Origin of the sequence: Aureimonas sp. Leaf454, from assembly GCF_001424685.1 — a bacterium.
Lineage (GTDB): Bacteria > Pseudomonadota > Alphaproteobacteria > Rhizobiales > Rhizobiaceae > Plantimonas.
This window is the reverse complement of sequence record NZ_LMQT01000023.1, coordinates 1-55490: the sequence shown is the minus strand read 5'-3', so window position 1 is coordinate 55490 and position 55490 is coordinate 1. Positions and strand designations below refer to the sequence as shown.

General features: G+C 67.9%; 54 protein-coding genes. 35 read left to right on the top strand and 19 right to left on the bottom strand.

All coding sequences use genetic code 11. The features are described from left to right. Positions 1-160 precede the first annotated feature (160 nt). Positions 161-1345 carry a homoserine O-acetyltransferase gene (locus ASG43_RS17955; RefSeq protein WP_056508019.1) on the top strand — a complete coding sequence of 395 codons (1185 nt, stop codon included), beginning with the start codon at positions 161-163 and terminating at the stop codon, positions 1343-1345. 4 nt (positions 1346-1349) lie between these two features. Then, positions 1350-2006 carry a methionine biosynthesis protein MetW gene (gene metW / locus ASG43_RS17950; protein ID WP_056508017.1) on the top strand — a complete coding sequence of 219 codons (657 nt, stop codon included), beginning with the start codon at positions 1350-1352 and terminating at the stop codon, positions 2004-2006. Between the two features lie 71 nt (positions 2007-2077). Here metW and ASG43_RS17945 read toward each other — a convergent pair whose 3' ends face one another. Beyond that, on the bottom strand, positions 2078-3061 hold the full coding sequence (locus ASG43_RS17945; protein WP_056508015.1) for an aldo/keto reductase: 984 nt from the start codon (positions 3059-3061) through the stop codon (positions 2078-2080). A gap of 21 nt (positions 3062-3082) precedes the next feature. Continuing rightward, the gene (locus ASG43_RS17940) at positions 3083-3907 is read right to left on the bottom strand and encodes a methyltransferase domain-containing protein (protein ID WP_056508013.1); all 825 of its coding nucleotides are present in this window, start codon (positions 3905-3907) and stop codon (positions 3083-3085) included. Between the two features lie 291 nt (positions 3908-4198). Here ASG43_RS17940 and gloB point away from each other — a divergent pair, with 291 nt between their 5' ends. Together gloB and ASG43_RS17930 are read left to right on the top strand one after the other, a co-directional pair. After that, complete coding sequence (gloB, locus tag ASG43_RS17935) at positions 4199-4969, top strand: hydroxyacylglutathione hydrolase (RefSeq protein WP_056508011.1); 771 nt, start codon at positions 4199-4201, stop codon at positions 4967-4969. Then, a complete protein-coding gene (locus tag ASG43_RS17930; RefSeq protein ID WP_056508009.1) occupies positions 4969-5421 on the top strand; it encodes a cupin domain-containing protein in 453 nt (150 codons plus the stop codon). Before gloB ends, ASG43_RS17930 begins: the two co-directional genes overlap by 1 nt. Positions 5422-5554: 133 nt before the next feature. On the opposite strand, the gene ASG43_RS17925 is transcribed toward ASG43_RS17930, so the two are convergent. Both ASG43_RS17925 and ASG43_RS17920 read right to left on the bottom strand, forming a co-directional pair. Then, positions 5555-6442, bottom strand: a complete 888-nt coding sequence (locus ASG43_RS17925; RefSeq protein WP_082491033.1) for an EamA family transporter — start codon at positions 6440-6442, stop codon at positions 5555-5557. A 79-nt stretch (positions 6443-6521) separates the two neighbouring features. Next, a complete protein-coding gene (locus ASG43_RS17920) occupies positions 6522-7316 on the bottom strand; it encodes a DUF3108 domain-containing protein (protein ID WP_056508007.1) in 795 nt (264 codons plus the stop codon). A 245-nt stretch (positions 7317-7561) separates the two neighbouring features. Between ASG43_RS17920 and rpmB the strand changes: the two genes are divergently transcribed. Continuing rightward, the gene (rpmB, locus tag ASG43_RS17915; protein ID WP_056508005.1) at positions 7562-7864 is read left to right on the top strand and encodes a 50S ribosomal protein L28; all 303 of its coding nucleotides are present in this window, start codon (positions 7562-7564) and stop codon (positions 7862-7864) included. Positions 7865-7945: 81 nt separating this feature from the next. Further along, positions 7946-8632, top strand: coding sequence for a queuosine precursor transporter (locus ASG43_RS17910; protein ID WP_056508003.1), 687 nt, complete (start codon positions 7946-7948; stop codon positions 8630-8632). A gap of 43 nt (positions 8633-8675) precedes the next feature. Here the strand turns inward: ASG43_RS17910 and ASG43_RS17905 are convergent, their stop codons facing one another. The 5 genes from ASG43_RS17905 to ASG43_RS17885 form a co-directional block, all read right to left on the bottom strand. Next, the gene (locus tag ASG43_RS17905; RefSeq protein WP_244488154.1) at positions 8676-9728 is read right to left on the bottom strand and encodes an esterase-like activity of phytase family protein; all 1053 of its coding nucleotides are present in this window, start codon (positions 9726-9728) and stop codon (positions 8676-8678) included. Then, complete coding sequence (gene cobT, locus ASG43_RS17900; RefSeq protein WP_056507999.1) at positions 9725-11638, bottom strand: cobaltochelatase subunit CobT; 1914 nt, start codon at positions 11636-11638, stop codon at positions 9725-9727. The genes ASG43_RS17905 and cobT overlap by 4 nt, the downstream gene beginning before the upstream one ends. 5 nt (positions 11639-11643) lie before the next feature. Further along, the gene (locus ASG43_RS17895) at positions 11644-12117 is read right to left on the bottom strand and encodes a hypothetical protein (RefSeq protein ID WP_056507997.1); all 474 of its coding nucleotides are present in this window, start codon (positions 12115-12117) and stop codon (positions 11644-11646) included. Beyond that, a complete protein-coding gene (cobS, locus tag ASG43_RS17890; protein WP_056507995.1) occupies positions 12117-13103 on the bottom strand; it encodes a cobaltochelatase subunit CobS in 987 nt (328 codons plus the stop codon). The genes ASG43_RS17895 and cobS overlap by 1 nt, the downstream gene beginning before the upstream one ends. Before the next feature lie 115 nt (positions 13104-13218). Beyond that, the gene (locus ASG43_RS17885) at positions 13219-13833 is read right to left on the bottom strand and encodes a DnaJ domain-containing protein (protein ID WP_056507994.1); all 615 of its coding nucleotides are present in this window, start codon (positions 13831-13833) and stop codon (positions 13219-13221) included. 131 nt (positions 13834-13964) lie between these two features. On the opposite strand from ASG43_RS17885, the gene ASG43_RS17880 reads away from it, so the two are divergent. Then, positions 13965-14267, top strand: coding sequence for a BolA family protein (locus tag ASG43_RS17880; protein ID WP_156386787.1), 303 nt, complete (start codon positions 13965-13967; stop codon positions 14265-14267). Next, complete coding sequence (locus tag ASG43_RS17875; protein ID WP_210168279.1) at positions 14264-15022, top strand: YoaK family protein; 759 nt, start codon at positions 14264-14266, stop codon at positions 15020-15022. The genes ASG43_RS17880 and ASG43_RS17875 overlap by 4 nt, the downstream gene beginning before the upstream one ends. Here the strand turns inward: ASG43_RS17875 and aroB are convergent. Then, on the bottom strand, positions 15012-16130 hold the full coding sequence (gene aroB, locus ASG43_RS17870) for a 3-dehydroquinate synthase (protein WP_056507990.1): 1119 nt from the start codon (positions 16128-16130) through the stop codon (positions 15012-15014). The genes ASG43_RS17875 and aroB overlap by 11 nt on opposite strands. A 10-nt stretch (positions 16131-16140) precedes the next feature. Next, positions 16141-16719: a shikimate kinase gene (locus ASG43_RS17865; protein WP_056507988.1), complete on the bottom strand. Its 579-nt coding sequence runs from the start codon at positions 16717-16719 to the stop codon at positions 16141-16143. Between the two features lie 243 nt (positions 16720-16962). Between ASG43_RS17865 and ASG43_RS23645 the strand changes: the two genes are divergently transcribed. The 4 genes from ASG43_RS23645 (at position 16963) to ASG43_RS17845 (ending at position 20721) form a co-directional block, all read left to right on the top strand. After that, positions 16963-17214 carry a hypothetical protein gene (locus ASG43_RS23645; protein WP_244488153.1) on the top strand — a complete coding sequence of 84 codons (252 nt, stop codon included), beginning with the start codon at positions 16963-16965 and terminating at the stop codon, positions 17212-17214. After that, the gene (gene xerD, locus ASG43_RS17855; RefSeq protein ID WP_056507983.1) at positions 17211-18173 is read left to right on the top strand and encodes a site-specific tyrosine recombinase XerD; all 963 of its coding nucleotides are present in this window, start codon (positions 17211-17213) and stop codon (positions 18171-18173) included. Before ASG43_RS23645 ends, xerD begins: the two co-directional genes overlap by 4 nt. 250 nt (positions 18174-18423) lie before the next feature. Then, positions 18424-19377, top strand: a complete 954-nt coding sequence (locus ASG43_RS17850; RefSeq protein ID WP_056507982.1) for an acetyl-CoA carboxylase carboxyltransferase subunit alpha — start codon at positions 18424-18426, stop codon at positions 19375-19377. Positions 19378-19716: 339 nt separating this feature from the next. After that, positions 19717-20721, top strand: coding sequence for a murein L,D-transpeptidase family protein (locus tag ASG43_RS17845; RefSeq protein WP_082491058.1), 1005 nt, complete (start codon positions 19717-19719; stop codon positions 20719-20721). An 88-nt stretch (positions 20722-20809) separates the two neighbouring features. Here the strand turns inward: ASG43_RS17845 and ASG43_RS17840 are convergent, their stop codons facing one another. Beyond that, entirely contained in the window at positions 20810-21553 is a 744-nt protein-coding gene (locus ASG43_RS17840) for a copper chaperone PCu(A)C (protein ID WP_056507977.1), read from the bottom strand. A gap of 103 nt (positions 21554-21656) precedes the next feature. Next, positions 21657-24353: a preprotein translocase subunit SecA gene (gene secA / locus ASG43_RS17835; RefSeq protein WP_056507975.1), complete on the bottom strand. Its 2697-nt coding sequence runs from the start codon at positions 24351-24353 to the stop codon at positions 21657-21659. 408 nt (positions 24354-24761) lie between these two features. Here secA and ASG43_RS17830 point away from each other — a divergent pair, with 408 nt between their 5' ends. The 6 genes from ASG43_RS17830 (at position 24762) to ASG43_RS17805 (ending at position 28966) form a co-directional block, all read left to right on the top strand. Next, positions 24762-25676, top strand: coding sequence for a peptidylprolyl isomerase (locus ASG43_RS17830; protein WP_244488152.1), 915 nt, complete (start codon positions 24762-24764; stop codon positions 25674-25676). A 210-nt stretch (positions 25677-25886) separates the two neighbouring features. After that, on the top strand, positions 25887-27128 hold the full coding sequence (gene argJ / locus ASG43_RS17825; protein ID WP_056507973.1) for a bifunctional glutamate N-acetyltransferase/amino-acid acetyltransferase ArgJ: 1242 nt from the start codon (positions 25887-25889) through the stop codon (positions 27126-27128). Further along, positions 27109-27909, top strand: a complete 801-nt coding sequence (locus ASG43_RS17820) for a GNAT family N-acetyltransferase (RefSeq protein WP_056507971.1) — start codon at positions 27109-27111, stop codon at positions 27907-27909. The genes argJ and ASG43_RS17820 overlap by 20 nt, the downstream gene beginning before the upstream one ends. A gap of 14 nt (positions 27910-27923) precedes the next feature. Further along, positions 27924-28334 carry a (deoxy)nucleoside triphosphate pyrophosphohydrolase gene (locus ASG43_RS17815; RefSeq protein ID WP_056507969.1) on the top strand — a complete coding sequence of 137 codons (411 nt, stop codon included), beginning with the start codon at positions 27924-27926 and terminating at the stop codon, positions 28332-28334. Between the two features lie 138 nt (positions 28335-28472). After that, entirely contained in the window at positions 28473-28775 is a 303-nt protein-coding gene (locus ASG43_RS17810) for a hypothetical protein (RefSeq protein WP_056507968.1), read from the top strand. After that, a complete protein-coding gene (locus tag ASG43_RS17805; RefSeq protein ID WP_156386766.1) occupies positions 28769-28966 on the top strand; it encodes a hypothetical protein in 198 nt (65 codons plus the stop codon). The genes ASG43_RS17810 and ASG43_RS17805 overlap by 7 nt, the downstream gene beginning before the upstream one ends. Here ASG43_RS17805 and ASG43_RS17800 read toward each other — a convergent pair. Continuing rightward, positions 28959-29849: a methyltransferase domain-containing protein gene (locus ASG43_RS17800; RefSeq protein ID WP_056507965.1), complete on the bottom strand. Its 891-nt coding sequence runs from the start codon at positions 29847-29849 to the stop codon at positions 28959-28961. The two genes, ASG43_RS17805 and ASG43_RS17800, sit on opposite strands and share 8 nt — an antisense overlap. Before the next feature lie 310 nt (positions 29850-30159). Between ASG43_RS17800 and ASG43_RS17795 the strand changes: the two genes are divergently transcribed. Genes ASG43_RS17795 through ASG43_RS17770 form a run of 6 tightly spaced genes read left to right on the top strand, consistent with a single transcriptional unit; the run spans position 30160 to position 33262 of the window. After that, positions 30160-30906 carry a ComF family protein gene (locus ASG43_RS17795; protein WP_056507964.1) on the top strand — a complete coding sequence of 249 codons (747 nt, stop codon included), beginning with the start codon at positions 30160-30162 and terminating at the stop codon, positions 30904-30906. Between the two features lie 46 nt (positions 30907-30952). Then, the gene (grxC, locus tag ASG43_RS17790) at positions 30953-31210 is read left to right on the top strand and encodes a glutaredoxin 3 (protein ID WP_056507962.1); all 258 of its coding nucleotides are present in this window, start codon (positions 30953-30955) and stop codon (positions 31208-31210) included. 45 nt (positions 31211-31255) lie between these two features. Then, positions 31256-32152: a carbon-nitrogen hydrolase family protein gene (locus tag ASG43_RS17785; RefSeq protein ID WP_056507960.1), complete on the top strand. Its 897-nt coding sequence runs from the start codon at positions 31256-31258 to the stop codon at positions 32150-32152. Beyond that, entirely contained in the window at positions 32149-32562 is a 414-nt protein-coding gene (locus ASG43_RS17780; protein WP_056507958.1) for a DUF1178 family protein, read from the top strand. Before ASG43_RS17785 ends, ASG43_RS17780 begins: the two co-directional genes overlap by 4 nt. A 53-nt stretch (positions 32563-32615) precedes the next feature. Continuing rightward, positions 32616-32903, top strand: a complete 288-nt coding sequence (locus ASG43_RS17775) for a DUF1289 domain-containing protein (RefSeq protein ID WP_056507955.1) — start codon at positions 32616-32618, stop codon at positions 32901-32903. Positions 32904-32917: 14 nt separating this feature from the next. After that, complete coding sequence (locus ASG43_RS17770; protein WP_056507953.1) at positions 32918-33262, top strand: DUF1289 domain-containing protein; 345 nt, start codon at positions 32918-32920, stop codon at positions 33260-33262. Positions 33263-33298: 36 nt separating this feature from the next. On the opposite strand, the gene ASG43_RS17765 is transcribed toward ASG43_RS17770, so the two are convergent. The 3 genes from ASG43_RS17765 to ubiG all read right to left on the bottom strand — a co-directional run bounded on the left by ASG43_RS17765 (position 33299) and on the right by ubiG (position 35308). Then, the gene (locus tag ASG43_RS17765) at positions 33299-33781 is read right to left on the bottom strand and encodes a DNA starvation/stationary phase protection protein (protein WP_056507951.1); all 483 of its coding nucleotides are present in this window, start codon (positions 33779-33781) and stop codon (positions 33299-33301) included. A gap of 122 nt (positions 33782-33903) precedes the next feature. Further along, on the bottom strand, positions 33904-34410 hold the full coding sequence (locus ASG43_RS17760) for a hypothetical protein (RefSeq protein WP_056507949.1): 507 nt from the start codon (positions 34408-34410) through the stop codon (positions 33904-33906). Between the two features lie 154 nt (positions 34411-34564). Then, positions 34565-35308 (bottom strand): bifunctional 2-polyprenyl-6-hydroxyphenol methylase/3-demethylubiquinol 3-O-methyltransferase UbiG, encoded by a 744-nt coding sequence (ubiG, locus tag ASG43_RS17755; protein WP_056508385.1) that lies wholly within the window; start codon positions 35306-35308, stop codon positions 34565-34567. Between the two features lie 410 nt (positions 35309-35718). On the opposite strand from ubiG, the gene ASG43_RS17750 reads away from it, so the two are divergent. The 6 genes from ASG43_RS17750 to clpB all read left to right on the top strand — a co-directional run bounded on the left by ASG43_RS17750 (position 35719) and on the right by clpB (position 45999). Then, a complete protein-coding gene (locus ASG43_RS17750) occupies positions 35719-36972 on the top strand; it encodes an aspartate kinase (RefSeq protein ID WP_056507947.1) in 1254 nt (417 codons plus the stop codon). Between the two features lie 116 nt (positions 36973-37088). Beyond that, complete coding sequence (ptsP, locus tag ASG43_RS17745) at positions 37089-39356, top strand: phosphoenolpyruvate--protein phosphotransferase (protein ID WP_056508383.1); 2268 nt, start codon at positions 37089-37091, stop codon at positions 39354-39356. A 127-nt stretch (positions 39357-39483) separates the two neighbouring features. Beyond that, complete coding sequence (gene prfA, locus ASG43_RS17740; protein WP_056507945.1) at positions 39484-40563, top strand: peptide chain release factor 1; 1080 nt, start codon at positions 39484-39486, stop codon at positions 40561-40563. Further along, positions 40556-41422 (top strand): peptide chain release factor N(5)-glutamine methyltransferase, encoded by an 867-nt coding sequence (gene prmC, locus ASG43_RS17735; protein ID WP_056507944.1) that lies wholly within the window; start codon positions 40556-40558, stop codon positions 41420-41422. Before prfA ends, prmC begins: the two co-directional genes overlap by 8 nt. Before the next feature lie 356 nt (positions 41423-41778). Beyond that, a complete protein-coding gene (locus ASG43_RS17730) occupies positions 41779-43116 on the top strand; it encodes a DUF4167 domain-containing protein (protein WP_082491030.1) in 1338 nt (445 codons plus the stop codon). Between the two features lie 261 nt (positions 43117-43377). Beyond that, a complete protein-coding gene (clpB, locus tag ASG43_RS17725) occupies positions 43378-45999 on the top strand; it encodes an ATP-dependent chaperone ClpB (protein WP_056507940.1) in 2622 nt (873 codons plus the stop codon). A gap of 75 nt (positions 46000-46074) precedes the next feature. Here clpB and ASG43_RS17720 read toward each other — a convergent pair whose 3' ends face one another. Continuing rightward, complete coding sequence (locus ASG43_RS17720; RefSeq protein WP_244488151.1) at positions 46075-46464, bottom strand: PRC-barrel domain-containing protein; 390 nt, start codon at positions 46462-46464, stop codon at positions 46075-46077. Positions 46465-46590: 126 nt separating this feature from the next. Here ASG43_RS17720 and ASG43_RS17715 point away from each other — a divergent pair, with 126 nt between their 5' ends. From ASG43_RS17715 to ASG43_RS17695, 5 genes are all read left to right on the top strand, one after another. Continuing rightward, a complete protein-coding gene (locus ASG43_RS17715; RefSeq protein ID WP_056507936.1) occupies positions 46591-47427 on the top strand; it encodes an aldo/keto reductase in 837 nt (278 codons plus the stop codon). 90 nt (positions 47428-47517) lie between these two features. Continuing rightward, positions 47518-48714 (top strand): NAD(P)/FAD-dependent oxidoreductase, encoded by a 1197-nt coding sequence (locus ASG43_RS17710; RefSeq protein ID WP_056508381.1) that lies wholly within the window; start codon positions 47518-47520, stop codon positions 48712-48714. Positions 48715-48915: 201 nt separating this feature from the next. Beyond that, positions 48916-50352 carry a L,D-transpeptidase gene (locus ASG43_RS17705; RefSeq protein ID WP_082491029.1) on the top strand — a complete coding sequence of 479 codons (1437 nt, stop codon included), beginning with the start codon at positions 48916-48918 and terminating at the stop codon, positions 50350-50352. An 80-nt stretch (positions 50353-50432) separates the two neighbouring features. After that, positions 50433-51602: a L,D-transpeptidase gene (locus tag ASG43_RS17700; RefSeq protein WP_244488150.1), complete on the top strand. Its 1170-nt coding sequence runs from the start codon at positions 50433-50435 to the stop codon at positions 51600-51602. Next, on the top strand, positions 51599-52774 hold the full coding sequence (locus ASG43_RS17695; protein WP_056507934.1) for an extensin family protein: 1176 nt from the start codon (positions 51599-51601) through the stop codon (positions 52772-52774). The genes ASG43_RS17700 and ASG43_RS17695 overlap by 4 nt, the downstream gene beginning before the upstream one ends. 76 nt (positions 52775-52850) lie before the next feature. Here the strand turns inward: ASG43_RS17695 and ASG43_RS17690 are convergent, their stop codons facing one another. Then, positions 52851-54785 carry a M23 family metallopeptidase gene (locus ASG43_RS17690; RefSeq protein WP_056507932.1) on the bottom strand — a complete coding sequence of 645 codons (1935 nt, stop codon included), beginning with the start codon at positions 54783-54785 and terminating at the stop codon, positions 52851-52853. Between the last annotated feature and the right edge of the window lie 705 nt (positions 54786-55490).

The following is a 55490-nucleotide window of genomic DNA, read 5'->3' as shown; positions in this document are numbered from 1 at the left end:
AAGCCGATGGAGCCGGGCGCAAACCTTGCATCGTTTCGAGGCGTGTGGTGATTGCGTCTGGAAAATCGCATAGAAAAGCCGACATCGGCGGACGGACGGCCGCGTTGCCGCCACCCGGCATGCCATCCCTCATCCGCCGCCTTCTCATCCAAAGACGATCATGACCATCAGCGCCGCCATCACGAGAGACGAGATCGAGGATGCCGCGACGCGCGAGGCGCGCCAGCCGTCGAGCCTCGTCGCGCGCTTCGGCCCGGACGAGCCGCTGCGCCTCGACGCCGGCCGCGAGCTCTCGCCCTTCCAGATCGCCTACACCACGGCCGGCACGCTGAACGCCGACCGGTCCAACGCCATCTACGTCTGCCACGCCCTGACCGGCGACCAGTATTGCGCGAGCACCAACCCGGTGACGGGCAAGCCCGGTTGGTGGTCCTCGCTGATCGGGCCGGGCAAGCCGATCGACACCAACCGCTTCTTCGTCGTCTGCTCCAACGTCATCGGCGGCTGCATGGGCTCGACCGGGCCGGCCTCGATCGATCCCGCGACCGGCGAGCCCTACGGCCTCGACCTGCCGGTTCTCACCATCGGCGACATGGTGCGGGCTCAGGCCATGCTCATCGACCGCCTCGGCATCGACACGCTTTTCGCCGTCATCGGCGGTTCGATGGGCGGCATGCAGGTCCTGCAATGGGCGGTGAGCTATCCGGACCGCGTCTTCGCGGCCCTTCCGATCGCGACCGGCGCACGCCATTCCTCCCAGAACATCGCTTTCCACGAGGTCGGGCGACAGGCCGTCATGGCCGATCCGGACTGGCGGGGCGGGCGCTACATCGTGGAGGGCACGCGGCCGCACAAGGGCCTCGCCGTGGCCCGCATGGCCGCGCACGTCACCTATCTCTCGGAAGCCGCGCTCCAGCGTAAGTTCGGCCGCAACCTCCAGGATCGCCAGTCGCTCGGCTTCGGCTTCGACGCCGACTTCCAGATCGAGAGCTATCTGCGCCACCAGGGCATGACCTTCGTCGACCGGTTCGACGCCAATTCCTATCTCTACATGACCCGCGCGATGGACTATTTCGACATTGCGGACGGCTATGGCGGCCGATTGGCGGAGGCGTTCCGAAACACCCAGACGCGCTTCTGCCTCGTGTCCTTCTCCTCCGACTGGCTCTTCCCGACCGAGGAGAACCGGGCGGTCGTCCATGCTCTCAATGCGGCGGCGGCCTCCGTGTCCTTCGTCGAGATCGAGACCGACCGGGGCCACGACGCCTTCCTCCTGGAAGAGCCGGAATTCTTCGGCGCCATGAACGGCTTCATCGCTTCGGCGGCGCGCTTGCGGAGGCTCTGAGGCGATGGCGATTCAAACCGAGCCCGTGCCGACGACCGCGAGCGTTGCCTCGGCCGACGCCGCGCAGCGCATCGATCTCCAGGTCATCGCCGATCTCGTCGAGCCCGGCAGCCGGGTGCTCGATGTCGGCTGCGGCGACGGATCTCTGCTTCAACTCCTGGAACAGCGCCGCCGCGTCGACGGGCGCGGCATCGAACTCTCGCAGGTCGGCGTCAACGAATGCGTCGCGCGGGGCCTGTCGGTGATCCAGGGCGACGCGGATCGTGACCTCGTCCACTATCCGGACGGCGCCTTCGACTACGTGATCCTGTCGCAGACGATCCAGGCGACGCGCAACCCGAAGATCGTGTTGGGCGAACTCCTGCGCATCGGCCGGCGCGCCATCGTCTCCTTCCCCAATTTCGGCCACTGGTCGATCCGCCTCGCCCTCGGCTTCAAGGGCCGCATGCCGGTGACGCGCAACATCTCCTATGCCTGGTACGAGACGCCGAACATCCACTTCTGCACGATGCGCGACTTCGTCGAGCTCTCGCACGAGATCGGCGCCACCATCGAGACCGCGGCCGCGATCAACGCCACGGGGCAGAAGATGGGCATGCAGATGCCCTGGGCCTTCTGGAATCTCTTCGGCCAGCAGGGCGTGTTCGTCCTGAAGCGCTGACCCGCGTCAACGCGGCTCGGTGAGGACGACGGCGACGAGCGCCGGGCGCTCGGCCTCCGCTCCGCCGATCCCTAGAGCCCCACAGCCTTCATGCCCGCTTCCGGGTAGCGCTGGCCGGCGACGGCATCGCGCGTGAAGGCCGCCTCCAGTTCCTCGATGTCGGCGGCCGACAGGACGACGTCCGCGCCGGCGGCGTTCTGTTCGAGATAGGCGATCCGCTTGGTGCCGGGGATCGGGACGATGTCCTCGCCCTTCGCCAGAACCCAGGCGAGCGCGACCTGCGAGGCCGAGACGCCGTTCTTGGCCGCGATCGATTCCACCAGCGCGACGAGCTTCAGGTTGCGGTCGAAATTCTCCTTGGAGAAGCGCGGCGATCCCTTCCGGAAGTCGCCTTCGTCGAGATCCTCGGGCCGCTTGAAGCGCCCGGTGAGGAAACCGCGGCCGAGCGGCGAATAGGGCACGAAGCCGATGCCGAGCTCGCGGATCGTCGGCAGGATCTCATCCTCCGGATCGCGGCTCCAAAGCGAATACTCGGTCTGCAGCGCGGCGATCTTGTGCTCCTTGTGCGCGCGCCGGATCGTCTCCGGCCCCGCCTCGGACAGCCCGAGATGATGGACCTTTCCGGCGCGGACGAGATCGCCCATGGCGCCGACCGTTTCCTCGATCGGAACGGTCGGGTCGACGCGGTGCTGGTAGTAGAGGTCGATCGCCTCGACGCCGAGCCGCTTCAGGCTGGCGTCGCAGGCGCTCTTCACATAGTCGGGCCGGCCGTTGATGCCGAGCCGCTCGCCTTTCGGCCCCCGCACGTTGCCGAACTTCGTGGCGAGCACCACCTCGTCTCGCCGGCCCTTGATGGCGCGGCCGACGAGCTCCTCGTTGCGCCCGACGCCGTACATGTCGGCCGTGTCGAGGAAGGAGATGCCGAGGTCGAGGGCGCGATGGATCACTGCCGCGGATTCCGCATCGTCGCCCGTGCCGTAGAACTCGGACATGCCCATGCAGCCGAGGCCGATCCGGGATACGGCGAGCGTGCCGCCGAGAGTGCGCGTCTTCATGGATCGAACCTTCCGGGATGGTTATGGCAGGCGAGAAGATAGGCCGTCCCGGCGCGGCGTCACCCTTGCAGCGGGCGAGAGGGACGCGGGTCCGCCGCCGGGACCTGCCCGATGGGCGCCGGCGCCCTGCGGCACGAGCACCGGCCGAACGAGACGGCGTCGTTCGCGCGAGGTGCTGGCGACCGGCACGCCGCGATAGACGTGCTTGGTGGCGACGATGACCACGACGCCGGCGAAGACGGGCCAGGCGCGCCGCCCGATCCGCTCCAGCGGCCCGGCCAACGAGAAGAGCGAGCGGCGGCGGAAGGGCGGGAACAGCAGCGCTTCCGACCAGGCGGAGGGCGTGAACATCGCCTCCCGCATCAGGCGCGAGAGCTGGCCGCGAGACCAGGGTCGCCCCGAGCCGAAGGGCGTGTGCTCGAACCGTGTCCAGAGCCCCCGCCGGTTGGGAACCACGACGACGACCGAGCCGCCGGGCGCGAGCACGCGCCACGCCTCGGTCAGCATGTCGAGCGGACTTTCCGCGAATTCCAGCGCGTGGACCATCAGGAGCCGGTCGATGGAGGCGTCGCCGAGCGGCAGGTCCTCGGCCCCGACCAGCGCGGTCCGGGACGGTGCACCGATCGGCCAGCCGACGGCGCCCTGCGTCGCCGGCATGAAGGCGAGCGTTCTCTCGCAATCCGCGCCGAAACGGTCGAGATAGGGAAGCGTATAGCCGAGGCCGAGAAGCCGCTCCTCCGAGATCGGCTGCCAGAGCGGCGTCAGAGCGGACGCGATCGCGCGGGCCGCCGCGAAGCCGAGCGGGGAGGCGTAGAACTCGCGAAGATCCACGATGTCGGAATTCATGCTCAGGACGTGACGTCTCCGCTGGCCTGCCTCGAAGTCGCCAGTCTATCTCGGGCGGGCCACCCTCCGATAGGACAATCCGTCGGGCGAACCGCTTCCCCGCAAGCCGGCGGGCCGGGATGCGACCCGGCCGGGTCTCCCCGGCGGCCCACGCCGCCCTACCTCGGGTGTCGCGGGGTCATCGCGAGGCCGCCGAGCGCAGAGACGGAACGCGACCGCCGGCCGCGTCTCGAACGCGACCAGCGGCCGCCCCTTCGCATCGCGGCCGTCGCCCATCATTCGGAGGCTTTCTTGCCCGACATCCAGATCCGTCAGTTCCTCTGCCGCACCGACAATTTCGGCGTGCTCGTCCACGATCCCTCCAGCGGCTCGACCATCGCCATCGACGCGCCGGAGGAGGGGCCGATCCGCAAGGCTCTGGAGGCCGAAGGCTGGACGCTCAGCCATATCCTGACGACGCATCACCACCCCGATCACGTCGAGGCCAACGAAGCCCTGAAGGCGGCCCATGGCGTCGAGATCGTCGGTCCCGTGAAGGAGAGGGCGAAGATCCCCGGCATCGATCGCACCGTCACGGGTGGCGATCGCTTCGCGATCGGCGCGGTCGAGATCGAGGTGATCGACACGCCCGGTCACACGCTCGGCGAGGTCTCCTACCATCTGCCCGGCGCGAAGGCGCTGTTTGCCGCGGATGCCTTGTTCTCGCTCGGTTGCGGCCGGATCTTCGAGGGCACGCCCGCCATGCTCTGGGAATCGCTGCAGCGCCTGCGCGCGCTTCCCGACGACACGATGCTCTATTGCGGGCACGAATACACCACGACGAACGCGCGCTTCGCCATCGACGTCGATCCCGGCAACACGGCGCTGCGCAACCGGGTCGAGGAGGTCGAGCGCTTGCGCATCGCCGGCCGGCCGACGCTTCCCGTTTCGCTCGGACAGGAGAAGCGAACCAATCCCTTCCTCCGGGCCGACGATCCTGATCTGATGGCCGAACTCGGCATGACGGGGGCCGACCCCGCCGAGGTATTCGCCGCATTGCGTGAGAAAAGGAATGGATACTGATGAGCTCCGCAGCCCTGTCGATCGTCAAGCGCTTTGGCCTGAAGCCCCATCCGGAAGGCGGCTGGTATCGCGAAAGCTTCCGTGACGAGGCGCTCGACGAAACGGGACGTCCGCGCTCGACGGCGATCTACTACATGCTGGAAGCCGGTGAGACCTCCGAATGGCATCGCGTCACCGACGCGGCCGAGGTTTGGCATTATTACGCCGGGGCGCCGCTCGTGATCACGCTGTCGCCGAACGGTCATGACGCCTCCGCGCATCGGCTCGGACCCGATCTCGGCGCCGGAGAGGAGCCGCAGATCGTCGTGCCCGCCGGTTGCTGGCAGACGGCGACGACGCTCGGCGCCTACACGCTTGTCGGCTGCACGGTCGCTCCCGGTTTCCGCTTCGAGAGCCTCGAATTGGCGCCGAAGGACTGGCGTCCGACGCCGCGTCGAGCATCCGGCGGCTGACGCTCCCGCGATGGCGCGTCCATGGCGTCGCGATTCCGCGCAGGACGACGTGGACGGAGACGACAATGACTGTCTGCGCAAGGGGGGCCGGACGAGTGTCCGCCCTCCGGCCTTCGGGAGAGCCGCCTGAGCGTCAGCTCTCCCGGCCGATCCATCGGCGAAACAGCGGCAGCGCGGCCAGGACCGCGCCCGCGGTGATGAGGAGGGCGGCGCCGAGGATGGGCGCGCTGAAGGCGGCCTCTCCGGCCAGGATCAGCACCAGCGTCGAGAGAAGCGGCGCTGCGTAGCTCGCGGCCCCGAGAACCTGGATGTCGCCGCGCTTCACGCCATGATCCCAGACATAGAAGGCCGCGCCGACGGGCAGGAGGCCGAGAAGGACGATCGCGGTCCATTGCGAGCTCCCGGCCGGCCAGACCGTCTCCTCGATCGCGAGATGGACGAGCGCCGAGAGAAGGGCGGTCGCCGCGCAGAAGCCCGCCACGATCTCGCTGGGAACCGTGCCGAGGCGACGCGACAGCAGCGAATAGCCGGACCAGAAGAGCGCGCAGAGCGCGGCGAGGCCGTAGCCGAGGGCGTGCTGCGACGAGAAGCCGATACCGTCCCCGCTGCGCGCGACGATGATGAGCGCGGCACCGGACAGCCCGAGAACCGCGCCCGCCAGATGGAACCAGCGCAGGCGCTCGCCCGGCAGAAGCGCCGAGCCCAGCACGATGAGAAGCGGCCAGAGATAGGCGATGAGGCTCGCCTCGGCGGCCGGCGCGGCCCGCAATGCCGCGAAATAGAGGGCATGATACCCGAAGAGGCCGCCGATCCCGAGCGCCCAGACCGCGGGGCGCTGACGGAAGACCTCTAAGATCGGCCGCTCGCCGCGGCGCATGGCGAGCCAAGCGAGGCCGACGAGCGTTCCCAACGAGAAGGTCATCGCGTTCATCTGGAACGGGGGAACCGCGCCGCTCCGCGCGGTGAGCATGGCGAGAAGCGACCACATGAGGATCGCGGAGAAACCGAAAAGCGTCGCCAAGGGATAGACACCGATCCGCCGGAGGAGGGGTGGCCGGCCTATACGGGCCGCCGGCCCCTCGGGTCAAACCGGCGGTGGATCAGCTCTTGGCGAAGACCGAGGCACGCAGCGTCAAGGGGCCGATCTCCGTCGGGATCTTGGCGTAGACGGGTGCGAAGATGCCGGTCGAACCGATGGGCGCGAACCAGAGCTCGATCGTCTGACTCTGGATGAACTTCACGCCCTTGGAGGTCGCGCGGTAGCCGCTGACCGGCTTGACCCGGACGTTGCAGGCGATGGCGTCGCCCTCGAAACCCTCGGTGCGGAAAGGTCGGGTGCCGTTCGGCGACAGCTGCAGGTCGAGCCGCGACCAGCCGTCGAAGAAGGGCAGCGTGCGCGAACAGACGGAGTCCGGCGTGCCATCGGCCTTGATCATCAGGCCGCTCAGGGGATCGACCACCGAGCGGAGCTGCGCGGGCTTCACCGGCACGTAATCGGCCTTCGGCTTGGTGATCTTCGGCGCGACGTCGGACGTCCGGACCCGACCGCTTTCGAAGGCGACGTTGCTGGAATAGGAGCGCTTGTCGCTGGAATAGGCGAGGGCGTAGCGCTCGGCATGGATCTTGTCGCCGCGGATGCGCCCGGACACGGTGCTGGAGCCCGCCGTCTTGGACACGATGTCGGCAAGCCCGGTGGAGGACAGCGTGCCTTTGACGGCGAATCGATTGCCGTCGATGGTGGTGTCGAAGGATGCCCGGCCGACGGGAAGACCGATCAGCGAGACGCTGTACTGGGACGTCATCGCCTGAGCCTTCGCGTCGCCGGCAGAAAACGGAGACAAGGCGAGGGTCGTGGCAAGAACGAGGCCGCCGAGCGTCGACGTCAGGTGACTCATGGTTCGCTTTCCGCTGGATCGACGCCGGGAATCAGTCCGGCCTTCGGCCAATCTAGCAGCGAATGGGGCCGAAATCCGTTGAAAGGCCAGCCGTCTCGCCGCACGCCCGTCACGCCTGGTTGACCGCGCGAGGCATGGGGACTATAGAGCGGACCGATTTCCGATCATGCCTCGTGGATGGTGATCGCTCCGGTCCATTGCCGGAAGCGCGCTGCGGTGGCTCAGTTCAACGAAAAGGGTGTCTCATGTCGCGCGTTTGCGAATTGACCGGCAAGGCCGTCCAGTACGGCAACAATGTCAGCCACGCGAACAACAAGACGCGTCGCCGGTTCCTGCCGAACCTGTCGAACGTCACGCTGATCTCCGACGCCCTCGGCCAGCGGTTCCGCATTCGCGTTTCGGCCTCGGGCCTGCGCTCGGTCGAGCACCGCGGCGGTCTCGACGCGTTTCTGATGAAGGCCGACGAAGCCGAGCTGTCGCAGCGTGCGCGCCTCCTGAAGCGCCAGATCGCCAAGAAGATCGCGGCCGAGGCCCCGACCGCCGCCTGAGACCTGTCTGAGGTTCACGGCTTTCTCGAACCGGGGGGCGTCTGCTCCCGGTTTTCTGGTTCCATCACCCAGGTTAAAAAAATGACCATGCGATTGCTGGCGCTGCCTGTGGCGGCGATGACGCTCATCGTCGTCGCGTCGAACATCCTCGTGCAGTTCCCGGTCTCCGGCTCGATCGGCTCTGTCGCCCTCGGCGACATCCTGACCTGGGGCGCCTTCACCTATCCCTTCGCCTTTCTCGTGACGGACCTGACGAATCGCCGCTTCGGCCCGAAGCGGGCGCGCCGCGTCGTCTATGCGGGATTCGCCGCGGCGATCCTGGCCTCGCTCGTCGCGCCGCCGGTTCTCCATGCCCTGGGGCTTCTCGAGTTCGCGGCGACGGGGCAGAGGCTCCTGCGCATCGCACTGGCCTCCGGCACGGCCTTCCTCGCCGCGCAGCTCTTCGACATCCTCGTCTTCAACCGGCTGCGCCAGCAGTCCTGGTGGCGCGCACCGGCCTTCGCGTCGCTGGCGGGCTCCGTGGTGGACACGCTGACCTTCTTCACCGTCGCCTTCGCCCCGGCCTTCGTCGCCATCGGCCCGAACGACGGCTTCTCCCTGGAGATCGCCCCGCTGCTCGGCGCCTTCGCGCTCGACGCGCCGCGCTGGGTGTCCTGGGCGCTCGGTGACTTCGGCGTGAAGCTGGTCATCGCGGTCGTCGCCTTGGTGCCGTACCGCGTCCTGATGAACCGCCTGATGCCCTATCGCCCGGGCTTGACCGCCGCCTGAGCGCTGTGCCGGCAGCGGCACGGAACCGGCAGGCTCCGCGGCCTCAATCCGGCGGACCCTCGGCCGTCCGGTCGTTCAACCGGAATTCCAGGAACAGGTTGCGCTGGAAGTAGGAGCCGTTGTCGTCGGACACGATCGTGAGATAGGTCGAACCGTCCGCGCCGACGGAGGCATCGAGCCCTTCCATATTGTCGATCTCCTGCGAGAGATCCGCCTCGATCAGGACCGGGCCGTCGACGAGGGCGCCCGGCCGGAGGGCCGAGCCCTTGATGCGCCGAAGGCGCATGCCGACCCGGCCGAAGCCCTCGTAGCGCCGCTCCAGGAGAACGAGATCCCCGTCCGGCAGGAAAGCGCCGTCGGTGACATTCCAGGGCGCCTGCCGTTTCACCTTGAAGACGCCGCCCTTCGGGCCGAGGATCGCGGCGAAGAGGTTCCCGGCCTCGTCCAGCGACTGCTCCGTCACGACCACCGTCCGTCCGTCTCGCGGCGAGACCGCGATCGTCTCCATGCCGGCATTGGACCGAAGCTCGACCCGCGGGATCGGCGCGGGCAACGTGCTGCGCGGGCGCTCGGAAGGCATGTCGGACCATTCAGCGGGCAGATCGAAGCTTTCGATGCGCGGCGTCCGCTCGAAGGAGACGAGCACGCGGTCTCGTCCGACGCCGAGACCCTCGGCGTCGGCATCGCCCTTCTTCTTCACACGCGGCGAGCCGTCGGCGCCGAGAATCGGCGCGAGAACCGCCTTGTCGATGCCGACCGGGCGACCCGCTTGGTCCCGCCGCACCTCGCCGGTGAACCAGTATCCGGTGTCCGTGACCGCGAGGAACCGCGAGCGATCGGACGCCAACCGGATCGAGGACACGCCCATCAGGCGGGGATCGGAGGATGCGTAGGAAAAGCCGCCGACATAGTCGAGCGATCCGAACCGCTGCGCCTCCTCCCGCACGTCGAAACGCGGCAGCACCGACGAGCGGATGACGGGTTCGCCCTCCGTCGCGTCGGCGCCGCTGCCGGAAACGCCGACGAGCGCCAAGAGGGCGACGCCGAGAAGGGGCATGCGCGCCAGGAACCGGCGCCGCCGCTTCGCAGGGCTCAACGGCCCGCCCCGGCGGACCTTCGCCGGGAGGGACGGCGCGCCGACGACGAGCCCTGGTCCTCGAAGAGGTCGGCCAATTGCTCCGTCATCGCGCCGGCCAGTTCCTCGGCGTCGACGATCGTCACGGCGCGGCGATAGTAGCGCGTGACGTCATGACCGATGCCGATGGCGAGAAGCTCCACGGGCGAACGCGTCTCGATCTCCTCGATCACCATGCGCAGGTGCTTCTCGAGATAATTGCCGGGATTGACCGACAACGTGGAATCGTCGACGGGCGCACCGTCCGAGATCATCATCAGGATGCGCCGCTGCTCGGGCCGCGCGAGCAGACGATTGTGGGCCCAGATCAGCGCCTCGCCGTCGATGTTCTCCTTGAGGAGACCCTCGCGCATCATCAGGCCGAGATTGCGCCGGGCGCGGCGCCAGGGGGCATCGGCCGACTTATAGACGATGTGGCGCAGGTCGTTGAGCCGGCCGGGCTTCTGCGGCTTGCCCGCCTTCAGCCAGGCTTCGCGCGCCTGACCGCCCTTCCAGGCGCGCGTGGTGAACCCGAGCACCTCGACCTTCACGCCGCAGCGCTCCAGCGTTCGCGCCAGGATGTCCGCGCAGGTCGCGGCCACCGTGATCGGCCGACCGCGCATCGATCCGGAATTGTCGATGAGCAGCGTCACGATCGTGTCGCGGAAGGCGGTGTCGCGCTCCTGCTTGTAGGAGAGCGGCTGCATCGGGTCGGTGACGAGCCGCGTCAGCCGCGCGGAGTCGAGGTAGCCTTCCTCGAGATCGAAGTCCCAGGAGCGGTTCTGCTGCGCCATGAGCTTGCGCTGCAGGCGGTTGGCGAGCCGCCCGACGACGCTGTGAAGGGTCGTCAGCTGCTTGTCGAGGAAAGCCCTGAGCCGATCGAGTTCGGCCTCGTCGCACAGGTCCTCGGCGCCCACCATCTCGTCGAAGGCGGTGGAGAAGACGCGGTAATCCCGGTCCGGATCCTGGTTGGACAGCGCCTGGTTCGGCCGACGCGACTCGCCGGGCGTCTCGGAATCCTCGCTCTCGTCGTCGACGGGATCGTCGGCGGTCACCTCCGATTCCTCGGCCTCCGCCGTGTCCTCGCTCTCGCCTTCGCTTTCGGCTTCCTCGGCCTGCGCGTCCTCGGCGCCGGACTCCTTCTCGGATCCGTCGGCCTCGTTGTCGCGGTTCTGGTTGTCGCCGGCTTCGTCCTCGTCGCTGGACTCGTCGTCCTCGGCTTCCTGGCCGAGCTCCTCGGCCATGTCCATGGAGGCGAGAACATCGCGGAGCGCACGGGCGAAGGCGCGCTGGTCGTCGAGCTTCTCGCCCAATCGTTCGAGCTTGGCGCCCGCCTTGTCCTCGATCCAGTCGCGCCAGACGTCGACCAGCGCTTCGGCGCTCTTGGGTACGGGCCGACCGGTCAGGCGCTCGCGCACGATGAGGGCGACCGCGTCTTCGAGCGGCGCTTCCGCGCGGTCGGTGACGTCGGAAAGGTTGGAGCGGAAATACTTGTCTTCCAGCATCGAGGCGAGATTGTCGCCGACGCCGAGCATCGCATTGGCGCCGATCGCCTCGACGCGGGCCTGCTCGACCGCATCGAAGACGGCGCGCGCGCCGCGCCCTTCCGGGCAGAGCGTCGCATGCACCTTCACGTCGTGCCGCGCGCGGCGCAGCGCCATGGCGTCGGAAAGGCCGCGCGTCACGGCCACGTCGTTCTTCGAGGCGCGTTTGGGCAGATCCGGCAGGCGCGCGCGCGGACCCGTCAGGCCCGGCCGCTCGTTGCCGTAGGTCACTTCGAGGTCCCGGTCGCCCGCGATGGCGCGCATGCAGCCGGCGACGGCCCGCCGGAACGGCTCGCGGTCGGGCGCGCCTTTCGCGCCGGGCTTGGAATTGTCGCCGATGCGGGCCAAGGCTGTCAGTCCTGTTTGCGGATGGCGGGATCGAGCCGTTCGATGTCGAGGATGGTCACGGGAGCACCGGAGAGGAGCACGGCGGCATCCTCGGCCTTTTCCAGGAAGAGGCTTGCGATGCCTTGGTTGAAGCCGGCATCCTTCACGACGAAGAAACCGTCGATCACCTCCGCGCCGTTCTGGAAGCCGACGCCCTCGCGGGCCGAGATCTGGCTCTCGCCGCCGACGAGATAGGCGAGGAGGAGATCGCCCTCACGCCGCACCACGAGGGATCCGGGGCTCGAACCCTCGGCGGGTTCGAGACGCAGCTTCAGTCCCACGACCGTGTCCAGCGAGTTGGAGAGGAAGGCGTCGAGACCGGCGAAGGTCTTGGCCGTCACCGTGCCTTCGACCTTCAGGACGCTCTTCTCCTCGGCCCGCGCGGACGGTGCGAGCAACGCGGCGCCGAGCAGCGCCGCGAGGAGCGTCCGTCGCCGCATCAGTCCAGCACCACGTTCGCCGCGCTTTCCGGCAGTTCCTCGCCGAAGGCGCGCTGGTAGAACTCGGCGACCAGCGCGCGTTCCAGATCGTCGCACTTGTTGAGGAAGGTCAGGCGGAACGCGAAGCCGACATTGCCGAAGATCTCGGCATTCTCGGCCCAGGTGATGACCGTGCGTGGGCTCATCACGGTGGAGAGGTCGCCGTTGACGAAGGCCGAGCGCGTCATGTCGGCGACGCGCACCATCTTGGAGACGGTCTGGCGGCCCTCCTTGGTGTCGAAATGCTTGGCCTTGGCGACGACGATGCCGACCTCGTTGTCGTGCGGCAGGTAGTTCAGCACCGTTACGATGGACCAGCGGTCCATCTGCGCCTGGTTGATCTGCTGCGTACCATGGTAGAGGCCCGTCGTGTCGCCGAGGCCGACCGTGTTGGCGGTCGCGAAGAGGCGGAAGGCCGGGTGCGGGCGGATAACGCGGGCCTGGTCGAGCAGCGTCAGGCGGCCGGAGGATTCCAGCACGCGCTGGATCACGAACATCACGTCGGGACGGCCGGCATCGTATTCGTCGAAGACGAGCGCGACGTTGTTCTGGTAGGCCCAGGGCAGGATGCCGTCGCGGAACTCGGTGACCTGCATGCCCTGGCTGACGGTGATCGCGTCCTTGCCGACGAGATCGATGCGCGAGACGTGGCTGTCGAGATTGACGCGGACGCAGGGCCAGTTGAGGCGCGCGGCGACCTGCTCGATATGGGTCGACTTGCCCGTGCCGTGGAAGCCGGACACCATGACGCGGCGGTTCTTGGCGAAGCCCGCCAGGATCGCGAGCGTCGTCGGCTTGTCGAACAGATAATCCGGGTCGATCTCGGGAACGTGGGCGTCGGGCTCGCGATAGGCCGGGACGGTCAGGTTGCTCTCGAAACCGAAGGTCTCGCGGACCGAGATCGTGGCATTCGGGAGCTTGGCCACTTCCTGCACCGCTGCACTCATCAAACCTCCAGGGGCGAGCGCGGGTGTTCCGCCGATCGCCGTCACCTCACGGAGAGACCCGCCGTCGGAAAGGCCGCGGACGATGCCGCGGGCTCCGGAGCGAACCTGTCCTCGATTAACAAAAACCGGACTGCTTCAAAAGCTTGTAGGCCTGAATGACCTCGCGCAGCCGGTCCTCGTGTCCGCGGTCCCCGCCATTGGCGTCGGGGTGCAGTTGCTTCACGAGACTCTTATAGCGCGTCCGGATCGCCTCTCCACCCGCTTCTTCCGCGAGATTGAGGGTTTCGAGGGCCTTGGCCTCCAGAGAGCGGACCTTCTTGGGCACGGGTGCGCCACGGGGCCGCGGCGTGCCGTCCTCGAAAAGGTTGAACGGGTCCCGCGCCCTCGGTGCGGCGCGGCGCGCGGCGCGCGGCGGCGCCTCCGCCCCGGGCGCCGCGCCGTCCGCTCCCATCTTCCAGGTCGGCCGGTGACCGGTCAGGCTGTCCTTCAGATAGGACTGGATGTCCTGATCGTTGAGGCCCGAGAAATAGTTGTAGGACTTGTTGTACTGGCGCACGTGGTCGACGCAGAAGTGCAGGTACTGCCCTTCGTGGTCGCGCCCGCGCGGCGCCTTGTAGATCCCCGGCTTGTCGCAGCCGTCCCAGGCGCAGTCGGGCACCTTCGCCTTTTCGGCGACCTTCGAGCGCCCCCGAACGCGGATCGTGTCGAAATATTTGGAGTCGAGCTTCATCGCGATCGATTATGGTGTCCAAGCCGGTGCCGAACAAGAATTGACAGACCGGAAAAAGCCCCGTCCGGGGGCGGCGCGAGCCGTGCGTCCCGGCCCTTGACCAAGACATGACATCGGAACCCGGAATGACCCTGTATTCCCGCCAGACGATCGAAGACAAGCTGCGCAACGCCTTTTCGCCCGAAAGCCTCGCCGTTATCGATGAAAGTCACCTCCATGCCGGCCACCATCACGGCGCCAGCGAGCACCATGCGGGCTTCGATGGATCGGCGGGCACGCATTTTCGTGTCCAGATCGTCGCACCCGCCTTCGAGGGCATGAGCCGCATCGCGCGGCACCGCGCCGTGAACGCGATTCTGGCGGACGAATGGACCGCCGGCGTCCACGCGCTGGCGATCGAGGCCCGCGCGCCCGGCGAGCCTGGTCGCCGGTGAACCACGTTTCGCGCCGACGGATCCTCCCGCGCGAGGAGGCACGTCGTCTCCTGAGCCGGCGCCATCGTCGACGCCGATCGACGGGGCTCGCCCTCGTCGCGGCGCTGGCATCGCTGGCGGGTATGACGGACGCGATCGGCTTCCTCTGGGTCGGCCACTTCCTGTCCTTCATGAGCGGCAACACCACGCAGTTCGCCATTGCGATCGGCAACGGCGATGCGGCCGGCGCGGTGCTTCTCGCCGGTGTCCTTCTCTCCTACGTCGCCGGCAATGCCTGCGGCATCGTCGTCATGTGGATGCTCGGACGGCGCCAGTCGGTGCTGCTCGCTCTCATTTCCGGCCTTCTGATGCTCGCGGCGCTCTGGCCGGGCGAGGAACGGGCCGGTGCGGCCATGCTGCTCGCGGTGGTCTCCATGGGTCTCGTCAATGCCGCGGTGGAGCGCGTGGAGGGACACAGCTTCGGCATCACCTACGTGACCGGTGCGCTGTCGCGCTTCGGGCGCGGCGCCGGACGCTGGATGATCGGCGACCGCTCGGGCGTTTCCTGGACCCTGGAACTCGTCCCCTTCGCCGGCATGCTGGCGGGCGCGACCGTCGGCGCGACGCTCGGTCTCGCCCACGGCCGCACCGCCATCCTGATGCCCGCCGCCTTCGCCGGTGGTCTGGCGCTCGTTTCGCTCGCCATCCCGCAGGCCTGGCGCCGCCTCTACCAGGCGCCGGTCGCCCGGGTCGTTCGTGTGCGGGTCAGCGCCTGATCTCGTCGGAGAGAAAGGCCGCGACGTCGGCCGGGTCGACGTCGCGGGCGATGAAGGCCTCGCCGATGCCGCGGGTCAGGATGAAGGTGAGCTTGCCGCGGCTGACCTTCTTGTCCTGCGCGATCTTGCCCATGAGCTCGTCCACCTGAAACCCGCCGCCGGGGATCTCGGCGATGCGCGTCGGCAGGCCGGCGCTGGCCAGATGCGCCTCGACGCGGCCGGCATCCTGACCCGTCGCGAGGCCCTGGCGCACGGAGAACCGATGCGCGAGCACCATGCCGATCGAGACGGCCTCGCCGTGGACGAGGCGCTCGGCGTCGTAGCGGCAGGCCGATTCCAGGGCGTGGCCGAACGTGTGCCCGAGGTTGAGGAGCGCCCGGCGGCCCTCCTCGCGCTCGTCGGCGACGACGACCTCGGCCTTCGCCTCGCAGCTCGCCGCGATCGCCCGGATGCGGGCGGGGCCACCGGCATAGATGTCGGCGCGCTCGGTCTCCAGCCAGGAGAAGAAGTCCGGCCGGTCGATCAGCCCGTATTTTGCGACCTCCGCATAGCCGGCCGCGAACTCGCGCGGCGTGAGCGTGTCGAGGACGGACGTGTCGGCGAGCACGAGGAGCGGCTGATGAAAGACGCCGAGGAGGTTCTTGCCCTGGGGCGAGTTGATGCCCGTCTTGCCGCCGACCGAGCTGTCGACCTGCGACAGGAGCGTCGTCGGGATCTGGACGAAACCCATCCCGCGCCGCACGATGCCGGCGACGAAGCCCGAGAGATCGCCGATCACGCCGCCGCCGAAGGCAAGGACCGCGTCGCCGCGCTCCAGACGCGCCGAGATCACGCCTTCCGCGGCCGTCTGGAGATGCGCCCAGGATTTGGTCGCCTCGCCGGGCGGCAGGATCACCTCGGAGAACGCGATGCCGCTCGCCTGGAGCGACAGGCGCAGGCGCGGCAGGTGGAGGCGCGCCACCGTCTCGTCGGTGATCACGGCGAGACGGGCGCCGGGCAGGCGGCGTGCGATCTCCGCGCCGGCCGCTTCCACGAGCTTCGGCCCGATCAGGATGTCGTAGGCCCGGTCCCCGAGCGGGACGTGGACGCGTGTCGGCGCGGAACTCATGGGCTCGTCCTCAGTCCGACGGCGCGAGGAGGAAGCGGTCCAGCGCCTCCGCGATCTCTTCGGCGATGACCTCGCGCTTCACGTTGCGCGAGGCGATGGTGATGTCGGCCGTCGCATAGACCGGGTAACGCGCGTCCATGAGGTCCTTCATGACGGCGCGGGGATCGGCGGCCTTCAGGAGCGGACGGTTGCCGCGGCGCGACACCCGCTCCATCAGAATGTCGAGATCGGCCTTCAGCCAGACGGTGACCGCGCTTCCGGCGAGGAGCCGGCGGGTCTCCTCGTTCATGAAGGCGCCGCCGCCCGTCGCCAGGACCTGCGGCCCCTCCGCGGCGAGACGCGAGACGACGCGCGATTCCAGCGCCCGAAATTCCGGCTCGCCATAGGCGGCGAAGAGCTCCGGCACGCTCATGCGCGAGACCGCCTCGATCTCCTGGTCGCTGTCCTTGAAGGGCAGGTCCAGCACCTGCGCCAGCCGGCGGCCCACCGTCGTCTTGCCCGCGCCCATCAGCCCGACCAGCACGATCGAACGCGAGCCGAGGCGCGAGCCGAGGCCGAGCGGACTGGAAGGGCCGGGCTGACGCTGCATGTTCAGAATGTCACATCTCCTTGAGCGGTGGCTTGCGTGACAGCAAATGCCCCGTGCCGTCAAGGCGCGCCGGCGCGGCGGAGGGCGGTCAACCCCAGCGTGTTCTCTTCCGGACTTGCGATCCGGAGGCCAATCTTCCATGCAGGGATGGGACGGTGCTTCGGCGCTGCCATCGCCGCGCTGCCGCGCGGCGGCGGCGCCGGAGATCCTGAAGCTGCGGCCGAGAAAAGCGATCCTTCGACCATGCCCACCCTCGTCCGTCTCCTGACGCTTCTCGGCCTCGTCGCCGGCGCGATCTTCGCGATCATGGCCGCGCTCGTTCATTTCGTCGAGCCGATCCCGCGCCCGATGCGCGTGGAGGTTCCGATCCCGCCCCGCGCCGCCTCGCAACCCCGCCCCGCCGCCGTCCCGCAGCCGGCCCTGCCCAGCGCGCCCGCGCCCGTCGAGGCCGAGATGCGGCCGGTCGAGACGACCGGGGAAGGTCTGCGGCCATGAGGCACGACGGCGCCGACATCGAGAGCTTCATCGAGATGATGGCGGTGGAGCGGGGGGCGGCCGACAACACGGTAGCCGCCTATCGCCGCGACCTCGAAGACACGTCCGGCTTCCTGTCCGGTCGCGGCACCTCGCTCGGGCGGGCCACGTCGGACGATCTCCGGGCCTTCGTCTCCCATCTCTCCGCGCAAGGGTTCGCGCCGTCGAGCCAAGCCCGGCGCATGTCCTCGCTGCGCCAGTTCTACCGCTATCTCTACGGGGAGGGGATGCGCGCCGACGACCCGACCGGGCCGATCGAGACGCAGAAGAAGGCGCGCGCCCTGCCCAAGGTGATGAGCGAGGAGGAGGCCGGCCGCCTTCTCGACACCGCGGAGGCGGAGGCCTCGCGCGCCGATCTGTCGCCGACCGCGCTGGCGAGGGCGCGCCGGCTTCATGCGCTGGTCGAGATCCTCTACGCGACGGGCCTTCGCGTGTCCGAGCTCGTCGGGCTTCCCCGCTCGGTCCTGCGCTCGCGCTCGCGGATGATCGTCGTGCGCGGCAAGGGCGACAAGGAGCGGATGGTGCCGCTGGGCGAGCGGGCGCGCGACGCGATGGAGGCGTTCACGGCCGCGCTCCGGAGCGCCGAGATCGACGCCGTCGGACGATCCGCGGCCGCCGACCAGCCCTGGCTTTTCCCGGCATTCTCCGAGAGCGGCCACATGACCCGCCAGGCCTTCGCGCGCGATCTGAAGGCGCTGGCCATGCGCGCCGGCATTCCCGCCGCGCGCGTCTCGCCGCACGTCCTGCGCCATGCCTTCGCCAGCCACCTTCTGCAGAACGGAGCGGACCTGCGCGCGGTCCAGGAGCTGCTCGGCCATGCCGACATCTCGACGACCCAGATCTACACGCATGTTCTCGAGGAGCGCCTCGTGCGCCTCGTCAGCGATCACCATCCGTTGTCGGAGGCAAGCGGAGACTGACGCCGCGCGGGGGCGGGCGGCGCAGGCGCTCGTCCCAAACCCCGGGTTCGGACCGAAAGCGGCCGTCCGCGACCGGGGTTTCTTGACAAGGCGGGACCGCATCGCCAGTTTGCGCCCAAAATCGACCCCGTCCGTTCCGCCTCGCCCTTCGTCCGCCGTCTGCCGGGCATGGCCTCGCGGTGACGCTGTCGCCGGGCGCGGCGGCGGATGGGTCCGAGACATTCGAAAGGACCCGCGCGGTCGCGCCTCCATGCACAACTACCTCGACTTCGAAAAGCCGGTCGCCGACCTCGAAAGCCAGATCCTGTCCTTGAAGGGTCTCGGCGACGCCGAGAACGGGGTGGATGTCTCGGAGGAGATCCAGCGTCTGGAGAAGCGGTCCCGCGACGCCCTGATCGACCTCTACAAGAAGCTGACGCCCTGGCAGAAGACGCAGGTCGCGCGGCACGCCGACCGGCCGCATTGCCTCGATTATGTCGAGCGGATCATCACCGACTTCACGCCCCTGGCCGGCGACCGCCTCTTCGCCGAGGATCATGCGATCATCTCCGGGTTCGGGCGCTTCGAGGGCATGCCCGTCGCCGTCATCGGCCAGGAGAAGGGCTCCGACACCCAGACGCGCCTCAAGCGCAATTTCGGCATGGCGCGCCCCGAGGGCTATCGCAAGGCCGTGCGCATCATGGAGCTCGCGGAGCGGTTCGGACTGCCCGTCCTGACGCTGGTCGACACGGCCGGGGCCTATCCCGGCATCGGCGCGGAGGAGCGCGGACAGGCCGAGGCGATCGCCCGCTCCACTGAAATGTGCCTCAATCTCAAGGTCCCGATCGTGTCGGTCGTCATCGGAGAGGGTGGATCGGGCGGCGCGATCGCGATCGCGGCCGCCAATCGCGTGCTCATGCTGGAACATGCGATCTATTCGGTGATCTCGCCGGAAGCGGGCGCCTCGATCCTCTGGCGCGACGCGACCCGCGCCCGCGACGTCGCGCAGGCGATGAAGATCACCGCTCAGGACCTCAAGAGCTTCGGCGTCATCGACGAGATCATTCCCGAGCCGCTCGGCGGCGCGCATCGCAACACCGCCGAGGCGATCGACACGGCGGCCGAGCACATCCGCATCGCGTTCGCCGAAATGTCCGGCAAGGACGGCGAGACGCTCCGTCGCCAGCGGCGCGAGAAGTTCCTCGCGATCGGGCGCACGCTCTGATCCCGGCCAGGTTCCATTCCCCGTCGTTCCGACCGTGACGCCCTGTCGTTTTGACCGTGACCGTTGCGCGATAGACACGGCCGGCGCCTTCCGTACCGTCGCCGGATCCGTCACATTGCGAGCGCGCGCGGCCTTGGGGGCGCGGCATCGGGGACGACGGCCGCGGACGGCTTCATCCTTTCTTTACGGATCGAATGCAGAACATGTCGTGAGGGCTTCCTTAACGGTTTCGAGCGCGCCGCGCCGATCGTGAAGGGCAGCAGGCAGAGCGGGCGACCCGATCTGCCGCGGGACCAGACGCCGGACGCCGCGAAGGCGCCGGCAAGCGAGAGGGCGGGGATGCTCGTCGGACGTTGGATCAAAGCCGCGCTTCTCGCGGCGACCCTGATGACAGTTTCCGCCTGCCAGAAGGGCGCCGACATGGGCGACCTTCTCGGGGCCGAGGCGCCGGTGCCGGCGGCTTTGGTCAAGGAGATGAAGGCGAAGGACATGGGCGTGAAGTCGCCCATCCTCGTTCGTCTCTTCAAGGAGGAGTCGGAGCTCGAGCTCTGGAAGCAGAAGACCGACGGCGAATACGCGCTTCTGAAGACCTATTCGATCTGCGCCTGGTCCGGAAAGCTCGGCCCGAAGAAGACGGCAGGAGACCGGCAGGCGCCCGAAGGGTTCTACACCGTCACGCCGGGCCAGTTGAACCCGGACTCCCAGCACCATCTCGCCTTCAACATCGGCTACCCCAACACCTACGACCGGGCCAACGGGCGCACGGGCGAGCACCTGATGGTGCACGGGTCCTGCAATTCCTCGGGCTGCTACGCCATGGACGATTGGCAGGTCGAGGAGCTCTACGCGCTGGCGCGCGACAGCTTCGCCGGCGGCCAGCGCGCGTTCCAGATTCAGGCCATGCCCTTCCGCATGACGCCCAAGAACATGGCCCGCCATCGCCAGTCCGAGCACTACGCCTTCTGGCGGATGCTGAAGGCGGGCTCTGACCGGTTCGAGCTGACGAAGAAGCCGCCGGTCGTCGGCGTCTGCGAGAAGCGCTACGTCTTCGATCCCAAGCTCGCCGAAGGACAGGTCCTGTCCCCGTCCGCCGCCTGTCCCGACGTGGCGGAATCGGTCGAGGTCGCGGCCAAGCGCATTTCCGACGAGGCCGAGGAAGAGCGCCTGATCGCGTCGATGAAGCCCGACGAGTTCGCGCCGATGTCGACCTTCTCCTACAAGACCGGCTCGCCCATCACGGCCGACGCCTATGCCGCCGAGCAGCATCGCCGCGCCGGCTACGATCGCCTGGGCAAGCCGATCTCGGTGAAGAAGCAGACCGTCTTCGACGGCTTCCTGAAATAGGACGTTCGACGGGACGGCCGATCTCTCGTGGAACGACGGGATCGGGGCCTTTCCCCTTGGTTGGGCCCGTGACGTCCAAACCGTGTCGTCAGGGACGGTGACCGTCGTGGATGCCGCCGGCCGCCTTCGCGCCGGGCGCCGCGACGGGGAGCACGACCGACACCGGGCCCGCCCGCTCGAACACCAGCGTCACCTCGACGGCGGTGCCCGTCGCGAAGGGTCGGTCGACCTCCGTGAACATCAGATGCGTGCCGCCGGGCGACAGCGACACGCTGCCGCCGGCCGGGATGTCGATCCCGCCCGCCAGCTCGCGCATCCTCATCACGTCCCCCGACATCTCCATCTCGTGCAACGAACCGCGTCGGGCGGCGTCGGTCGAGACGGACAGAAGCCGGTCCGCGTCGACGCCGGTGTTCACGATGGTGAGATAGCCGCCGCCGACCTTCTGTCCGGGCAGCATCGCCCGCACGAAGCCGCCCTCGATCCGGATCGATCCGACCGTGGCGCTGCCGGGCGTCGCGCTCGGATGGGCTTCGGCCGACGCGGCGGCCTCCGCCGGCATGGCACCCATGTCGTGGCCGGCGTGACCGTCATGGCCGCCCGCTTGCGCCAGACGAAGCGCCGGGACCGGTGCGGGACGCTCGCGGAACGGCGCGCGGACGCCGCTCGGCCCTGCCGACGTCGCACCGCTTCCGGTGACTGCCTCGAGGCGTTCTCCAGCGGGCGCGAGGGGCGGTCTCGCCATCGCAAGGGCCTCCAGCTGCGCGGGATGTGCGTCGGCCGCGGCGGGAAGGACGGCAACGCCGAGGGCGAGGGCGAGAACGGTTCTCATGGCGGGCTTTCCGATCGGTCGAGGCTCTCACGGACGAAGCGGCCCGCGAACCGCAAGCGGTCCACGGGCCGGCAAACCGTCCGAACGACGTCGTTGTGAGGCTCTAGGCTTCGACGACGTAGGCGCCGTGGCAGTGCTTGAACTTGCGGCCGGAGCCGCAGGGGCAGGGCTCGTTCCGGCCGATCTCGCCCCAGCTCGTCGGATCGTTCGGATCGAAGTCGTCCGCGATCTCGTCCTCGCCCGTCGAGGCGTCGACGTGATGCTCCGACATCTGCGGGAGGATGCCGAGCTCCTGCGCAGCCGTCGGCGTTTCCTGGCGCTGGATCTCGACGCGCATCAGCTGTGCCGTGGTGCGCTGGCGAAGCTGGGCGAGCATCGATTGGAAGAGCTCGAAGCCCTCCGACTTGTACTCGTTCAGCGGATCGCGCTGGGCATAGCCGCGGAAGCCGACGACCGAGCGCAGGTGGTCCAGATTGACCAGATGCTCGCGCCACAGCGCATCGATCGTCTGAAGAACGATGGAGCGCTCGACATAGGTCGCGATCTCGGCGCCGAAGCGCTCGGTCTTGGCCGTGTAATACTGGTCTGCGGCGCTGCGGATGCGCTCGCGCAGGTCGTTGTCGTCGATGCCTTCCTCGTTCGCCCATTCCGGAATCGGCAGGTCGAGATTGAGGAATTCGAGGACCTCGGCCTTCAGCTCCGCCGTGTTCCACTGCTCGGGATAGGCCTTTTCCGGGATATGGCGCGCGACGAGGCCTTCCACGACCTCGTGGCGCATGTCCGTGATCGTCTCGGTCAGCCCTTCCGCATCCATCAGTTCGAGCCGCTGCTCGAAGATGACGCGGCGCTGGTCGTTCATCACGTCGTCGTATTTCAGGAGATTCTTGCGGATGTCGAAATTGCGGGCCTCGACCTTCTTCTGCGCCTTCTCCAGGGCTTTGTTGATCCAGGGATGGACGATTGCCTCGTCCTCCTTGAGACCGAGGCGGGTCAGCATCGTGTCCATGCGCTCGGATCCGAAGATCCGCATCAGGTCGTCCTGGAGCGACAGGTAGAACTTGGAGCGGCCGGGATCGCCCTGGCGGCCGGAGCGGCCGCGGAGCTGGTTGTCGATGCGGCGTGATTCGTGGCGTTCGGTGGCGAGCACGTAGAGGCCGCCGGCGTCCAAAGCGACCTGCTTCAGGCGCTTGATGTCCTCGCGGATCGCGGCCTCGGCGGCGGTCCGCTCGGGGCCCTCCGGCATGTCCTTCAGCTCGTGCTCGATGCGCATGTCGGCATTGCCGCCGAGCTGGATGTCGGTGCCGCGGCCGGCCATGTTGGTCGCGATCGTCACGGCGCCGGGAACGCCGGCCTGGGAGACGATGAAGGCCTCCTGCTCGTGATGGCGCGCATTGAGGACCTGGAAGCCGGTGAGCCCGTCCTTGGCCAGCCGCTCGGCCAGCATCTCCGACTTCTCGATCGAGGTCGTTCCGACGAGGATCGGCTGGCGGCGTGCGGCCGCGTCCTTGATCTCCGTGGCGATCGCCCGGTATTTTTCTTCCGCCGTGCGATAGACCTCGTCGTCCTCGTCGATGCGCTGGACCGGAAGGTTCGTCGGGATTTCGAGGACGTCGAGCCCGTAGATGTCGCCGAATTCGGCCGCTTCCGTCGAAGCGGTGCCGGTCATGCCGGCGAGCTTCTCGTACATGCGGAAATAGTTCTGGAAGGTGATCGAGGCGAGCGTCTGGTTTTCCGGCTGGACGGTGACGTGCTCCTTGGCCTCGAGCGCCTGGTGCAGGCCTTCCGAAAAGCGCCGGCCCGGCATCATGCGGCCGGTGAACTCGTCGATGATGACCACCTCGTCGTTGCGAACGATGTAGTCCTTGTCGCGCTGGAACAGCTTGTGGGCCTTTAGCGCGTTGTTGACGTGGTGGACGATCGCGACATTCTCGATGTCGTAGAGCGAGGCGCCGACGAGGTGGCCCGCGGCCTCCAGCAGGCGCTCCAGCTTCTCGGTGCCGTCCTCGGTGAAGGAGACCTGCTTCTGCTTCTCGTCGACCTCGTAGTCCTCCGCCGAGAGCTGGGGGATGAAGGCGTCGATCGTCTTGTAGAGGTCCGAGCGATCGTCGAGCGGGCCGGAAATGATGAGGGGCGTGCGCGCCTCGTCGATGAGGATCGAGTCCACCTCGTCGACGATCGCGAAGTGATGGCCGCGCTGGACCATCTGTTCGCGCTCGTACTTCATGTTGTCGCGCAGATAGTCGAAGCCGAGTTCGTTGTTCGTCGCATAGGTGATGTCGCAGGCATAGGCCGCGCGGCGCTCGCCGTCCGACAGGCCATGGACGATGATGCCGGTGGAAAGGCCGAGGAAGCGGTAGACCCGCCCCATCCATTCCGCGTCGCGCGAGGCGAGGTAGTCGTTGACGGTCACGACATGCGCGCCCTTGCCGGCGAGCGCGTTGAGGTAGACGGGCAGCGTCGCCATGAGGGTCTTGCCCTCGCCGGTGCGCATTTCGGCGATCGACCGCTTGTTGAGGACCATGCCGCCGATCAGCTGGACGTCGAAATGGCGCATGCCGAGCGCCCGGCGCGCTGCCTCTCGGGCCGTCGCGAAGGCGGGAACGAGAAGGTCGTCCACCGGCTTGCCGTTGGCGATCTCCTGCCGGAACGTCACGGTGCGCGCGGCGAGATCGGCGTCCGAAAGTCGCTCCAGATCGGGTTCGAGCGCATTGATCTGGCGCACGAAAGGCTCGAAGCGCCGCACGATGCGATCGTTCGAGGAGCCGAGCAGCATGCGGGCGAGACCGCCGAAACTGACCATGAACAGGCCTTTCTAGAGAATGTCCGGTGCGGCGGGAGAAACGCGTCCGTCCGGCCGCGCGACGGCGTCCGTGGTCTGCGGTTCACCCCGCTGGCGCCCGTTCGTCACGAGCAACGCCTCGCGAGCGGAAAAGGTTGGGGGCTGTTTGACCCTGCGTTCGGGGCGAGCCGGCTCAAGGTTTCGTGCGTCATTCGAGAGGCTCGGCCGCTGGACTTGAACGACGACGGAGAGATAAGAGGGGGGCAAAGCGATGTCAACGTCGCCGAAAGGCGTCGGCGTGGCCCTGAAAACACCGCAAAGCCAAGACTTTCAACGCTCCAGCTTCGTGCCGGCACGCCCATCGGGCCGGGACGTCCATCGGGATCGTCCGCCGCGTTCGCACGAGCCCATCCCATCCGAGGAACCATGATGACCTCCCTCCAGCGCACGCTCCTTGCCGCCGCGTCCCTGATTCCGCTTCTCGCCGCCGTCCCGGCTGCCCGGGCCGCCGATGCCGACGTCGTCGCCAAGGTCGGCTCGCAGTCGATCACGGAGGGCGAGCTGAAGCTGGCCGAAGCCGATCTCGGCGAGCAGTTCGGCAAGATGCCGCCCGAGCAGCGCAAGCTCGCCGTCCTGTCGGCGTTGATCGACATCAAGTCGCTCGCCCAGGAGGCGGAGAAGGCCAAGATCGGCGACGATCCCGCCGTCAAGGCCCGGGTCGCCTTCCTGCGCGAGCGCGCCCTGCACAACGCCTATTTCCAGAAGACCGGCGTCGACGCCATCACCGACGCTGAGCTGAAGGCCCGCTACGACGCGGAGGTCGCCAAGATCAAGCCGGTCGAGGAGATCCATGCCCGCCACATCCTGGTGAAGACCAAGGACGAGGCCTTGGCCGTGATCAAGGAACTCGACGGCGGCGCGGACTTCATGACCCTGGCGGCGTCGAAGTCGTCCGGCCCGACCGGTCCGGAAGGCGGCGATCTCGGCTTCTTCGGGCCCGGGCAGATGGTCCCGCCCTTCGAGAAGGCCGCCTACGCCCTGCCGGTCGGCACCTACACCAAGGAGCCGGTGGAGACGCAGTTCGGCTGGCACGTGATCCAGGTCACGGAGAAGCGCCCGCAGCCCCAGCCGGCCTTCGATCAGGTGAAGGAACAGGTCCGGCAGGTCGTGATGCGCGAGAAATACATGGAGATCGTCCAGAAGGCCCGGGAGGCGCTGAAGGTCGAGTATGTCGATCCCGCCATGAAGGGCCAGGTCGAGGCGATGGAGAAGGCCATGTCGGAAGGCGCCGTCGCGCCGGACGGCGCAGCTCCCGCCGGCGCGGCCCCGGCCCCCGCCCAGTAATACGGCCCAGGCCCGCCCGGCCATCGGGCGCGGGTTCGCTTCGCCGCCGGCCTGCGGCTCCGGCCTCGGACCGGCTTGCGCGCAACGCATCTGGCATTCCGCGGCGAAACCGGAGATACCCGGTGCCGCGGCGGCACCGGGCTCACGGTTCCGCCGGAAACGGGCCGGCGCGACGCCGGCCGCTTGGTGGATGCTTCGAGGTCCCGCTTCATGTCGCACGACGTCTCGCCGCTGGCTCCGGTCACCTATGCCGAACTCGGCCCCATCGACGGCCTTCGCATCGCGACGGCCGCGGCCGGCATCAAGTACAAGGGGCGCACCGACGTCCTGATGATGGTCCTGGACGAGCCGGCGTCCGTCGCCGGCGTCTTCACCCGCTCGCTCTGTCCCTCCGCCCCCGTCGACTTCTGCCGCGACAGCCTGAAGGGCGGGCGCATCCGGGCGCTGGTCGTCAATTCCGGCAATGCCAACGCCTTCACCGGCCTCAAGGGTCGCGAGACCACCGCGATGACGGCGGTCGCCGCCGCGGAAGCCGTGGGATGCCGCACGAGCGAGGTCTTCCTCGCCTCCACCGGCGTCATCGGCGAGCCGCTGGACGCGGGCAAGTTCGCCCATCTCCTCGACGGGATGGCGCGCGAGGCGGATGGCGGGCGCTGGCGCGACGCCGCCGACGCGATCATAACGACCGACACCTATCCCAAGCTCGCCACGCGGACCGTCGAGATCGACGGCGTCCCCGTCACGCTGAACGGGATCGCCAAGGGCGCAGGCATGATCGCGCCCGACATGGCGACGATGCTCTCGTTCCTGGCGACCGATGCCGCGATCGCGCCGAAGGCGCTGCAGGCGTTGCTGTCGGCCGCCGTGGAGCCGAGCTTCAACTCGGTGACGGTGGATTCCGACACCTCCACCTCCGACACGCTGCTCATCATCGCGACGGGCGCGTCGACGCGGCGCGGCGCGGCCGAGATCGCAGATCCTGCCGATTCCCGGCTCGACGCGTTCCGGGCCGCGCTCGGCGAGATGCTGATCGACCTCGCGCGCCAGGTCGCGCGGGACGGGGAGGGCGCGCGGCACGAGATCCAAGTGACCGTCGAGGGCGCCGCGAGCGACGCCGCCGCCAAGCGCATCGCGCTCTCCATCGCCAACTCCCCCCTGGTGAAGACCGCCGTCGCCGGCGGCGACGCCAATTGGGGCCGCGTCGTCATGGCGGTCGGCAAGGCGGGCGAGCGGGCCGATCGCGACAGGTTGACCATCCATTTCGGCGAGGTTCGCGTCGCGTTCAAGGGCGAGCGCGATCCCGACTATTCCGATGAAGCCGCGACGGCGGTCATGCAGCGGCCGGAAGTTCCGATCCGCGTCGAGCTCGGTCTCGGGACGGGTCGCTGGACCGTGTACGGGTGCGACCTCACCAAGGCCTATGTCGAGATCAATGGCGACTACCGGAGCTGACGCCGCCGTGCGGCGGCTGGCGATCGTCCGGCGGCTGGAGGCGGCCGGTTTTCGCGCCTGGCCGGCGACGGCGACCGCTTTCGACGGCACTTGGGCCGTGCGCCTGACGAAGGGCTCGTCGGCCAAGCGCCTGAACTCCGTCAATCCGCTCGATCCGTCCGATCACGCCGATCTGGAGGATCGAATCGCCCGTGCGCAGGCGCGTTTCGCCGAGTTCGGCCGGCCTCTGCTGTTTCGCCAGTCGCCGCTCGCGCCGAAGGTGCTCGTCGAGCATCTCGACGGCGCGGGCTGGTCGAGCTTCGGCGAGTCGATCGTCTTCACCGGGGATCTCGGCGCCATCGATCTGTCCGGTGCGGTCGACCGCATCCCCATCCACGATCCCGCGCGCTACGTCGAGGCGAGCCTTCGCGTCCACCGGCGAGGCGACGACGCGCGGGCGGGCCTCGCCGCGATCCTCGACGCGATCGAGCCGCCGACCGCCCTCTTCGTCCAGGAGGATGCGGACGAGCGGCCCTTGGCCGTCGCGCTGGCCGTGCATGACGCCGACCTGGCGGGCGTGCTCGACGTCGCGGTCGACGAGGCGGTTCGTGGACAGGGCATCGGGCGCGCGCTGGTCGCGGCGGCGCTGCGCCACGTGCAGCACAAGGGCGCCCGCACCGGGTGGCTCCAGGTGGAAGCCGGCAACGCCGCCGGACTGGCGCTCTATCGCCGCCTCGGCTTCGTCGAAGCCTATCGCTACGTCTACCGCGCGCCGCCGGCCGCGTCCGCGGGTTCGACCTGAAGGAAGTGTTGACCATGCCGACGAAGAAGATGCTGCTCGTCGCGGCCTGCGCCCTCGTCGATGCGGACAATCGCATCCTTCTGGCGGAGCGTCCGGCAGGCAAGACCCTGGCCGGACTCTGGGAGTTTCCCGGCGGCAAGGTCGAGCCGGGGGAGACGCCGGAGGAGACGCTGATCCGCGAACTCGAAGAGGAGATCGGCATCGTGACGAAGGCCGCCTGCCTCGCGCCGCTGACCTTCGCCAGCCACGCCTACGCGGATTTTCATTTGCTGATGCCCCTTTACGTCTGCCGGCGCTTCGAAGGCATCGCCGCGCCGCTCGAGGGGCAGCGCCTCAAATGGGTTCGGCCGGGCGCGCTCCGCGACTATCCCATGCCGCCCGCCGACGCACCGCTCATCCCCTTCCTCGTCGATCTTCTCGGCTGACCCCAAGAGTTTGCAGATCTCGTGAACGCCAAGTGAACCTGACGTTTCGCGTTTAAATCATTGTTCACGGGTTTCTTGCACGGTCCGGAAGCGAAAGGACCCGATTCCACCGGGTCCGCGAGGTCTGGAGGTCGCAGCGTGAAAGAGCTCGATACGAACAAGGGCCGCTCGGTGACGAACGGCATCGCGGAGGCCCGCACCGGGTTGTTCCGCGCGACGCTTCTCTTCGGTTCGATCGCGGCCGCCCTGTCGCTGATCATCGTTCCGGCCGCCGACCGCCACGCGCATCAGGTGGCCGACGAGCGCGCCTCGCTCGACCAGACGGTGACCGGCACCAACAAGCCGACCATCGACCGCTACACGCTACGCCGCAGCGTGCTGCGCCCGAGCCAGGAGCCATGCCTGCTCTTCCCCGACGGGACGCAGCGGGGCGCGTGTTGATCGTCCACCTGCGATCGGTCGGCCGGCTGTTTCGCCTTGCCCGCCATCTTCTCGGCGAGAAGACCGGCTCCACCGCCGCCGAATTCGGAATCATCGCCGGGTTGCTGGCGGCTTCGATCGCCGCCAGCCTCGGGATGATGGCCCACGACTTCACGGCCGCGTTCCAGCAGTTCTTCGGCTCCGTCAGCTGAGGCGGGAGCGATCCTTCAACGCTTCGGCGAGGCTCGCCTTGGCGCTGCCCGGCTTCAGCGGCTTTTGCTGGCTCTCGTGCGGCTTCCAGCCGGAGAGATAGACGACGTCGAACGTGGCCCGCACCCGCCCGTCGGCGTCCGAATGGCGCTCCGCATAGATCTGCGCCGCGCGCAGAAAGAGCTGGCGCGTCGCGGGCTTGCGGATGCGCTGACGCAGCATGTTCGCCATGCCCATGTTGCGAAGGTCCCGCATCAGCTCGAACATCGTATCGTAGCGCACCGTGATCCGGTCCTGATCGACCACGGGGAGCGCCAGCCCGGCCCGCTGCAGCAGGCCGCCGGCGTCGCGGATGTCGATGAAGGGCGCGACGCGCGGCGAAGCGCCGCCGGTGAGCTCCGTCTCGGCCGCGATCAGCGAGGCGCGCAGTTCGCCGAGCGTGTCGCCGCCGAGGGCCGCCGCCAGGAACAAGCCGTCCGGCTTCAGCGCGTGCCGCGCCTGGACGATGGCGCCCGGCGTGTCGTTGGTGAGGTGGAGCGAGAGCGCCGAAACCACGAGATCGACCTGATCGGCGCCGATCGGCAGTGCCTCCTCGTCGCCGACGATGCAGAGCCCGTCGACGTCGCGCAGGAGCGCCGGATCGCGCTCCAGTCGCACGAGCGACCCGATCTGCCCTCCCGCCGCCAGCGCGTCCGCCATCTCGCCGGTATGTCCCGCGAGGTCGAGGGCGACCTCGAAGCGACGGTCGACCAGCGACAGGCGCTCCGCGAGCTCCTCTGCGACCGCCTTCAGGAGAAACCGCGCGCCTCCGGCCTCCGGATCGGCCGCACGTCGCCGCCGACGGCTGTCGAGAAGCTCGCGGTCGAAGATATCGGTATCGCTCATCGCATTCGTCCACGCTGCTGTCGAAGAGGAACCGGACGGTCGTCGTCCGGCGCCGGAATCGAATGCGTCCCGCCGGATCGACGGCGGCCGGCGCTTTCCCAAAGGATCCGATCGACTCCGCCTGCGGCCGCGCTGCGCCGCGCGGCGACCTTGGCGGTGTCCTCGACCTCTGGCGAAAACGCTCGTTCCCGTCCTCGATCCGCGTTGTCGCACTCTGCTCCGGCTCTTGTAGCTGACGGCGAGGCGCGTATCGTCAAGATCGGGCGGAGACGGCGGCGACGCGGCGGACGGGAAGAATCGGGAGGCGGGGATGGGCTTGTTGAAGGAAGGCGGGCGCTTCATCCAGGGTTCGATCGGCCGTTTCCTGTTTCCTCCGGTCTGCGCGGGTTGCCAGGCCGCCGTCGAACGGTCGCATGCGCTGTGCGCGGACTGCTGGAAGGGACTGTCCTTCATCGAGCGGCCCTATTGCGAAGTGTTGGGACTGCCCTTCTCCTACGATCTGGGCAAGGGCTTCCTCAGCGCCGAGGCGATCGCGGACCCGCCGCCCTTCGCGCGCCTGCGCGCCGCCGTGATCTATCGCGACCTCGCCGCCCGCCTCGTCGGATCGCTGAAATACAACGACCGCACGGATCTCGTGCCGCTGATGGCGGCTTGGATGTCGCGTGCCGGCGGCGAACTCCTGGCCGATGCCGACGTCGTCGTGCCGGTGCCGCTGCATGCCGGACGTCTTTGGCGGCGGCGCTTCAACCAGTCGGCGGAACTCGCGCGACGGATCGCGAGCGCGTCCGGCATCGCCTATGCGCCCCGCGCGCTGCTGCGCATCAAGCAGACCCGCGCGCAGGTCGGGCTCGGACCCGCCGAGCGGCGCCTGAACGTGCGGGGCGCCTTCAAGGTCGCGCCCGAGCGCACGGCCGAGATCGCGGGCCGCCGCGTCCTTCTCATCGATGACGTCTTCACGACCGGCGCGACCGTCTCCAGCGCGACGCGCGCCCTGAAGAGAGCCGGGGCGAGGGAGGTCGACGTTCTCGCCTTCGCAAGGGTTGCAGCCGGGGCATGAGGCGTCCATATCGAAGGGACGCCATCCGTTCCTTTCAGGTTTCGCCATGACCGACGTCGTCATCTACACACGCCAGTTCTGCGGCTACTGCGCACGCGCCAAGCAGCTTCTGGAGAAGAAGGGCGTCTCCTACGAGGAGAAGGACGCGACGAACGCGCCCGAGCTCCGACGGGAGATGGTCGAGCGCTCCAAGGGCGGCTCCACCTTTCCGCAGATCTTCATCGGCACGACCCATGTGGGCGGCTGCGACGACCTGCACGCGCTCGATCGCAAGGGCGAACTCGATGCCCTTCTGGCGGCCTGACCGCCGGCCGTCTTCCCGCCCACCCCTCCTGCTGGGAGCCCCGCGATGAGCGTCTTCAAGGCCGCCGTTCTCCAGATGCGCTCGGGCATCGATCCCGACGAGAACGCCCGCACGCTGACGCGCCTCGTCGCAGAGGCGGTGGAAGCCGGCGCGACCTACCTCCAGTCGCCGGAAATGACCGGCATGGTCCAGCGCGACCGGGCCGGCCTCGACGCGCGACTGAAGACCGAGAGCGACGACGTGATCGTCGCCACCGCGTCCGATCTCGCCCGGCGTCACGGCGTCTTCATCCATGTCGGCTCGGTCGCGGTCGCCGTCGAGGGCGGCAAGGTCGCCAACCGGGCCTTCCTGTTCCGGCCCGATGGCGGCGTCGGCGCGACCTACGACAAGATCCACATGTTCGACGTCGATCTCGCCAACGGCGAAAGCTGGCGGGAATCGAACACCTATCGTCCCGGCGACGCGGCGACGGTCGCCGATCTCGACCTGCCCGGCGGTCCAGCGCGGCTCGGCTTCGCCGTCTGCTACGACATGCGCTTTCCCCAGATCTTTCGCGCCGAGGCCATGGCCGGGGCCGAGATCCTGACCGCGCCCGCCGCCTTCACCCGGCAGACCGGCGAGGCGCATTGGCACGTCCTCTTGCGCGCCCGCGCCATCGAGAACGGCGCCTTCGTCATCGCCGCCGCGCAAGGCGGGCGACACGAGGATGGGCGCGAGACCTATGGCCATTCCATCATCATCGACCCCTGGGGCCGGGTCCTGGCCGAGGTCGCGGGCGACGAGCCGGGCATCGCGGTGGCCGAGATCGACACCGCGCTCGTCGCCGATGCCCGCGGCAAGATTCCCAACCTCAAGAACGCCCGCGAGTTTTCCGTTCTCGATGCCACCGGCTCCGGCCCCGTCTCCTCGGCGGCGCCGGCTTCCTCCGAGGCGGCTGAGTGATCCACTTCGCGCTGCGCTGCGAAGCCGCGGCGCATGATTTCGACGGCTGGTTTCGATCGGGAGAGGATTTCGAGGGACAGGTATCCCGCGGCCTCGTCACCTGTCCCGTTTGCGGCTCGACCGAGATCGCCAAGGCGCTGATGCGGCCGGCGGTCTCCGGAACGCGCGACGAGCGCTCGCCCGCCGAGGCCAGCCGCATGATGGCGGCACTGAGGGCAATGTCCCGCGAGGTCCGCGCCAATGCCGACTATGTCGGGCCGGCTTTCGCGGAGGAAGCGCGCAAGATCCATTACGGCGAAGCCGACGAGCGCCGCATCTACGGCGAGGCCTCGCCGGTCGAGGTGAAGGGCCTGATGGAGGAGGGCATCGCGGCCCTTCCGCTGCCGCCCCTCCCGGAAGACAAGAACTGATCGACGCCCGCGCCGCATCTCGCGCGGAGCCGAGAGGACATGAGGAGCCGACATTGGCCAAGATCTGGGCGAAGGCCCCGTCGCCCTGCATCGACGTCTGCAAGTTCCGCGATGCCGGGCATTGCATCGGCTGCCAGATGACCAAGCCCGAGAAGAAGCGCTTCAAGCGCCTGAAGGGCAAGGCCGAGATCCGGCCGTTCTTCGAGATGCTGGCCGGGCGGCTCGCCGCCAAGGACCGCTACGGCTACTGGTCCCGCATGTATCGCCGCCGCTGCGAGAGGAAGGGCGCCGATTGTCCGCTCGACAAGCTGGAAGAGCGCCGCGCCGACCTCGCGGCCTGATCGGGGAGTTCCTCATGTCCGACACCATCCGTTTCGACGGTGATCTCGATCTCTGGGCACGCGTGCCGAGCCCCTGCGTCGACGTGTGCAAATACAAGCGCCAGGGCCGCTGCATCGGCTGCTCCATGACCAAGATGGAGAAGGACATGTTTCCGCGCCATGGCGGCGGCGCGGCGAAGAAAGCCTTCATCGAAGGTCTCGTCGGCCGCCTCGCCGAGGCCACCCGCAATCCCGGATTCTGGATCATGTCCTACCGGCGCAAATGCGAGATGGAGGGCGTCGAATGCCCGATCCGCGAGGAAACCGCGGATGAAGTCGCGGTCGCACCGAACGAGTCGGAAAAAAGCCCCGCCGGCTGACCGGCGAGGCTCTTTCATCGCGTCGAGGACGCTGCCTCAGGCGGCGGTGGATTTCAGATGGGCGCGGAGCATCCAGGCGAACTTGTCGTGGGCCTCGATGCGGGCGGTCGCGAGATCGTTGGTGGCGTAGTCGCCATGCTCGTCGGCGACCTGCGCGAGGGCGGACAGCGTACCGGAGATCGTCTCCTGATCCTTCAGGAGGACCTCGATCATCGTCTTGGCATCGGTCCGGCCGTCATGCTCCTCGACCTTGGAGCGCTCCAGGAACACCGAGTAGCGGCCTTCGGCATGGACGTCGAACTGCTTGATGCGCTCGGCGAGCAGGTCCTGGCCCTCGAAGTGATCCTCGTAGATCTTCTGGAACAGCTCGTGCAGCGGCCCGAAGGACATGCCGGTCACGTTCCAGTGGAAGTTCTGCGCCTTCATCGTCTCGATGGAGGTCTCGGCGACGGCCTGCGTCAGGCCGTTGACGATCTCTTCCTTGGCGGTCGGGTCGATCTTTGCTGCCACCAGTGCCATCGTTGCTCTCCTTGACTGGCGGTGCTGCCGCCGCTTCCGGTGCGACGATGTCGCCGCCGCTTCTTAGAATGACTCCAATCTAAGCGAACGATCCGCCGACTTCAACCCAGTTTTGAATCATTCTAAAGAGCGTCGGATCGCCCGGATGTGGTGCCCTGCTCCGGCGAGGTGTCGAGCAGGCGCACCATGCCCGCGGACAGGAAGCGCATCCAGCGCCGGCCGGGCTCGGCGACCCGCCAGGCCACAAGGGCCGCGGCGGCCTTTTCCTCGCCGCGCCGCCAGCACGAGACGAGCCGCATCAGCCAGATCTCGTCCTCGCTCGCGCCCTTCGCGCCCGGACGGTAGAAGCTCATCTCGCGCAGGCCATGGACGCCAAGGCCCCCGAAGAAGGCGAAGCCGTAGCGTTCGACGGACGCGCCTTCGCCGCCCGCGAGAAGGAAGCAGGCTTTGTCGAGGTCGGGCTTCGGCGCGAGTCGGCTCTTCAGAAACAGCCAGCGGAGGCGGTCGAGATCGCCGCGCTCGGCTTCGCTGAGGCGGGGCGCGGCGCCCAGACGCTCGAAGGTCGGGCAATGCGGGAAGGCGAGCACGCGTGGCTCGGGCGTCCATGCGAAGGCGGATCGGGCTGCCATGTCATATCCTGGCTCTGGCCAAGCCCGAGCGAGACGGGTCTCGCTTCGGTCTCCGGCCGGAAAGTTGACTGCGTTCGGCAGGATTGGAGTAGCAGATCCCGCGCCGCGATCAAATGCCGGCTGCGACGCCGCGTTGTCGCGCGGCCGCCGATGATCAGGGCCGGCGCGCGAGGACCATGTAGTTGACGTCGAGATCGCGAGAGCGGCGCCACGCATCCGCCAGGGGATGGTAGACGACGCCGGTCTCGTCGATGAACTCGAGGCCGGCCGCCTCCACCGGGGCGCGGATCTCTTCGGGACGCACCAGCTTGGAATATTGATGCGTGCCCTTCGGGAGCCAGCCGAGCACGTATTCCGCGCCCACGATGGCGAAGCCGAGCGCTTTGAGCGTCCGGTTGATGGTCGCGACGAAGAGAAGGCCGCCCGGCTTCACCATGTCCGCGCAGGAGGTCAGGAAGTAGTCGACGTCGGAGACGTGCTCGACGACCTCGAGCGCGAGAACGACGTCGAACCGCTCGCCGCCGGCCGCGATCGCCTCCGCCGTGGTGGCGCGATAGTCGATCGCAAGGCCGCTCTCGGCGGCATGGAGACGGGCGACCTCGATATTGGTCTGCGATGCATCCGCTCCGACGACACGGGCGCCGAGCCGCGCGAGGGGCTCGGCGATCAAACCGCCGCCGCAGCCGATGTCGAGCATGGACAGGCCCTCGAAGGGCCTCGTCCCCGTCGCATCCCGTCCGAAGGTCATGGCGACCTGCTCGCGGATGTAGGCGAGGCGCACGGGATTGAACTTGTGCAGCGGCTTGAACTTGCCGACCGGATTCCACCATTCCGCGGCGAGTCGCGAGAAGCGTTCGACTTCGCCGTCATCGATCGTCGTCGCCCGCGCTTCGCTCATCGCCGTTCCCATCCGTCGGTTCATCGTGTCTTAGGTCTGTTGGCGGCCCAGGAAGTCAAGCGGGCGCACGAAACGCGCGACGACATCGAGCGGATCTGCGACGATCCGACGTCGCGGCCACGCTCCTCCGCATCCGGGAGCTTCGTCCCGGACAATCCGCACGAACCTACATGCAGGAGTACCGTCCCCCCGGGTCGACCGCCGACCCCCCGGGTCGACCGCCGACCCGAACGGTCCGGTCCCATTGCCGGGGCCACCCGCCCACGCCGGTGCCGCGTCCATTCTTGCGAAACCCGATCATTTCGGCTAACCCCGGCGCGCCGGGAGTGATCCGACGAGTGCTCCGCGGCTCGAGATTTTTCAAGTTTCGCGGTCCGGCAAGCCGCCTTTCCAGGCTTCGTATTCCCATCATGGCGCGTCTCGTTCTCAAATTCGGCGGCACTTCGGTCGCCGACATCGATCGCATCCGCAATGTCGCGCGGCACGTGAAACGCGAAGTCGACGCCGGCCATCAGGTCGCCGTCGTCGTGTCCGCCATGTCCGGCAAGACGAACGAGCTCGTGGACTGGTGCCGCCAGGCATCGCCCATGCACGACGCCCGCGAGTACGACGCCGTGGTGGCGTCCGGCGAGCAGGTGACGGCCGGGCTTCTCGCGATCACGCTGCAGTCCATGGGGATCAACGCGCGCTCCTGGATGGGCTGGCAGGTGCCGATCCAGACGGACGGCGCGCATGGCGCGGCCCGCATCCAGGAGATCGACGGATCCGAGATCGTGCGCCGCTTCGCCGATGGGCAGGTCGCGGTGCTCGCGGGCTTCCAGGGCATCGCGCCCGACAACCGCATCGCGACGCTCGGGCGCGGCGGCTCCGACACGTCCGCCGTCGCGGTGGCCGCCGCCATTAAGGCCGATCGCTGCGACATCTACACTGACGTCGACGGCGTCTACACGACCGATCCTCGCGTCGAGCCGAAGGCTCGGCGCATGTCGCGCATTTCCTTCGAGGAAATGCTGGAAATGGCCTCGCTCGGCGCCAAGGTCCTCCAGGTGCGCTCGGTCGAACTTGCCATGGTGCACAAGGTACGGCTCTTCGTGCGATCCTCCTTCGAGGATCCCGATGCGCCCGGCATGGGCGATTTCCTGAATCCGCCCGGAACGCTCATTTGCGACGAGGAAGACATCGTGGAACAGCAGGTCGTGACCGGCATCGCCTATGCCAAGGACGAGGCGCAGATCTCGCTCCGGCGCGTCGAGGACCAGCCGGGCGTCGCCGCGGCGATCTTTGGGCCGCTGGCCGATGCCGGCGTCAACGTCGACATGATCGTCCAGAACATCTCCGAGGACGGCACGCGCACCGACATGACCTTCACGGTCCCCGCCGGCGATCTCGCCAAGGCGACGGCGATTCTGGAGAAGGCGAAGTCGGAAATGCGCTACGACGTGGTGCAGTCCGAGCCCGGCCTCACCAAGGTCTCGGTGATCGGCGTCGGCATGCGCTCGCACACCGGCGTCGCGGCGACCGCCTTCAAGGCTCTCGCCAAGCGCGGCATCAACATCCGTGCGATCACGACCTCCGAGATCAAGATCTCGATCCTCATCGACGGGGAGTTCTCGGAACTCGCCGTGCGCAGCTTGCATTCGGTCTACGGTCTGGACAAAGCTTGACGCACGGCTCCGCCGCCCGCGGCGGCGGTGTCAAATGATGCTCTCCCGGGACGCGGCGCCGCCGCGGCCTTGAGGGAGCTCCTCGCATGCGAGACGGCAACGGGACGACGGCTTTGATCAGGAGCGATTCTTCCGGCCCACGCGTCCTGATGCGCCGCATCCGCGAGTTGATGGCCGAGCCGCTGGAGCCGCAGGCGCGGCTCGACCAGATCGTGCGCTCGATCGCCCAGAACATGGTCGCCGAGGTCTGCTCGATCTATGTCCTGCGCGCCGACGCGGTGCTGGAGCTCTACGCGACCGAGGGTCTCAATCCCGGCTCCGTCCATCTGGCGCAGCTGCGCCTCGGCGAAGGTCTCGTCGGCACGATCGCGGCAACCGCGCGGTCGCTGAACCTCGCCGAAGCGCAGAAGCACCCGGCCTTCACCTATCTGCCCGAGACCGGCGAGGAGCCGTTCAACGCCTTTCTCGGCGTGCCGATCCTGCGCGCGGGCCGAACGCTTGGCGTGCTCGACGTCCAGAACCGCGCCAAGCGGGTCTATCGCGAGGAGGAGGTCGAGGCGCTCGAGACCGTCGCTATGGTCGTCGCCGAGATGATCGCGGCGGGCAGCCTCGAAGGCTTGTCGCGGCCGGGCGTCGTTCTCGATCTCTCCCGTCCCGTCTCCTTCGCCGGCATCGGGCTCGCCGAAGGCATCGGCCTCGGCCACGTGATCCTGCACGAGCCGCGCGTCGTCGTGACGAACCTCTTCAACGAGGATGCCGATTCCGAGATCACCCGCCTCGAAAAGGCGCTGGGCTTCCTGCGCATTTCCATCGAGGACATGCTGTCCCGCCGCGACATCGCGGCCGAGGGCGAGCATCGCGCCGTTCTCGAAGCCTACCGCATGTTCGCGCACGATCGCGGCTGGGTTCGCCGACTGGAGGAGGCCATCCGCAACGGCCTGACGGCGGAAGCGGCGGTGGAAAAGGTCCAGAGCGACATGCGCGCGCGCATGATGCACACGACCGATCCGTACATTCGCGAGCGGATGCACGATTTCGACGATCTCGCCAACCGCCTCCTGCGCCAGCTGATGGGACGGCCCGAAATCGGCATGGACGAGAACGATCCGCGCGATGCGATCATCGTGGCGCGGACCATGGGCGCCGCCGAGCTTCTCGATTATCGCCGCGAACAGATCCGGGGCTTGATCCTGGAGGAGGGCACGGCCACGAGCCATGTCGTGATCGTCGCGCGCGCGCTCGGACTGCCCGTCGTCGGGCAGGCGAAGGGCGTCGTCTCCATGTCGGAGAACAACGACGCGATCATCGTCGACGGCGACGACGGCAGCGTTCACCTGCGCCCGCCCGCCGACGTCGAGAAGGTCTTCGTCGAGAAGGTGCAGTTCCGCGCACGCCGGCAGGAGCGCTATCGTGCGCTGCGCGACGTGCCGGCCGAAACGCGCGACGGCGTTCCGGTCGATCTCATGATGAATGCGGGACTCCTGGTCGACCTGCCGCAGCTGGACGCCTCCGGCGCCGCCGGCATCGGGCTCTTCCGCACCGAACTGCAATTCATGATCGCCTCGTCCATGCCGAAGGCGAGCGAGCAGGAGCGTCTCTACGCCTCCGTCCTCGACGCGGCCGAGAACCGGCCGGTCACCTTCCGCACGCTCGACATCGGCGGCGACAAGATCCTGCCCTATCTGCACCAGTCGCCGGAGGAGAATCCGGCGCTCGGATATCGCGCGATCCGCCTCGCTCTGGATCGTCCCGGGCTGATGCGCACGCAGCTTCGCGCGCTCCTGAAGGCCTCGGCCGGGCGGGAGCTGCGGGTCATGTTTCCGATGATCACCGAGCTGTCCGAAATGCGCCAGGCGCGCGATCTCGTCAGCCGCGAGTTCAAGCATCTCACCAAGTTCGGGCATGTCATGCCGCGCCGGCTGAAGCTCGGCGCCATGATCGAGGTGCCCTCGCTCCTGTTCCAGCTGGACGAGCTGATGCAACTCGTCGACTTCGTGTCGATCGGGTCGAACGATCTCTTCCAGTTCTTCTCGGCGGTGGACCGCGGCAACGCCCGCATGGCGAGCCGGTTCGACGACCTCTCGCCGCCGTTCCTGCTGGCCCTGAAGACGATTCTCGATGCCGGCCGGCGCAATTCCGTGCCGGTGACGCTCTGCGGCGAGATGGCGAGCAAGCCGCTTTCCGCCATGGCGCTGGTCGGGCTCGGCTTCCGCTCGATCTCGATGACCCCGTCCGCGCTCGGTCCCGTCAAGGCGATGCTGATCGCGACCGCGGCGGAAAAGCTGCATCGGGCGATGATGGAACTGATCGAGGATCGGCACCGCACGCGCACGATGCGCCAGCTCCTGACGGACTTCGCCGACGAGCACGACATCCCCCTCTAGCGGGCTCATCTCCGGCGGAACCCTCGGCGAGCGGGTTCATGCTCTTCGCCCGGCCGCGGCGCCTTCGGGCGTGCGCGGCGATGCCTCCGTCGCGCGAGCGCCGTTTTCGTCAGCTCCTTAGGACGCCATGCCGAGCCTGCCCAACGACACGATGAACGAGATCGTCCGCCGCCATGCCTATCTCGAGGCCGAGATGGCCAAGGGCGGGGATCGCGAGACCTTTGCCCGGATCGCCAGCGAATATGCCGGCCTGGAATCGATCGTCTCGGCGATCGCGCGTCTTCGCGCCGCCGAGGCCGAACTCGCCGACGCCCGCGCCATGGCCGAGGATCCCGGCGCCGACCGCGAGATGCGCGAATTGGCGGAGGGCGAGATGGCCGATCTCAAGGACCGGATCGACGCGCTCGGCGGCGAGATCCGCCTCCTTCTCCTGCCCAAGGACATGGCGGACGAGAAAAGCGCCATTCTCGAAATCCGTGCCGGCACCGGCGGTTCCGAGGCCGGTCTCTTCGCCGGCGATCTCTTCCGCATGTACCAGCGCTATGCCGAGACGCGGGGCTGGAAGGTCGAACTGCTTTCGGCGAGCGAGGGCGAAGTCGGCGGCTACAAGGAGGTCGTCGCCTCGGTGAACGGACGCGGCGTCTTCTCGCGGCTGAAGTTCGAATCCGGCGTCCACCGCGTGCAGCGCGTGCCGGAAACGGAATCGGGCGGGCGCATCCACACCTCGGCCGCGACCGTCGCCGTGCTGCCCGAGGCCGAGGAGATCGACATCGACATCCGCGCCGAGGATATCCGCATCGACACGATGCGCGCCTCGGGCTCCGGCGGCCAGCACGTCAACACGACGGATTCCGCGGTTCGCATCACGCATCTGCCGACCGGCATCATGGTCGTTTCCGCCGAGAAGTCGCAGCACCAGAACCGCGCGCGCGCGATGCAGGTCCTGCGCGCCCGGCTCTTCGATATGGAGCGCGCGGCGGCCGATGCCGAGCGATCGGAGTCGCGGCGCAGCCAGGTCGGATCCGGCGACCGGTCCGAGCGGATCCGCACCTACAATTTCCCGCAGGGCCGTGTCACGGACCACCGGATCAACCTGACGCTCTACAAGCTCGACCGGATCATCGAGGGGGATCTCGACGAACTCGTCGAGGCCCTGATCGCCGACCACCAGGCGAGCCTTCTCGCTTCCGTCGGCGGCGATGACTGAAACGGTTCGAACGCTCGCCGATCTTCTCCGCCAAGCGCGCCATCGGCTCTCCGGCATCGAGGGTGGGGATCTCGACGCGCGCCTTCTCATCGGCGATGCGGCCGGTCTCGACGCGGCCGGATTGATCCTGCGCGGCGGCGATCCGGCAGACGCCGAGCTTTCGGCCCTCGTCGAAGCGCGCGTCGAGCGGCGCCTCGGCGGCGAGCCGACGCACCGAATTCTGGGGCGACGGGCCTTCTACGACCACGTGTTCGAACTCTCGCCGGACACGCTGGAGCCACGGCCCGACACGGAGGCGCTGGTCGATCTCTGCCGCCCCGCCTTCGAGCGCCACATCGCGGCGCACGGCTCCTGCCGCTTTGCCGATCTCGGCACGGGCACGGGCGCCATCGCGGTCACGCTCCTCGCGCTCTATCCGCAGGCGGACGCCATCGCGGTGGACATTTCGCCGGGCGCTCTCGAGACCGCCGCGCGCAACGCCGCGAGCGCAGGCGTCGCCGCCCGGTTCCGTCCGCTCCTGTCGGATTATGCGAGCGCCTTGGACGAACCGCTCGACCTCATCGTCTCCAATCCCCCCTATATTCCCTCGGCCGAGATCGCGCGGCTGTCCGGCGACGTGCGCGACTTCGATCCGCGCCGGGCGCTGGACGGCGGCGCGGACGGATTGGACGCCTACCGTCGCATCGCCGGTGACGGCGCGCGATTGCTGCATCGCGACGGGGATCTTCTCGTCGAAATCGGTCAGGGTCAGGCAAGCGACGTGGAGGAGTGTTTTCGACGGCAGGGCCTCGGCCTTGTCGCATCAGCACGAGATCTCGGCGGCATCGAGCGGGCGCTGGCCTTTCGCCGGACCATCTGACGTCGCGTTCGTCGGCGATAAAGACGAGACATTCGGGGGATGGCTTCAGAAAGGGCTTGTTACAAGCCGTTGGAGCCTCTAGATTTGCTTTGTCACGGAATGATCGAGGGGGAACATCCCTCCGGGCCCGGCCGCCAGGGACGCTGCCGGAAGGTGGGATGCTCGAATTGGCTCGCCGGCCGAACGTGACTCCAGCAATCGGGATCGCTGAGCTGAACCAACGGCGCTGAGGCGACAGCGAATTTTCGATCGCGGCTGCGCGTTGGGCGCGAGCCGGACCGCGCGGAGCGATGCTTCGTCCTCCGCCATGAGGGGCCCACCCGGCTGGCAGCCGGACATCCAAAGACAGGAAGACCATGAGGCCAGGGCAGCAGCAGAACAAGCAACGCATGCGTGGACGCGGCCGCAAGGGCCCCAACCCGCTGTCGCGGAGCTACGAGTCCAACGGGCCGGATGTGAAGATCAGGGGTACCGCGCAACACATCGCGGAGAAATACCTCACTCTGGCGCGCGACGCTTCGGCGTCCGGCGACCGCGTCATGGCTGAGAACTATCTTCAACACGCCGAACATTACGGCCGCATCGTCGCGGCAGCGCAAGGATCCTTCCAGGTTCAGCGCGACGAGCGCGAGGTCGAATATGACGAGGACGGCGAAGAGATCTTCGACGATTCCGTTCAGAACGGCGTCGCCCAACCCGATGCGCCGCAGCCCCAGATGCGCGACAACCGCGAAGGTCAGCGCGACGGCCAGCGCGAGAATGGCCAGCGTGAGAACGGCCAGCGCGACTCGTATCAGCGCGACGGCAACCGCGAGAACGCACAGGGTGAGAATCGCCAGCGCGAAAACCGCGACCGCGGCAATCGCGACGGCAATCGCGAGTTCTACAATCGCGACAATCGCGATCAGAATCGCGAAGGTCAAAATCGGGACGGGCAAAATCGCGATGTCCAGAACCGCGATGTCCAGAACCGCGAGAGCGGACATCCCAATCAGGGCCAGAATCGCGACGGTGCACCGCGCGAGGGTCAGAACCGCGAAAATCGCGGCAATCGCGAGTTCAACCGGGAAAACCGGGAGGGTCGCGGGCAGCGCGAGTTCCGGGACAATCGCGAGAACCGCGGCGAAAACCGCGCCGAAAACCGGGATGCGCGCGAGGCGCAGCCGGCCGTGCCGTCGGGCCTCGGCCCGCAGCCTTTCGTCGGCCTGCCGCCGGCAGGCCCGAGCTTCGAAGCCGATCAGCCTTCCGCTCCGCGCGCCGACATGTCGAATGCCGACGCCGCCGCGGCCGACTTGGTGAACGCTCCGGCTTCGTCGGAGAGCGGCGCCGACATGCCGGTTCGCGCCGACGGCGAGCCGCGTCGCCGGGGTCGTCCGCGCCGCGTCCGCGCCGAGGACGGCGATGCGGTGTCCGCCTCGTCCGAGGCGTCGGATAGCGGGCGGGGATCGTCCGATGCGACGCCCGCCGATGCGATGACGTCCACTCCCGCAGCCTCGCCCGCTGCCGCCTCGAATGTCGAGGCTCCGGTCGGCGACAGCGCCACGCCGTCGCAGACGGCCGGCGGCGATGCGCCGGAGGGCGAGGTCAAGGCCAAGCGCCGGCCCGGTCGTCCGCGCAAGAAGAAGACCGAGGACGAGGGCGGCGAGGACGGCGGCGAACATCTGCCGGCCTTCCTGATGGCCTCCAACGGCTGAGCGAACGAGACGAAGACGGAAGAGCGAGCGTCGGAGAGATCCGGCGCTCGCTTTCGTTTGGAGGACGGCGATCGACCGCGCCGTTCGCACCGATGACGGATCCGTGAAAAAGCGCGGGCGCGGCGTGTTGCGGGATCTTATCGCCGGCATTTGCCGCCCCCATATTCCCTCCAGAGCGGCTCGCCGAGGATCGGGAGCCGGAGCTCCAACGTTGAACGGTCCCTGCCGCCGGGTCGGGGGGATCGGCTAAAGGAGACTGGTATGAACATCGAATCCTTCACCGAGCGCGCCCGCGGCTTCATCCAGGCCGCGCAGACCGCAGCGCTCACCCGCGACCATCAGCAGGTCGTGCCCGAACATCTTCTGAAGGTCCTCGTCGACGATCCCGAGGGCATGGCGGCCGGCCTGATCGAGAAGGCGGGCGGCCGCGTCGCCGACGTGCGTCTTGCGGTGGACGGTGCCTTGAACGCACTTCCCAAAGTGTCCGGCGGCAATGCGCAGATGTACGTCTCGCAGCCCCTCGCCAAGGTGCTCGCGACGGCCGAGGAGATCGCCAAGAAGGCCGGCGACAGCTTCGTCACGGTGGAGCGGCTGCTGCTCGCGCTGTGCATCGAGAAATCTGCCAAGACCGCGCAGCTGCTGGAAAAGGCTGGCGTCACCGCCAACGGGCTGAACGCGGCGATCAACGAGATCCGCAAGGGCCGAACCGCGGACTCCGCGTCGGCCGAGCAGGCCTACGACGCGCTGAAGAAATACGCCCGCGATCTCACGGCCGACGCCCGCGACGGCAAGCTCGATCCGGTCATCGGCCGCGACGACGAGATCCGCCGCACGATCCAGGTTCTCTCGCGCCGCACCAAGAACAATCCCGTCCTCATCGGCGAGCCCGGCGTCGGCAAGACCGCCATCGCGGAAGGCCTGGCGCTGCGCATCGTCAACGGCGATGTGCCGGAATCGCTGCGCGACAAGCGCCTGATGGCGCTCGACATGGGCGCGCTGATCGCCGGCGCGAAGTATCGGGGCGAGTTCGAGGAGCGGCTGAAGGCCATTCTTTCCGAAGTCACCTCGGCGGCGGGACAGGTCATCCTCTTCATCGACGAGATGCACACGCTGGTCGGCGCGGGCAAGGCGGACGGGGCGATGGACGCCTCGAACCTCCTCAAACCCGCCCTGGCGCGCGGCGAGCTGCATTGCGTCGGCGCGACGACGCTCGACGAATACCGCAAGCATGTGGAGAAGGACCCCGCGCTCGCCCGGCGCTTCCAGCCCGTCTTCGTGTCGGAGCCCTCCGTCGAGGACACGATCTCGATCCTGCGCGGACTGAAGGAGAAGTACGAGCAGCACCATCAGGTCCGCATTTCGGACTCGGCCCTGGTGGCGGCTGCGACCCTGTCCAACCGCTACATCACCGACCGCTTCCTGCCGGACAAGGCGATCGACCTGATCGACGAGGGCGCGGCGCGGCTTCGCATGGCGGTGGACTCCAAGCCCGAGGCCCTGGACGAGGTCGACCGGCGCATTCTCCAGCTGAAGATCGAGCGCGAGGCGCTGAAGCGTGAAAACGACGATGCGTCGCGCTCGCGCCTGACGCGGCTCGAAGGCGAGCTCGCCAATCTGGAGGAGGAATCCGATCGCATCACGCAGGCCTGGCAGGCGGAGAAGTCGAAGCTCGGCCGCGCCGCGGACCTGAAGAAGCGGCTCGACGAGGCGCGCAACGAACTCGCCATCGCCCAGCGCAAGGGCGAATTCCAGCGCGCGGGCGAACTGGCCTATGGCGAGATCCCGGGCCTGGAGCGCGAGTTGAAGGAGGCGGAAGCCAAGGAGGAGGGTGGTTCGGCGACTATGGTCGAGGAGACCGTGACCCCCGATCATATCGCCCAGGTCGTGTCCCGCTGGACCGGCATTCCGATGGATCGGATGTTGGAGGGCGAGCGCGACAAGCTCCTGCGCATGGAGGATGCGATCGGCAAACGTGTGGTCGGCCAGGGCGAGGCGGTCCAGGCGGTCTCGCGCGCCGTCCGCCGCTCGCGCGCCGGTCTTCAGGATCCGAACCGTCCGATCGGCTCCTTCATCTTCCTCGGACCGACCGGCGTCGGCAAGACCGAACTGGCCAAGGCCTTGGCGGGCTTCCTCTTCGACGAGGAGACCGCGATGGTGCGGCTCGACATGTCGGAATTCATGGAAAAGCACTCCGTGTCTCGCTTGATCGGAGCACCTCCCGGCTATGTCGGCTACGAGGAGGGCGGCACGCTGACCGAGGCGGTTCGCCGCCGTCCCTACCAGGTCGTTCTGTTCGACGAGATCGAGAAGGCACATCCCGACGTCTTCAACATCCTCCTGCAGGTGCTCGACGACGGACGGTTGACGGACGGGCAGGGGCGCACGGTCGATTTCCGCAACACGCTGATCATCATGACGTCCAACATCGGCGCGGAATATCTGACCACGCTGACGGACGAGCAGGATGTCGATGTCGTGCGCCCGCAGGTCATGGATCTGCTGCGCGCCTCGTTCCGGCCGGAATTCCTGAACCGCGTCGACGAGACCATTCTCTTCCACCGTCTGCGTCGGTCGGAGATGGGTGCGATCGTGGACATCCAGATGAAGCGACTCGAAACCCTCCTGACCGAGCGCAAGATCGTGCTGGAACTCGACGAGAGCGCCAAGACCTGGCTCGCTCAGCGCGGCTACGATCCCGCCTATGGCGCGCGCCCCTTGAAGCGCGTCATCCAGCGCGAGGTGCAGGACCCGCTGGCCGAGAAGATCCTGCTCGGCGAGGTGCGCGACGAGTCCCGCGTCAAGATCACGGCCGGCAACGACCGGCTCATCTTCCACGTCGTCGGCTCCAAGGCCGACGCGGTCGGCGATCGCGTCGCGGCCTGATAGAGCCGGATCGGGCAACATGAAAAAGGGCGGCTCCGACGGGGCCGCCCTTTCTTCGTTCGATCTGCGAGCCGTTCAGATGACGGGCCGCACGCCGTAATAATCGTCGATGCCGCGTCCATAGGCCGGATCGTCCCAGGCCGAAGTCGAGGAGCGCGCATAGCTCGGCGCACCCTTCAGCTGCTCGATCGGGATGCCGACGACATAGCCGCCCTGGCGCTCGTCGTATTTCAGAGCGTCCCACGGCAGGGGATAGTGCTCCTCCCCAATTCCGAGAAAGCCGCCGAAGGAGAGGATCGCGTATTTGACGCGTCCGTCCCGCTTGCCGAGCACGACGTCGTCGATCGAGCCGAGCTTCTCGCCCTGCGTATCGTAGACGCTGGTGCCACTGACGCGGCTCGCCTCGATATTGTCGACCGATACCTCGGCGCCAGCCATTTCGTGTGTTCCAAGGGTGGAGGACATGGCCTTGATCTCCTTGTAGGATAAGGTCTGGATCTGATGACACAACGATGTCCGGAGCCGCCTGTTCCGATCGAGGGAACACGAGGGGGGCGCAATTCCGGCGCGACGATCGGGAGGACGGGCGACATGAGGATGGTGACGCTGCCGGATGGAACCGAGGTCTCGGCGCTCGGCCAGGGCACCTGGATGATGGCCGAGCGCCCGGCATCGCGGGGCGAGGAGATCGCCGCGCTTCGCGCCGGCCTCGACGCGGGCATGCGGCTGATCGACACCGCCGAGATCTATGCCGACGGCGCCTCGGAGACGCTGGTCGGCGAAGCGTTGGCCGGGCGGCGCGAGGAAGCCTATCTCGTTTCCAAAGTGGCGCCGTCGCATGCCAGCCGAACGGGAACGGTGAAGGCGTGCGAAGCCTCGCTGAAGCGACTCGGCACCGATCGGCTCGATCTGTACCTTCTTCACTGGCGGGGCCCCTATGCACTGGAGGAGACGGTGGAGGGCTTCGAACGTCTCGTGGAGGCCGGCAAGATCCGAGCCTGGGGCGTGTCGAATTTCGACACCGAGGACATGGAGGAGCTTCTCGCCTTGCCCGGCGGCGAGCGTTGCGCCACCAACCAGATCCTCTACAATCCGGACGAGCGCGGCACCGAATTCGATCTTTTGCCGTTTCTCTCCGATCGCGGCATCCCCGCCATGGCCTATTCGCCCGTCGGGCAGGGCGGTGCGCTCCTGCGCCATCCCGCTCTGGAGCGCATCGCGCGCCGCCATCATGCGACGCCGGCCCAGATCGCGCTCGCCTTCGCGCTCGAAGGCGACGAGATGATCGCGATTCCCAAGGCCGGCACCGTCGCCCATGTCCTGGAGAACGCCAAGGCCGTCGCCATCGAGCTGACGCAGCAGGATTGCCACGAGCTCGACGCGGCCTTTCCGCCGCCGCAGCGCAAGCAGCGCCTGTCGGTGATCTGACGGCGACCCCAAAATCCGTTCCGGTTTGCCGGTCGATGCTGTAGGTCCTCGAAACAGGGGCGCGAGGCGCCGGACGGGGTGCGGCGCGACGTGAAGAGCTTCGATGTCATGGTTCTCGGCGCGGGCGCCGCCGGCATGATGGCGGCGGCCGAGGCCGGCCGCAGGGGGCGAAGCGTTCTCGTCGTCGATCATGCACGCGCGGCCGGCGAGAAGATCCGCATTTCCGGCGGCGGTCGGTGCAATTTCACCAATACCGGGGCCAGCCCCAAGGAATTCCTGTCGGAAAACCCGGCCTTCTGCATTTCCGCTTTGAAGCGATATTCCGCGGCCGACTTCGTGGACCTCGTCGAGCGTCACGGCATCGCCTATCACGAGAAGACGCTCGGCCAGCTCTTCTGCGACGGCTCCTCCAAGGAGATCGTCGCGATGCTGCTGTCGGAAATGGCCGCTGCCGGTGCCGAACTGTCGCTGCAAACGCGCATCGAAGCGGTCGAGGGCGCGGACGGCGGCTTTCGCGTCGCCCTGTCGGGAGGGCGGGACGGCACCGTCGCCTGCCGGTCCCTCGTGATCGCGACCGGCGGCAAGTCGATCCCGAAAATGGGTGCGACCGGAATCGGCTACGACATCGCCCGCCAGTTCGGCCTTCGCCTCGTCGAGACGCGCCCGGCGCTCGTGCCGCTGACGCTCGATCCGAACAGTCTCGAGGCCCTGGCGCCGCTCGCCGGAATCGCGGTGGACGCGGAGGTCGCCAGCGGCAAGACCCGCTTCCCCGAGGCGCTTCTCTTCACCCATCGCGGCCTGTCCGGTCCCGCCATGCTGCAGATTTCCTCCTACTGGCGCGAAGGCGGCGAGATCGCGGTCCGCCTGCGGCCCGATGTCGATGTGATGGGCGTGTTGAAGACGGCGCGCGCTTCGAACGGCCGTCAGGCCGTTCAGACCGCCCTGACCGGCATTTTGCCGAAGCGTCTGGCGCAGACGGTGGCGGAGCGGGCGGCCGGCGCGGCTTCGGCCCGCACGCTCGCCGAACATTCCGACCGCCAGCTGGAAGCGGTCGTCGCCGCCGTCTCCGACTGGCGGTTCCGGCCGGCGGGTTCGGAAGGCTATCGCACGGCCGAGGTGACGCTGGGCGGCGTCGACACGCGCGATCTCGATGGCCGGACCCTCGAAGCCCGCTCCGTTCCCGGCCTCTACTTCATCGGCGAGGTCGTCGACGTCACCGGCTGGCTCGGCGGCTACAATTTTCAATGGGCCTGGTCGTCCGGCTGGTGCGCGGGGCAGGTGGCCTGACGCCGGGCAAAACCTCCGCCTTGCCCGAAGCTTGCAGGTGGGGGGACGCGAGAAGCCGACGACAGGTCCCGGCCATCTTCATGACGTGTTCATTCTACAATGGCTAACCATGCCGTCGTCCGGACAGCGCCCGCGCCCTGCCGAGGTTCGGGTCGGTGTCGGTCACGGCAGGAGCGGCGCCCCCGCGTGGAGTGAGTTGAGATGAAGTCAGCGATGGTCGCCCTTCTGGCCCTGTCCGGGCTCGGCACACCGAGCTTCGCGGCGGCGAACGCGCAGGATTCGATGGCACCGACGCCGGCTCCGGCCTCGGATGACCACCTGCGCCTCGCACAATTCTACGATCCGTCCGACGATCCCTTCTACGACGGGGCCGGACGCACGCAGACCTTCGTCGACGAATACGGCCGCACCGTCACGGTGGATGGCGAGGGGCGCATCATCTCCGTCGAGCGTCCGCGTCGCCGGTCGTTCGACGAACGCCGACGCCCGGCCGATCGGAACGGCGAGGTCGTCCTCGCCAATCCCGGTGAACCCGATGCCCTCATCCTGGAAGGTCCCGTCGGCGGCCGTCGCTCGGCCGATCCCTATGCCGACGGCCCGATCGAATCCGCGCCTCTTCCCGATCCGCTCTACGAGGACGGATTTTCCGCATCGGACCGGTCCGCGGCGCTTCCCGATGCAACCGATCCCGGCGGCCTTCCTGCCGATCGCGGCACCGCGCCGATCTTTCCCGGCGAGACGACGGCGCCCGAATCCGATCCCGCGCCCGCCATCGTCGGGCCCAAGGGCAAGAACGCCTCGATCCAGATCGCGGCCCTTCAGGTGCTGCTCGATCGCGCCGGCATCTCGCCGGGCGTCATCGACGGGCGCATGGGCTCCAACGTCAACAAGGCGGTGGCCGCCTACGAGGAGAAGTTCGGCACGCAGCTCGACGCGACCGACGCGCAATCGCTGGCCGAACAGCTCGACGAGTCCGGCGGCCCCGCGATCATGTCCTACGAGATCACCGAGAAGGATGTCGGCGGCCCCTATCTCGCGTCGGTTCCGGACGATTATGCGGAAAAGGCCAAGCTGCCGGCCATGTCCTACACCCGCGTGACGGAGATGCTCGGCGAGCGGTTCCACATGGACGAGGAGTATCTGAAGTCGATCAATCCCGGTGCCGACTTCAATCGGCCTGGCACCGTCATCAAGGTGATGAATGTCGGCGAGACCGTGAAGGAGCCGGTGGCACGGATCGTCGCGGACAAGGGGCGCGAGCAGGTCCGTGCCTACGATGCCGCCGGCCGGCTCGTCGCGGCCTATCCGTCCACGATCGGCTCCTCCGACACGCCTTCGCCGAGCGGCACGGTCCAGGTCAGCCGCATCGCCTTCGACCCGAACTACACCTACAATCCGAAGATCAACTTCACGCAAGGCTCCAACAAGTCGATTCTCACGATCCCGCCCGGCCCGAACGGCCCGGTCGGCACGATCTGGATCGCTCTGTCGAAGCCGACCTACGGCATTCATGGCACGCCGGAGCCCTCCAAGATCGGCAAGACCAACAGCCACGGCTGCGTCCGCCTCGCCAATTTCGACGCGCAGGAACTCGCCAAGCTCGTGAAGCCCGGCGTCACGGTCGAGTTTCTGGAATAGTTCGCATGGCCCCGCCGTTTCGCGGGAGCCGGCGTCGATCTCGAGCGTTCATGTCCCCGATGACGGTTCGGGAGTGCTCGATGACGATACGCTTGATGACGGCGATGGCCCTGATCCTCGCCAGCGGTGCCGCCTTTGCCGCGCCCGAGCCGCCGGACCTTTCGCAATTGGCCATCGACACGGCCGATCTCGCGGGCTGGGAGGCGCGACGCGCCGCTGCGGCCGAAGCCGAAGCGGCGGCCAAGGCGGATCTTCGCACCGAGGAGAAGGGCGAGGCGGGGAACGACGCCGATCTCGAAGCCACCGACGTTCCCGAGGCCCCCAATCCCGACCTCGCCGAGGCCGAGGCCAAGGCCAGCGAGAAGCAGGCCGAGAAGACCGAAGCCGAGAAGGCGGAGGAGCTTCCCGATCCGTTCCTCGTCCGCCTTCAGGTTCTCCTCGATCGCGCGCATGTGTCGCCTGGCGTCATCGACGGTCTCTCCGGCGGAAACACGGAGAAAGCGGTCCGCGCCTTCGAGGAAATGCGCGGCCTCCCAGTGGACGGGACGGTCGACGAGGCGGTCTGGACGGCGCTCTCGTCGGACGCTGGTCCGGCGGTGAAGCTGTACGAACTGACCGGGGACGACGTCGAAGGCCGCTACGTGGCGGACATACCGGCAGACTACGGCGAGATGGCCAAGCTCGACTGGCTCGGCTATCGCGGCGCTGCCGAGATGCTCGGCGAGCGCTTCCACATGGACGAGGATCTCCTGCGCGTCCTCAATCCCAATGCCGATTTCACCAAGATCGGCACGAAGATCCTCGTCGCCGACACGGGGTCCGATCCCGAGGCGAAGGTCGCCCGCATCGTCGTCGACAGGTCGAAGGGCGAGCTGATCGCCTATGACGAGGCCGACGCGATCGTTCTCATGGATCCCGCCACGATCGGCTCGGAGGATACGCCCTCGCCGAGCGGCACGATGAAGGTCAATGGCAGCGCGCCCGAGCCGACCTACCAGTACGACCCGTCCAAGAACTTCCAGCAGGGCGACAACACCCGGAAGCTGACCATCCCGGCGGGTCCGAACGGTCCTGTCGGCTCCATGTGGATCGATCTCTCCAAGCCGACCTACGGCATCCATGGAACGCCCGAGCCCTCGAAGATCGACAAGACCGCCAGCCACGGCTGCGTCCGCCTGACGAACTGGGATGCCGAAGCGCTGGCAAAGCTTGTTCAGCCCGGCAAGACCACCGTGGAGTTCAAGGGTTGAAGCGCGCCCTCGTCGGCGCGGCGGGGGCTCTGGCGCTCCTTTCGCATATCGCTGCCGCGCAGGATGTCCTGCCGTGGAAGGATGCCAATCCACTGGAGCGCGCGGAACCTCGGCAGCGTGAGCGCAGAGCCCAGGCGGCACCGCCCGAGAAGCCGGTGGAGGGCGCGCAAGCGCCCGCCGCGACCTCCGATGTTCCCTTGCCCGAAGCGAGGCCGGACGCCGGACCGACGCCGCCCGAGGCGGCCGAGGCGGCAGGCCCGGCGTCCGGTGGAACGCCCGCCAAGCCGGAGGAGCGCCCCGAAAACCCGGCGGCGGATCCGGTGCCGGGCGAAGCGCCCGCTCCCGCCGACGCGCCCGCGGACCCCACGGCGGCGGCCGACCTTCCCGTAACGGACATTCCGGTGCCGGACGAGCGTCCGCAGCCGACGCCCGGGGAAACGGGCGCGTCCGATGCGCCGGACCGTGTCGTCGCTCCGCCGTCCGCAGGAGACGGATCTGTTGCGGAACCGGTCCAGCCGGCGGCCGGGGAGGGGGCGACGCCCTCGCAGGACGCGCCGAATGCGCCGGAGAAGCTGAAGGCGCGCGAACCCTCGGTGACGCCCGCGGCCACCGTCGAGGCCGCCGCGGCCGTCGAGGATTCGGTCGCCTGCGAAGCCGAGCTGAAAGCACGTGGTGCCGATTTCACGGTGGAGGAGACGATCAGCGAGGGCGCGTGCGGCGTGCTTCGGCCGCTCGCGTTGAAGCGACTTTCGTCGGGAATCGAGGTTTCCCCGAAGACGCAGATGCTCTGCCGCACGGCGCTCGCTCTCGACACGTGGATGACGAAAAGCGTGGTCCCCGCCGCCAAGGCCGACAGTCCGGGCGACCGGCTGACCGAGTTCCGCCATGCCTCGACCTATGTCTGCCGGCCCCGCGCCAGCGAAAGCGGCATTTCCGAGCATGCCAGGGGAAGCGCCATCGACATCGGCAGCTTCGTCTTCGCCAGTGGTCGCGAGATCTCCATCGCGACCAAGGACGCGGGAAGCGCGGACGCACGCTTTCTCGGTGCGGTGCGGACCGGCGCCTGCGGGCCCTTCAAGACGGTGCTCGGCCCTGGCACCGACTCGGACCATGACACGCATTTCCATCTCGACATCGCCGCCCGCAGCAACGACGCGACCTACTGCAAGTGACGCCCCGCCTCCGCGGAACGCAATGAGAGCCCAGCCAAGGTGAGGGAACGCGACCGGAGCGAGCAAACGACGGGCGTCAGCGCGAGGCGACGTGCGCCGCGTCGGCCCGCTCCTTCAGGAGTTCGTCGATCCGGTCCCGCTCCCGCTTGAAGACCTCGAGCTCCTCCCCGTCCAGAGCCTTGCCCGAGGGAAGGCGGATGCGCATCGGGTCGACCTTCTGCCCGTTGACGCTGACCTCGTAGTGGAGGTGATTGCCCGTGGAGAGGCCGGTCGAGCCGACATAGCCGATGACCTGTCCTTGCCGGACGGTGGCGCCTTTGACGACGCCCTTGGCGATGCCGCTCTGGTGCGAATAGGAGGTTTCGTAACCATTGGCATGTCGAAGCAGCGTCTGGCGACCGTAACCGCTGGTCCAGCCGGCTTCCTCCACGGTGCCCGATCCCGCTGCGAGGATCGGCGTGCCGCTCGGCGCCGCCCAGTCGACGCCCCAATGCGGCCGGGAGTAGCCGAGAACGGGATGTCGGCGCGTGCCGAAGGGTGAGGTGAACCGTCCGTTGGGAACCGGCGAGCGCAGCAGGAACTGCCGGGAGCTGCGGCCTTCCTCGTCGTAATAGTCGGACCGGTCGTCCTTGGCCCCTCGGAACCGATAGTAGCGCTTCGATACATTGCCGAAGCGCGCCTCGACATAGAGGATTTCCGACGCGTCCGTCGCCGCCGTCTGCCCTTCTTCCAGGGAGTAGAAGACCGTCAATCGATCGCTCGGCGACAGTCGCGACTGATAGTCGACCTCCGAGGCCAGCATGTGGATGAGCTGTCCGCAGAGCCGTTCGTTCAATCCGTAGGCGAGGGCGGCCTGATAGATCCCGTCGTAGGCGGTCGGCATGTCGGCGCGGCGCGGTGTTTCCGTCGCGCTCTCGTCGAAGGCTTCGTTGACGGCGGCGCTCTTGGTCGGCTCCGATGCCGGTTCGAACCGACCGTCGTCGGTCTCCGCGACGGTCAGGATATGCTGGACGCCGCGATAGACCGACAGGCGCACGACGCGCGAGGTGTCCCCGTTCATCGCCGCGCCGACGCGGATCACGTTGCCGGAGTCGAGCACCTTGGTGCCGAGGAGATCGGTCAGCCGCTGAGCGGCGTTCAGCGCATCGACGCCCTGGTACCCGCTGTCCGCCAGCGCGCCGGTGATCGGCTTGGTCTCGCGGAACGGGATGATCTCCTCCTGGTATCGTATCCCTTCGCTGTCGGGCATCGAGATCGAGACATTCTCCTCAATGACGCGAAAGGCCGAACCGGGTTCGTAGGCGGCGGCATCCGAGCTTTCGGAAAACCGCGAGGGATCGACGGGTTCAAGCGAGGCGACTTGGATCGGCTCGTCGGAGAGGTTCGGCGCGGCGGCATGGACCATCCGCTCGATCTCGTCGTCGCCGGCCTCGTTCGGCTCGAAGAACGTCTGCGTCCCGGCCGGATCAAACGTGAAGGGCTCCACCTTCAGACTGATCTGGCTTTCCACCCTCGCCCCGTAGATCTGGGCCGCCTCCGTGCCGTCCGCCCCATCGTCCTCCGCCTCGCCCTCCGAGAAGACCTTCAAAGCGTTGAAGGCGGGATAGCTGACATTGGAGGGATGGCGTGCTGCGAGCGCCATGCTCACATAGGCGAAGGGGAGGGTGCGGATGACCTCGCGATCTCCCTCGCGCGTCATGGTGGAGAGCTCGATCGTCTGCCGGCTGCGCGTGATGGGAACCGCCGTCGCATAGACACGGGTCCCCTTCTCGGACACGTCCTCGATCGGCGCCGGTCCGGTCGCCGCCGCGGCGGGCGTCACGAGGTTGCGATGCCCGTCGAGCGCGCCCGAGAGAGCGATGCCCATCAGCGCGCTCGAGGTGAGGCCCGTCAAAAGCGTGCCCGCCAGCCAGCGGGCCGAGACCTGCCGCCGATCCGGACGACGCCGACGGTCCGCGACGATCGCCGGCTCGTTCCCGAGTTCGGGTTTGAAGGGGACCTTGTAGCGCATGCACGTCCTTGTTCGTCTCCCGCGCGCCTTCGGCGCATTTCGTGTCGAAATCGCGACGGGAGCCGTGGAGTGTCGGGCAAAGCCGACGACGTCGGGCGATTAACCCGCCGGAAGGGGATGAAGTCAACGAACACCCCGCGGCATCCACATGCCATGCACCGTTCGGCGGCAGATGCCGAGGGCGTCATGATCCATCGGGTGAGGACGCTTAGGGAGAGGCAGCCCCGGACGGTCAGAGACGGCGGCCACGGGGAGGAGACGCCGGATCCGAACCGTCGCCTGCACGCCATTGTTGGCGTGCTCACCGCCAACACGGCCGTAGAATCCAGCTAAGTCGTTGCGAAGGCTGCCACATGACGGATCTGCGAAGTTTTTGCGAAAAAGGTCGTTGACAGTCCGGGAACCCATCGCCTATATCACGGCCATCGAAGACAGCGGCGGCGCCGCAGCCGGCGGAGACGCCGGAGGGAACTGAGCCTGAACCGAAGCGTTCTGGTTCGGTTCGAATTGGCGCCTCTGTAGTCTGGTGTTTCCAAGAGTAACACAGTGTGTGTCTTGGGTTTGATGATCGGTTCAATGCCGCTTCATCAGAACGTCGAACCTCGTTCGCCGTGTTTTTTGACAATTGCAGAGATGAGAAGAAAGAGAGACGTGGGCGGCGGTTAGCTTCTTACGGGGTCTTGGGGGTCGCTTCCTTGGTGGCTT

What these genes read in the sequence shown, in the direction of transcription:
- prfA (WP_056507945.1), top strand. Translation starts at nt 39,484, where the DNA reads ATGCCGAGCCTGCCCAACGACACGATGAACGAGATCGTCCGCCGCCAT.
- ASG43_RS17940 (WP_056508013.1), bottom strand. Translation starts at nt 3,907, where the DNA reads ATGAATTCCGACATCGTGGATCTTCGCGAGTTCTACGCCTCCCCGCTC.
- ASG43_RS23645 (WP_244488153.1), top strand. Translation starts at nt 16,963, where the DNA reads ATGCCCACCCTCGTCCGTCTCCTGACGCTTCTCGGCCTCGTCGCCGGC.
- aroB (WP_056507990.1), bottom strand. Translation starts at nt 16,130, where the DNA reads ATGAGTTCCGCGCCGACACGCGTCCACGTCCCGCTCGGGGACCGGGCC.
- ASG43_RS17910 (WP_056508003.1), top strand. Translation starts at nt 7,946, where the DNA reads ATGACCATGCGATTGCTGGCGCTGCCTGTGGCGGCGATGACGCTCATC.
- ASG43_RS17840 (WP_056507977.1), bottom strand. Translation starts at nt 21,553, where the DNA reads ATGAGAACCGTTCTCGCCCTCGCCCTCGGCGTTGCCGTCCTTCCCGCC.
- ASG43_RS17760 (WP_056507949.1), bottom strand. Translation starts at nt 34,410, where the DNA reads ATGGCAGCCCGATCCGCCTTCGCATGGACGCCCGAGCCACGCGTGCTC.
- ASG43_RS17730 (WP_082491030.1), top strand. Translation starts at nt 41,779, where the DNA reads ATGAGGCCAGGGCAGCAGCAGAACAAGCAACGCATGCGTGGACGCGGC.
- ubiG (WP_056508385.1), bottom strand. Translation starts at nt 35,308, where the DNA reads ATGAGCGAAGCGCGGGCGACGACGATCGATGACGGCGAAGTCGAACGC.
- ASG43_RS17895 (WP_056507997.1), bottom strand. Translation starts at nt 12,117, where the DNA reads ATGCGGCGACGGACGCTCCTCGCGGCGCTGCTCGGCGCCGCGTTGCTC.
- ASG43_RS17820 (WP_056507971.1), top strand. Translation starts at nt 27,109, where the DNA reads ATGGCGACTACCGGAGCTGACGCCGCCGTGCGGCGGCTGGCGATCGTC.
- ASG43_RS17955 (WP_056508019.1), top strand. Translation starts at nt 161, where the DNA reads ATGACCATCAGCGCCGCCATCACGAGAGACGAGATCGAGGATGCCGCG.
- metW (WP_056508017.1), top strand. Translation starts at nt 1,350, where the DNA reads ATGGCGATTCAAACCGAGCCCGTGCCGACGACCGCGAGCGTTGCCTCG.
- rpmB (WP_056508005.1), top strand. Translation starts at nt 7,562, where the DNA reads ATGTCGCGCGTTTGCGAATTGACCGGCAAGGCCGTCCAGTACGGCAAC.
- ASG43_RS17715 (WP_056507936.1), top strand. Translation starts at nt 46,591, where the DNA reads ATGAGGATGGTGACGCTGCCGGATGGAACCGAGGTCTCGGCGCTCGGC.
- ASG43_RS17690 (WP_056507932.1), bottom strand. Translation starts at nt 54,785, where the DNA reads ATGCGCTACAAGGTCCCCTTCAAACCCGAACTCGGGAACGAGCCGGCG.
- ASG43_RS17930 (WP_056508009.1), top strand. Translation starts at nt 4,969, where the DNA reads ATGAGCTCCGCAGCCCTGTCGATCGTCAAGCGCTTTGGCCTGAAGCCC.
- ASG43_RS17765 (WP_056507951.1), bottom strand. Translation starts at nt 33,781, where the DNA reads ATGGCACTGGTGGCAGCAAAGATCGACCCGACCGCCAAGGAAGAGATC.
- secA (WP_056507975.1), bottom strand. Translation starts at nt 24,353, where the DNA reads ATGGTCAGTTTCGGCGGTCTCGCCCGCATGCTGCTCGGCTCCTCGAAC.
- xerD (WP_056507983.1), top strand. Translation starts at nt 17,211, where the DNA reads ATGAGGCACGACGGCGCCGACATCGAGAGCTTCATCGAGATGATGGCG.
- grxC (WP_056507962.1), top strand. Translation starts at nt 30,953, where the DNA reads ATGACCGACGTCGTCATCTACACACGCCAGTTCTGCGGCTACTGCGCA.
- ASG43_RS17845 (WP_082491058.1), top strand. Translation starts at nt 19,717, where the DNA reads ATGCTCGTCGGACGTTGGATCAAAGCCGCGCTTCTCGCGGCGACCCTG.
- ASG43_RS17920 (WP_056508007.1), bottom strand. Translation starts at nt 7,316, where the DNA reads ATGAGTCACCTGACGTCGACGCTCGGCGGCCTCGTTCTTGCCACGACC.
- ASG43_RS17750 (WP_056507947.1), top strand. Translation starts at nt 35,719, where the DNA reads ATGGCGCGTCTCGTTCTCAAATTCGGCGGCACTTCGGTCGCCGACATC.
- ASG43_RS17865 (WP_056507988.1), bottom strand. Translation starts at nt 16,719, where the DNA reads ATGCAGCGTCAGCCCGGCCCTTCCAGTCCGCTCGGCCTCGGCTCGCGC.
- ASG43_RS17850 (WP_056507982.1), top strand. Translation starts at nt 18,424, where the DNA reads ATGCACAACTACCTCGACTTCGAAAAGCCGGTCGCCGACCTCGAAAGC.
- cobS (WP_056507995.1), bottom strand. Translation starts at nt 13,103, where the DNA reads ATGAGTGCAGCGGTGCAGGAAGTGGCCAAGCTCCCGAATGCCACGATC.
- ASG43_RS17785 (WP_056507960.1), top strand. Translation starts at nt 31,256, where the DNA reads ATGAGCGTCTTCAAGGCCGCCGTTCTCCAGATGCGCTCGGGCATCGAT.
- ASG43_RS17815 (WP_056507969.1), top strand. Translation starts at nt 27,924, where the DNA reads ATGCCGACGAAGAAGATGCTGCTCGTCGCGGCCTGCGCCCTCGTCGAT.
- ASG43_RS17795 (WP_056507964.1), top strand. Translation starts at nt 30,160, where the DNA reads ATGGGCTTGTTGAAGGAAGGCGGGCGCTTCATCCAGGGTTCGATCGGC.
- ASG43_RS17700 (WP_244488150.1), top strand. Translation starts at nt 50,433, where the DNA reads ATGACGATACGCTTGATGACGGCGATGGCCCTGATCCTCGCCAGCGGT.
- ASG43_RS17800 (WP_056507965.1), bottom strand. Translation starts at nt 29,849, where the DNA reads ATGAGCGATACCGATATCTTCGACCGCGAGCTTCTCGACAGCCGTCGG.
- ASG43_RS17830 (WP_244488152.1), top strand. Translation starts at nt 24,762, where the DNA reads ATGACCTCCCTCCAGCGCACGCTCCTTGCCGCCGCGTCCCTGATTCCG.
- argJ (WP_056507973.1), top strand. Translation starts at nt 25,887, where the DNA reads ATGTCGCACGACGTCTCGCCGCTGGCTCCGGTCACCTATGCCGAACTC.
- prmC (WP_056507944.1), top strand. Translation starts at nt 40,556, where the DNA reads ATGACTGAAACGGTTCGAACGCTCGCCGATCTTCTCCGCCAAGCGCGC.
- ASG43_RS17770 (WP_056507953.1), top strand. Translation starts at nt 32,918, where the DNA reads ATGTCCGACACCATCCGTTTCGACGGTGATCTCGATCTCTGGGCACGC.
- ASG43_RS17705 (WP_082491029.1), top strand. Translation starts at nt 48,916, where the DNA reads ATGAAGTCAGCGATGGTCGCCCTTCTGGCCCTGTCCGGGCTCGGCACA.
- ASG43_RS17885 (WP_056507994.1), bottom strand. Translation starts at nt 13,833, where the DNA reads ATGAAGCTCGACTCCAAATATTTCGACACGATCCGCGTTCGGGGGCGC.
- ASG43_RS17720 (WP_244488151.1), bottom strand. Translation starts at nt 46,464, where the DNA reads ATGTCCTCCACCCTTGGAACACACGAAATGGCTGGCGCCGAGGTATCG.
- clpB (WP_056507940.1), top strand. Translation starts at nt 43,378, where the DNA reads ATGAACATCGAATCCTTCACCGAGCGCGCCCGCGGCTTCATCCAGGCC.
- ASG43_RS17945 (WP_056508015.1), bottom strand. Translation starts at nt 3,061, where the DNA reads ATGAAGACGCGCACTCTCGGCGGCACGCTCGCCGTATCCCGGATCGGC.